Source organism: Parabacteroides sp. AF21-43 (assembly GCF_003635435.1).
In the GTDB taxonomy this organism is placed as follows: domain Bacteria; phylum Bacteroidota; class Bacteroidia; order Bacteroidales; family Tannerellaceae; genus Parabacteroides; species Parabacteroides distasonis.
Map to the genome: position 1 here is coordinate 116,601 of NZ_QTMG01000009.1, position 43,679 is coordinate 160,279.

The 43,679-nt window shown below is 49.0% G+C and carries 44 protein-coding genes and 2 pseudogenes (1 of these 46 only partly in view); 34 read left to right on the top strand and 12 right to left on the bottom strand.

The genetic code is table 11. The features are described 5' to 3' along the window. From DWX84_RS08685 to DWX84_RS08725, 9 genes are all read left to right on the top strand, one after another. On the top strand, positions 1–2,956 hold the 3' portion of the coding sequence (locus DWX84_RS08685) for an N-6 DNA methylase (RefSeq protein WP_122377487.1). The gene continues 2,885 nt to the left of window position 1, outside the view; the window shows 2,956 of its 5,841 coding nt (coding positions 2,886–5,841); its start codon lies beyond the left edge, outside the window; the stop codon is at positions 2,954–2,956. A 659-nt stretch (positions 2,957–3,615) separates the two neighbouring features. Then, positions 3,616–5,541 carry a tetracycline resistance ribosomal protection protein Tet(Q) gene (gene tet(Q) / locus DWX84_RS08690; protein ID WP_002560998.1) on the top strand — a complete coding sequence of 642 codons (1,926 nt, stop codon included), beginning with the start codon at positions 3,616–3,618 and terminating at the stop codon, positions 5,539–5,541. Further along, positions 5,541–7,859 carry an ATP-binding protein gene (locus DWX84_RS08695; RefSeq protein ID WP_002560997.1) on the top strand — a complete coding sequence of 773 codons (2,319 nt, stop codon included), beginning with the start codon at positions 5,541–5,543 and terminating at the stop codon, positions 7,857–7,859. The genes tet(Q) and DWX84_RS08695 overlap by 1 nt, the downstream gene beginning before the upstream one ends. Further along, positions 7,852–9,174: a sigma-54 dependent transcriptional regulator gene (locus tag DWX84_RS08700; RefSeq protein WP_002560996.1), complete on the top strand. Its 1,323-nt coding sequence runs from the start codon at positions 7,852–7,854 to the stop codon at positions 9,172–9,174. The genes DWX84_RS08695 and DWX84_RS08700 overlap by 8 nt, the downstream gene beginning before the upstream one ends. A gap of 279 nt (positions 9,175–9,453) precedes the next feature. Further along, positions 9,454–9,876: a dihydrofolate reductase family protein gene (locus tag DWX84_RS08705; protein ID WP_002560995.1), complete on the top strand. Its 423-nt coding sequence runs from the start codon at positions 9,454–9,456 to the stop codon at positions 9,874–9,876. 237 nt (positions 9,877–10,113) lie between these two features. Further along, on the top strand, positions 10,114–10,716 hold the full coding sequence (locus DWX84_RS08710) for an RteC domain-containing protein (protein WP_002560994.1): 603 nt from the start codon (positions 10,114–10,116) through the stop codon (positions 10,714–10,716). A gap of 140 nt (positions 10,717–10,856) precedes the next feature. After that, positions 10,857–12,308, top strand: coding sequence for an ATP-binding protein (locus DWX84_RS08715; RefSeq protein ID WP_002560993.1), 1,452 nt, complete (start codon positions 10,857–10,859; stop codon positions 12,306–12,308). 9 nt (positions 12,309–12,317) lie between these two features. Continuing rightward, entirely contained in the window at positions 12,318–13,481 is a 1,164-nt protein-coding gene (locus DWX84_RS08720; protein ID WP_002560992.1) for a GNAT family N-acetyltransferase, read from the top strand. 16 nt (positions 13,482–13,497) lie between these two features. Next, positions 13,498–14,064, top strand: coding sequence for a hypothetical protein (locus DWX84_RS08725; protein ID WP_002560991.1), 567 nt, complete (start codon positions 13,498–13,500; stop codon positions 14,062–14,064). 41 nt (positions 14,065–14,105) lie between these two features. Here DWX84_RS08725 and mobC read toward each other — a convergent pair whose 3' ends face one another. From mobC to mobA, 3 genes are read right to left on the bottom strand one after another with little or no spacing between them, the layout of a single operon-like run. Then, positions 14,106–16,115 carry a conjugal transfer protein MobC gene (gene mobC, locus DWX84_RS08730; RefSeq protein WP_002560990.1) on the bottom strand — a complete coding sequence of 670 codons (2,010 nt, stop codon included), beginning with the start codon at positions 16,113–16,115 and terminating at the stop codon, positions 14,106–14,108. Positions 16,116–16,145: 30 nt separating this feature from the next. Next, positions 16,146–17,393, bottom strand: coding sequence for a conjugal transfer protein MobB (gene mobB / locus DWX84_RS08735; protein WP_002560989.1), 1,248 nt, complete (start codon positions 17,391–17,393; stop codon positions 16,146–16,148). Then, positions 17,372–17,800, bottom strand: coding sequence for a conjugal transfer protein MobA (gene mobA, locus DWX84_RS08740; RefSeq protein WP_002560988.1), 429 nt, complete (start codon positions 17,798–17,800; stop codon positions 17,372–17,374). The genes mobB and mobA overlap by 22 nt, the downstream gene beginning before the upstream one ends. Before the next feature lie 709 nt (positions 17,801–18,509). On the opposite strand from mobA, the gene DWX84_RS08755 reads away from it, so the two are divergent. The 19 genes from DWX84_RS08755 to DWX84_RS08845 all read left to right on the top strand — a co-directional run bounded on the left by DWX84_RS08755 (position 18,510) and on the right by DWX84_RS08845 (position 33,729). Further along, positions 18,510–19,271 (top strand): ParA family protein, encoded by a 762-nt coding sequence (locus tag DWX84_RS08755; RefSeq protein WP_002560987.1) that lies wholly within the window; start codon positions 18,510–18,512, stop codon positions 19,269–19,271. A gap of 2 nt (positions 19,272–19,273) precedes the next feature. Continuing rightward, a complete protein-coding gene (locus DWX84_RS08760) occupies positions 19,274–19,714 on the top strand; it encodes a DUF3408 domain-containing protein (protein ID WP_002560986.1) in 441 nt (146 codons plus the stop codon). A 2-nt stretch (positions 19,715–19,716) separates the two neighbouring features. Next, positions 19,717–20,070 carry a DUF3408 domain-containing protein gene (locus DWX84_RS08765; protein WP_025880727.1) on the top strand — a complete coding sequence of 118 codons (354 nt, stop codon included), beginning with the start codon at positions 19,717–19,719 and terminating at the stop codon, positions 20,068–20,070. Positions 20,071–20,086: 16 nt separating this feature from the next. Continuing rightward, the gene (locus DWX84_RS08770) at positions 20,087–20,815 is read left to right on the top strand and encodes a hypothetical protein (protein ID WP_008764732.1); all 729 of its coding nucleotides are present in this window, start codon (positions 20,087–20,089) and stop codon (positions 20,813–20,815) included. A gap of 201 nt (positions 20,816–21,016) precedes the next feature. Continuing rightward, the gene (locus tag DWX84_RS08775; protein ID WP_002560983.1) at positions 21,017–21,334 is read left to right on the top strand and encodes a DUF4134 domain-containing protein; all 318 of its coding nucleotides are present in this window, start codon (positions 21,017–21,019) and stop codon (positions 21,332–21,334) included. Positions 21,335–21,344: 10 nt separating this feature from the next. Beyond that, entirely contained in the window at positions 21,345–21,677 is a 333-nt protein-coding gene (locus tag DWX84_RS08780) for a DUF4133 domain-containing protein (RefSeq protein WP_008764731.1), read from the top strand. Next, a complete protein-coding gene (locus DWX84_RS08785; protein WP_004356142.1) occupies positions 21,674–24,178 on the top strand; it encodes a TraG family conjugative transposon ATPase in 2,505 nt (834 codons plus the stop codon). Before DWX84_RS08780 ends, DWX84_RS08785 begins: the two co-directional genes overlap by 4 nt. A 34-nt stretch (positions 24,179–24,212) precedes the next feature. Beyond that, complete coding sequence (locus DWX84_RS08790) at positions 24,213–24,593, top strand: DUF3876 domain-containing protein (RefSeq protein ID WP_002560979.1); 381 nt, start codon at positions 24,213–24,215, stop codon at positions 24,591–24,593. A gap of 23 nt (positions 24,594–24,616) precedes the next feature. After that, positions 24,617–25,246: a DUF4141 domain-containing protein gene (locus DWX84_RS08795; protein WP_002560978.1), complete on the top strand. Its 630-nt coding sequence runs from the start codon at positions 24,617–24,619 to the stop codon at positions 25,244–25,246. A 4-nt stretch (positions 25,247–25,250) separates the two neighbouring features. Next, positions 25,251–26,255 carry a conjugative transposon protein TraJ gene (gene traJ / locus DWX84_RS08800; RefSeq protein ID WP_002560977.1) on the top strand — a complete coding sequence of 335 codons (1,005 nt, stop codon included), beginning with the start codon at positions 25,251–25,253 and terminating at the stop codon, positions 26,253–26,255. A 31-nt stretch (positions 26,256–26,286) separates the two neighbouring features. Further along, positions 26,287–26,910 (top strand): conjugative transposon protein TraK, encoded by a 624-nt coding sequence (gene traK / locus DWX84_RS08805; protein WP_002560976.1) that lies wholly within the window; start codon positions 26,287–26,289, stop codon positions 26,908–26,910. 39 nt (positions 26,911–26,949) lie between these two features. Beyond that, complete coding sequence (locus tag DWX84_RS08810) at positions 26,950–27,237, top strand: TraL conjugative transposon family protein (protein WP_002560975.1); 288 nt, start codon at positions 26,950–26,952, stop codon at positions 27,235–27,237. Beyond that, a complete protein-coding gene (traM, locus tag DWX84_RS08815; protein WP_002560974.1) occupies positions 27,218–28,564 on the top strand; it encodes a conjugative transposon protein TraM in 1,347 nt (448 codons plus the stop codon). The genes DWX84_RS08810 and traM overlap by 20 nt, the downstream gene beginning before the upstream one ends. A 47-nt stretch (positions 28,565–28,611) precedes the next feature. Beyond that, on the top strand, positions 28,612–29,598 hold the full coding sequence (gene traN / locus DWX84_RS08820) for a conjugative transposon protein TraN (protein WP_002560973.1): 987 nt from the start codon (positions 28,612–28,614) through the stop codon (positions 29,596–29,598). A gap of 2 nt (positions 29,599–29,600) precedes the next feature. Next, complete coding sequence (locus DWX84_RS08825) at positions 29,601–30,176, top strand: conjugal transfer protein TraO (protein ID WP_008764729.1); 576 nt, start codon at positions 29,601–29,603, stop codon at positions 30,174–30,176. A 7-nt stretch (positions 30,177–30,183) separates the two neighbouring features. Further along, a complete protein-coding gene (locus tag DWX84_RS08830) occupies positions 30,184–31,086 on the top strand; it encodes a toprim domain-containing protein (protein ID WP_002560971.1) in 903 nt (300 codons plus the stop codon). After that, entirely contained in the window at positions 31,083–31,586 is a 504-nt protein-coding gene (locus DWX84_RS08835; protein ID WP_002560970.1) for a DUF3872 domain-containing protein, read from the top strand. The genes DWX84_RS08830 and DWX84_RS08835 overlap by 4 nt, the downstream gene beginning before the upstream one ends. Then, positions 31,583–32,110 (top strand): hypothetical protein, encoded by a 528-nt coding sequence (locus tag DWX84_RS08840; protein ID WP_002560969.1) that lies wholly within the window; start codon positions 31,583–31,585, stop codon positions 32,108–32,110. Before DWX84_RS08835 ends, DWX84_RS08840 begins: the two co-directional genes overlap by 4 nt. A 161-nt stretch (positions 32,111–32,271) precedes the next feature. Beyond that, positions 32,272–33,729, top strand: a complete 1,458-nt coding sequence (locus DWX84_RS08845; RefSeq protein WP_002560968.1) for an ATP-dependent endonuclease — start codon at positions 32,272–32,274, stop codon at positions 33,727–33,729. Between the two features lie 64 nt (positions 33,730–33,793). On the opposite strand, the gene DWX84_RS08850 is transcribed toward DWX84_RS08845, so the two are convergent. The 9 genes from DWX84_RS08850 to DWX84_RS08890 all read right to left on the bottom strand — a co-directional run bounded on the left by DWX84_RS08850 (position 33,794) and on the right by DWX84_RS08890 (position 37,480). Next, positions 33,794–34,015, bottom strand: a complete 222-nt coding sequence (locus DWX84_RS08850; RefSeq protein ID WP_004356138.1) for a hypothetical protein — start codon at positions 34,013–34,015, stop codon at positions 33,794–33,796. A 122-nt stretch (positions 34,016–34,137) separates the two neighbouring features. Continuing rightward, on the bottom strand, positions 34,138–34,446 hold the full coding sequence (locus DWX84_RS08855) for a hypothetical protein (RefSeq protein WP_002560966.1): 309 nt from the start codon (positions 34,444–34,446) through the stop codon (positions 34,138–34,140). 53 nt (positions 34,447–34,499) lie between these two features. After that, positions 34,500–34,802, bottom strand: coding sequence for a hypothetical protein (locus DWX84_RS08860; RefSeq protein WP_306425397.1), 303 nt, complete (start codon positions 34,800–34,802; stop codon positions 34,500–34,502). Further along, complete coding sequence (locus tag DWX84_RS08865; RefSeq protein ID WP_002560964.1) at positions 34,742–34,972, bottom strand: DUF3873 domain-containing protein; 231 nt, start codon at positions 34,970–34,972, stop codon at positions 34,742–34,744. The genes DWX84_RS08860 and DWX84_RS08865 overlap by 61 nt, the downstream gene beginning before the upstream one ends. Before the next feature lie 19 nt (positions 34,973–34,991). Then, positions 34,992–35,249, bottom strand: a complete 258-nt coding sequence (locus DWX84_RS08870; protein WP_002560963.1) for a hypothetical protein — start codon at positions 35,247–35,249, stop codon at positions 34,992–34,994. A gap of 24 nt (positions 35,250–35,273) precedes the next feature. After that, positions 35,274–36,605, bottom strand: a complete 1,332-nt coding sequence (locus tag DWX84_RS08875; RefSeq protein WP_002560962.1) for a PcfJ domain-containing protein — start codon at positions 36,603–36,605, stop codon at positions 35,274–35,276. Beyond that, complete coding sequence (locus tag DWX84_RS08880) at positions 36,602–37,018, bottom strand: PcfK-like family protein (RefSeq protein ID WP_002560961.1); 417 nt, start codon at positions 37,016–37,018, stop codon at positions 36,602–36,604. Before DWX84_RS08880 ends, DWX84_RS08875 begins: the two co-directional genes overlap by 4 nt. A gap of 13 nt (positions 37,019–37,031) precedes the next feature. Then, positions 37,032–37,253: a hypothetical protein gene (locus tag DWX84_RS08885; RefSeq protein ID WP_002560960.1), complete on the bottom strand. Its 222-nt coding sequence runs from the start codon at positions 37,251–37,253 to the stop codon at positions 37,032–37,034. Positions 37,254–37,264: 11 nt separating this feature from the next. Continuing rightward, positions 37,265–37,480 (bottom strand): hypothetical protein, encoded by a 216-nt coding sequence (locus DWX84_RS08890; protein WP_002560959.1) that lies wholly within the window; start codon positions 37,478–37,480, stop codon positions 37,265–37,267. 666 nt (positions 37,481–38,146) lie between these two features. On the opposite strand from DWX84_RS08890, the pseudogene DWX84_RS22170 reads away from it, so the two are divergent. The 6 genes and pseudogenes from DWX84_RS22170 to uxaC all read left to right on the top strand — a co-directional run bounded on the left by DWX84_RS22170 (position 38,147) and on the right by uxaC (position 43,482). Further along, positions 38,147–38,336, top strand: a pseudogene (locus DWX84_RS22170) (hypothetical protein). Positions 38,337–38,747: 411 nt separating this feature from the next. Continuing rightward, positions 38,748–39,737: a tRNA dihydrouridine synthase DusB gene (gene dusB, locus DWX84_RS08915; protein ID WP_057326091.1), complete on the top strand. Its 990-nt coding sequence runs from the start codon at positions 38,748–38,750 to the stop codon at positions 39,735–39,737. A gap of 346 nt (positions 39,738–40,083) precedes the next feature. After that, positions 40,084–40,239: pseudogene (locus tag DWX84_RS08920) on the top strand (AAA family ATPase); the annotation flags it as partial. Positions 40,240–40,327: 88 nt separating this feature from the next. Further along, positions 40,328–41,371, top strand: a complete 1,044-nt coding sequence (locus DWX84_RS08925; RefSeq protein WP_005863435.1) for a sugar kinase — start codon at positions 40,328–40,330, stop codon at positions 41,369–41,371. Positions 41,372–41,407: 36 nt separating this feature from the next. Beyond that, positions 41,408–42,082 carry a bifunctional 4-hydroxy-2-oxoglutarate aldolase/2-dehydro-3-deoxy-phosphogluconate aldolase gene (locus tag DWX84_RS08930; protein ID WP_005860016.1) on the top strand — a complete coding sequence of 225 codons (675 nt, stop codon included), beginning with the start codon at positions 41,408–41,410 and terminating at the stop codon, positions 42,080–42,082. Further along, positions 42,079–43,482 (top strand): glucuronate isomerase, encoded by a 1,404-nt coding sequence (gene uxaC, locus DWX84_RS08935; protein ID WP_048927013.1) that lies wholly within the window; start codon positions 42,079–42,081, stop codon positions 43,480–43,482. Before DWX84_RS08930 ends, uxaC begins: the two co-directional genes overlap by 4 nt. Positions 43,483–43,679 lie beyond the last annotated feature (197 nt).

Genomic DNA, 43,679 nt, shown 5'->3' on the forward strand with positions numbered 1-43,679 from the left:
GGACGAGCATGGCAACGACATCAAGGTGCGCGACAGCGAGGGAATACAGCTCGCCAACGCCAAGATTGACGAGATACGAAACGGCTTCTCCGAATGGCTCGAAGAGCAGTCGCCACAGTTCAAGGAGCGGCTGACGACGATGTATAACCGCAAGTTCAACTGTTTCGTGCGCCCGAAGTATGACGGCTCGCATCAGACTTTTCCCGACCTCAATCTGAAAGGGCTGGCAAGCCGGGGCATCAGGAGCGTCTATCCCTCGCAGATGGATTGCGTCTGGATGCTGAAACAGAACGGCGGCGGAATTTGTGACCACGAGGTTGGAACCGGCAAGACGCTGATAATGTGCATCGCCGCGCATGAAATGAAGCGTCTGAACTTGGCGCACAAGCCGATGATTATCGGGCTGAAAGCCAATGTTGCGGAGATTGCCGCCACCTATCAAGCGGCATATCCCAACGCGAGGATTCTGTACGCTTCGGAGAAAGACTTTTCGACCGCCAACCGCATGCGTTTCTTCAACAACATCAAGAACAACGACTACGATTGTGTCATTATGTCGCACGACCAGTTCGGCAAGATACCGCAGTCGCCGGAGTTGCAGCAGCGCATCCTGCAAGCGGAGCTTGACACGGTGGAGGAAAACCTCGAAGTGCTGCGCCAGCAGGGAAAGAACGTATCGCGGGCGATGCTGAAAGGTCTGGAGAAGCGCAAGCATAACCTTGAAGCGAAATTGGAGAAGGTGGAACACGCCATAAAGTCACGCACGGACGACGTGGTGGACTTCAAGCAGATGGGCATCGACCACATTTTCATTGATGAATCGCACCAGTTCAAGAATCTGACTTTCAACACGCGCCACGACCGTGTGGCGGGATTGGGGAACAGCGAGGGAAGCCAGAAGGCACTGAACATGCTCTTTGCTATCCGCACCATACAGGAGCGCACGGGCAAGGACTTGGGGGCGACCTTCCTCTCCGGCACGACTATCAGCAACTCGCTGACTGAGCTGTACCTGCTGTTCAAGTACCTGCGCCCGAAGGAGCTGGAACGGCAGGACATTCGATGTTTTGATGCGTGGTCGGCGATATTTGCCAAGAAGACAACGGATTTTGAGTTCAACGTGACGAACAACGTGGTGCAGAAGGAGCGTTTCCGCTACTTCATCAAAGTGCCGGAGCTTGCCGCCTTCTATAATGAAATCACGGACTACCGCACGGCGGAGGATGTGGGCGTGGACCGTCCCAACAAAAACGAGATACTGCACCACATACCGCCCACGCCGGAGCAGGAGGACTTCATACAGAAGCTGATGCAATTCGCCAAGACGGGCGACGCCACCCTGTTGGGCAGACTGCCGCTTTCGGAAACGGAGGAAAAGGCGAAGATGCTTATCGCCACGGACTATGCCCGGAAGATGGCACTCGACATGCGCATGATAGACCCGCATTACGAAGACCACCCCGACAACAAGGCGAGCCACTGTGCCAAAATAATCGCGGAGTATTATCAAAAATACGACGCGCAGAAAGGCACGCAGTTCGTTTTCTCTGACTTGGGGACTTACCAGCCGGGCGATGGGTGGAACGTCTATTCGGAAATCAAGCGCAAACTGACGGAGGACTACGGCATACCGCCAAGCGAGGTGCGCTTCATTCAGGAGTGCAAGACCGACAAGGCTCGGAAGGCGGTGATAGATGCCATGAACGCCGGGACGGTGCGTGTGCTGTTCGGCTCCACCTCCATGCTCGGAACGGGTGTGAACGCACAGAAACGGTGTGTGGCAATTCATCATCTTGATACGCCGTGGCGACCGTCCGACCTGCAACAGCGTGACGGACGGGGAGTTAGAGCAGGCAACGAGATAGCCAAGCATTTCGCCGGGAACAACGTGGACGTAATAATCTACGCGGTGGAAAAATCACTGGACAGTTACAAGTTCAACCTCCTGCACTGCAAGCAGACTTTCATCAGCCAGCTTAAAAGCGGTGCTATGGAAGCGCGTACCATCGACGAGGGGGCAATGGACGAGAAATCGGGCATGAACTTCTCGGAATATATGGCGTTGCTATCCGGCAACACCGACCTGCTGGACAAGGCGAAACTGGAAAAACGTATCGCCTCGCTCGAAGGGGAACGCAAGTCGTTCAACAAGGGCAAGCGTGATTCGGAGTTCAAGCTGGAATCGAAGACCCGCGAGCTGGGCAACAACACAGCTTTCATAGATGCCATGACGGAGGACTGGAACCGCTTCCTCTCTGTGGTGCAGACCGACAAGGAGGGCAATCACCTTAATATAATAAAGGTGGACGGAGTGGATTCCGCCGATGAGAAAGTCATCGGAAAGCGTTTGCAGGAGATAGCCAAGAATGCCACGACCGGAGGGTTGTACACGCAGGTTGGAGAGTTTTACGGTTTCCCGATAAAGGTGGTCAGCGAAAGGATACTCAAAGAGGGATTGGAGTTTACCGACAACCGCTTCGTGGTCGAGGGGAACTACAAGTACACCTACAACAACGGGCATCTGGCGCTGGCTGACCCGTTGGCCGCCGCCCGCAACTTCCTCAACGCGATTGAGAGAATCCCCTCCATCATCGACCAGTATAAAGCGAAGAATGAGGTCTTGGAACGTGAGATACCGCAGTTGCAGGAGATAGCAGGCAAGGTGTGGAAGAAGGAGGAAGAACTGAAACAGTTGAAGTCCGAACTTGCCGCCCTTGACCGCAAGATACAGCTGGAACTTGCGCCGCCTACACCCGAAATCACCGAAAAGGAGCATGAAGGGCAACAGGTCAAACCGGAAGCGAAAGGTGTGCGAAACGGTATCAGGCAATATCCCGAAGATACATCACCGCAAATACGCAATCCATCGGAAAGTATTATCGCCAATCACACCATAACTGGGCATCCGGGGCTGTATGCCAAGGAGGAAACCCGGTCCAAAGGATTGAAAATATAACCTTAGGAATTTTATCTGAAGTATTAATAAGGGCTATCCCAAAAGGTCTAAAAGTAAATTTTATCCTTTCTGCAAGTATCTGTAGGATGGCAACTGCATTTTTTTTCTTTTTGGGCAGCCCTTATTAAAATTTATTCTTATTTTAGGTTATATACATTCATGTCCATTTATGTAAAAAATCCTGCTGACCTTGTTTATGTCTTGTCAGTCACCATTTGCAAAACCATATTTGACCCTCAAAGAGGCTGAATTTGATAAGCAACTTGCTACATACTCATAATAAGGAGCTAAATAGAACACGAATGGGAAATACTCAAATGCCAAACTAAAGAAGATATTGGCCAAAATAAACGTTATACCGAGAGAGAAACTTGATTTTTTTCAACTTCCTAAAACGTTGTTGTTCAAACATTTCTACTTATTTGTACTTACCAGTTGAACCTACGCTTCCCTAATAAAATGTCTATGGTAAAAAGTTAAAAAATCCTCCCACTTTTGTTAGATATATTTTTTTGTGTAATTTTGTAATCGTTATGCGGCAGTAATAATATACATATTAATACGAGTTAGTAATCCTGTAGTTCTCACATGCTACGAGGAGGTATTAAAAGGTGCGTTTCGACAATGCATCTATTGTAGTATATTATTGCTTAATCCAAATGAATATTATAAATTTAGGAATTCTTGCTCACATTGATGCAGGAAAAACTTCCGTAACCGAGAATCTGCTGTTTGCCAGTGGAGCAACGGAAAAGTGCGGCCGTGTGGATAATGGTGACACCATAACAGACTCTATGGATATAGAGAAACGTAGAGGAATTACTGTTCGGGCTTCTACGACATCTATTATCTGGAATGGAGTGAAATGCAATATCATTGACACTCCGGGACACATGGATTTTATTGCGGAAGTGGAGCGGACATTCAAAATGCTTGATGGAGCAGTCCTCATCTTATCCGCAAAGGAAGGCATACAAGCGCAAACAAAGTTGCTGTTCAATACTTTACAAAAACTGCAAATCCCGACAATTATATTTATCAATAAAATTGACCGTGACGGTGTGAATTTAGAGCGTTTGTATCTGGATATAAAAACAAATCTGTCTCAAGATGTCCTGTTTATGCAAACTGTTGTCGATGGATTGGTTTATCCGATTTGCTCCCAAACATATATAAAGGAAGAATACAAAGAATTTGTATGCAACCATGACGACAATATATTAGAACGATATTTGGCGGATAGCGAAATTTCACCGGCTGATTATTGGAATACGATAATCGATCTTGTGGCAAAAGCCAAAGTCTATCCGGTACTACATGGATCAGCAATGTTCAATATCGGTATCAATGAGTTGTTGGACGCCATCTCTTCTTTTATACTTCCTCCAGAATCAGTCTCAAACAGACTTTCAGCTTATCTCTATAAGATAGAGCATGACCCCAAAGGACATAAAAGAAGTTTTCTAAAAATAATTGACGGAAGTCTGAGACTTCGAGACATTGTAAGAATCAACGATTCGGAAAAATTCATCAAGATTAAAAATCTAAAGACTATTTATCAGGGCAGAGAGATAAATGTTGATGAAGTGGGGGCCAATGATATCGCGATTGTAGAAGATATGGAAGATTTTCGAATCGGAGATTATTTAGGTACTAAACCTTGTTTGATTCAAGGGTTATCTCATCAGCATCCCGCTCTCAAATCCTCCGTCCGGCCAGACAGGTCCGAAGAGAGAAGCAAGGTGATATCCGCTCTGAATACATTGTGGATTGAAGACCCGTCTTTGTCCTTTTCCATAAACTCATATAGTGATGAATTGGAAATCTCGTTATATGGTTTGACACAAAAGGAAATCATACAGACATTGCTGGAAGAACGATTTTCCGTAAAGGTCCATTTTGATGAGATCAAGACTATCTACAAAGAACGACCTGTAAAAAAGGTCAATAAGATTATTCAGATCGAAGTGCCACCCAACCCTTACTGGGCCACAATAGGGCTGACGCTTGAACCCTTGCCGTTAGGGACAGGGTTGCAAATCGAAAGTGACATCTCCTATGGTTATCTGAACCATTCTTTTCAAAATGCCGTTTTTGAAGGGATTCGTATGTCTTGCCAATCTGGTTTACATGGATGGGAAGTGACTGATCTGAAAGTAACTTTTACTCAAGCCGAGTATTATAGCCCGGTAAGTACACCTGCTGATTTCAGACAGCTGACCCCTTATGTCTTCAGGCTGGCCTTGCAACAGTCAGGTGTGGACATTCTCGAACCGATGCTCTATTTTGAGTTGCAGATACCCCAAGCGGCAAGTTCCAAAGCTATTACAGATTTGCAAAAAATGATGTCTGAGATTGAAGACATCAGTTGCAATAATGAGTGGTGTCATATTAAAGGGAAAGTTCCATTAAATACAAGTAAAGACTACGCCTCAGAAGTAAGTTCATACACTAAGGGCTTAGGCGTTTTTATGGTCAAGCCATGCGGGTATCAAATAACAAAAGGCGATTATTCTGATAATATCCGCATGAACGAAAAAGATAAACTTTTATTCATGTTCCAAAAATCAATGTCATCAAAATAATGGAGCGGTCAGGAAATTTCTATAAGGCAATACAGTTGGGATATATACTTATCTCCATTCTTATCGGATGTATGGCATATAATAGCCTCTATGAATGGCAGGAGATAGAAGCATTAGAACTTGGCAATAAAAAAATAGACGAGCTCCGAAAAGAAATAAACAATATCAATATTCAAATGATAAAATTTTCTCTATTGGGTGAAACAATACTGGAATGGAACGATAAAGATATCGAGCATTACCATGCACGGCGTATGGCAATGGACAGTATGCTCTGCCGTTTCAAGGCCACCTATCCAGCAGAGCGCATCGATAGTGTGCGCAGTCTTTTAGAGGATAAGGAACGACAGATGTTCCAGATAGTCCGGTTAATGGATGAACAACAATCTATTAACAAGAAGATAGCCAATCAAATTCCGGTTATTGTGCAGAAAAGTGTGCAGGAACAGTCCAAAAAGCCAAAACGAAAAGGTTTCTTGGGCATCTTTGGCAAAAAAGAGGGAACGAAGCCAACGACAACAACGACTACGCTCCGTTCATCCAATAGAAACATGGTCAACGAACAGAAAGCGCAGAGCCGTCGATTGTCAGAACAAGCCGATAGTCTTGCTGCCCGTAATGCAGAACTTAACAGACAACTGCAAGGATTGATTTGCCAAATCGAAAAGAAGGTACAATCTGATTTACAAAATAGAGAAAGCGAGATAACAGCGATGCGTAAAAAATCATTTATGCAGATAGGCGGCTTGATGGGATTTGTTCTTTTGCTGTTGGTCATTTCCTATATCATCATACACCGTGATGCAAAGAACATTAAACGATACAAACGCAAGACAACGGATTTGATCGAGCAATTGGAACAGTCCGTGCAACAAAATGAGGTACTCATAACCTCCCGAAAGAAAGCGGTACATACTATTACCCATGAGTTGCGTACACCACTGACGGCAATAACTGGCTATACCGAACTTTTGCGGAAAGAATGCAATAGCGGTAATAATGGGCAATATATCCGAAATATACTGCAATCCTCCGACCGTATGCGGGATATGCTCAACACTTTGCTTGACTTCTTCCGCCTGGACAACGGCAAGGAACAGCCCCGTCTGTCACCCTGCCGGATTTCTGCAATCACGCACACACTTGAAACGGAGTTCATTCCTGTTGCAGTGAACAAAGGGTTGTCCTTGTCCGTGAAGACTGGACACGATGCCATTGTATTGACCGACAAAGAGCGAATAATACAAATCGGGAATAACCTGCTGTCAAACGCAGTCAAGTTCACAGAAGAAGGCGGTGTTTCTTTGATTACTGAATATGATAATGGAGTTCTGACACTGGTCGTTGAAGATACAGGTACAGGCATGACAGAAGAGGAACAGAAACAAGCGTTCGGTGCGTTTGAACGTCTATCAAATGCCGCCGCAAAGGAGGGTTTCGGGCTTGGGCTTGCCATAATGCGTAATATTGTGTCGATGCTTGGCGGAACAATCCGTTTGGACAGCAAGAAAGGGAAAGGCAGTCGTTTCACAGTTGAAATTTCTATGCAGGAAGCTGAAGAACAGCTTGGATATACAAGCAATACACCTGTTTATCATAACAATAAATTCCATGATGTTGTCGCCATTGACAATGATGAGGTATTACTTCTGATGCTGAAAGAGATGTACTCCCAAGAAGGAATACACTGCGACACTTGCACCGATGCTGCGGAACTGATGGAAATGATACGCCAGAAAGAATACAGCCTGTTGCTGACAGACTTGAATATGCCCGGTATAAACGGTTTCGAATTACTGGAACTGTTGCGTTCGTCCAACGTGGGCAATTCACCAACAATCCCGGTGGTTGTGGCAACCGCTTCGGGCAGTTGTAACAAAGGGGAACTATTGGCAAAAGGCTTTGCCGGATGCCTGTTCAAGCCGTTCTCCATATCGGAGTTGATGGAGGTTTCCGACAGGTGTGCCATAAAAGAAACACCGGACGGGAAACCGGATTTTTCAGCTTTGCTGTCTTACGGCAATGAAGCCGTTATGCTGGAAAAGTTGATGACGGAAACTGAAAAAGAGATGCAGACAATACGGGAAGCGGCAACAGAAAAAGACCTGCAAAAGCTGGATTCCCTGACACACCACCTGCGCAGCTCGTGGGAGGTGCTACGTGCCGACCAACCGCTAAATGTACTTTACAGATTGCTTCATGGCGATGTACTCCCGGATGGTGAAGCGTTAAGCCATGCCGTGACTGCCGTGCTGGATAAGGGAGCGGAAATAATCCGGTTGGCAGAAGAGGAAAGGAGAAAATACGAAGATGGATAAGACAACAATAATTGTGGTAGAAGACAATATCGTGTACTGCGAGTTTGTCTGCAACATGCTGGCGCGGGAGGGCTACCGCACCGTGAAGGCTTACCACCTCTCAACCGCGAAGAAACATCTACAACAGGCGACAGATAATGACATCGTGGTTGCCGACCTGCGCCTGCCTGACGGTAACGGCATTGACCTTTTGCGCTGGATGCGAAAGGAGGGAAAGATGCAGCCCTTCATCATTATGACCGACTACGCCGAAGTTAATACCGCCGTGGAAAGCATGAAACTCGGCTCGATAGACTATATTCCCAAACAGCTTGTGGAGGATAAACTTGTCCCCCTGATCCGTTCCATACTGAAAGAACGTCAGGCAGGACAACGCCGTATGCCTGTGTTCGCCCGTGACGGTTCCGCATTTCAGAAAATCATGCACCGTATAAGGCTGGTAGCCGCTACCGATATGAGCGTGATGATATTCGGAGAGAACGGCACGGGTAAGGAACATATTGCCCACCACCTGCACGACAAGAGCAAGCGGGCAGTCAAGCCATTCGTGGCGGTGGACTGCGGTTCACTCACCAAAGAGCTTGCGCCCTCGGCCTTCTTCGGACACGTCAAGGGAGCGTTTACAGGAGCAGATTGTGCCAAGAAAGGATATTTCCATGAGGCGGAAGGCGGCACGCTGTTTCTGGACGAGGTAGGAAACCTCGCGTTGGAAACCCAACAGATGTTGCTCCGCGCCATACAGGAGAGGCGGTATCGCCCGGTCGGAGACAAGGCAGACAGGAGTTTCAATGTCCGCATCATCGCCGCCACCAACGAGGATCTGGAAGCGGCAGTGAGTGAAAAGCGTTTTCGGCAGGATCTTCTGTACCGCCTGCACGACTTCGGGATAACCGTTCCTCCGTTGCGTGACTGTCAGGAAGACATCATGCCGCTGGCAGAGTTCTTCCGTGATATGGCAAACAGAGAGCTGGAGTGTAGCGTGAGCGGGTTCAGTTCCGAAGCACGTAAAGCGTTGCTGACACACGCATGGCCGGGCAACGTGCGGGAACTTCGGCAGAAAGTTATGGGTGCTGTATTGCAGGCGCAGGAAGGTGTTGTCATGAAAGAGCATCTGGAACTTGCCGTGACGAAACCGACCTCTACTGTCAACTTCGCCCTGCGCAATGACGCGGAGGATAAGGAGCGGATATTGCGTGCGTTGAAACAGGCAAACGGCAACCGGAGTGTCGCCGCCGAACTGCTCGGAATAGGCAGGACAACACTATACAGCAAACTTGAAGAGTATGGACTTAAATATAAATTCAAGCAATCATAGCCTGTAATTCACTGAATTTGGCTATCTTTGCATAACATTTGAGAAAAACGGCGATTGGCAGGAGCTTTTCGCCGCCAACATATAGGATAAGACCGCAAGGCGTTTCAAGCGAAAATCTGGTAAATTGGAACTACGGAGACGATTGCGTGATGCTTATGCTATGCTTACGCATAGCGTGCATTCACGTACTCTCCGTAAAGGCTTTACCAGAGCCATCGCTTGAAGGTAGTGTGAATTGCACGCTACTTTTTTGCCCTTGCCTAATGAAAGGTAACGATTATGGGTAAAGTTCAGATTCTCGCCGTACTGACGATGGACGGATGTCTTTCTTCAGAGTTATATTATAAAGCACATCAGGATTTGTGCCTTGACCGTTGCGGTCTTGATGAAATCAGGAAGAACGCCCTTTACCGCGTGACACCAGACTATTCCATTTCAATGCTGCACGAATGGAGAAAAGACGGCACAAACATCCGTTACCTCGCGGAAGCCACACCGGACACGGCAGACTATATAAACGGACTACTGCGTATGCACGCTGTGGATGAAATCATACTATACACCGTTCCTTTCATATCCGGAAGCGGACGACATTTTTTTAAGTCGGCTCTGCCAGAGCAACACTGGACGCTTTCCTCTTTGAAAAGTTTTCCCAACGGTGTATGCCGCATTATCTACATCCTTGATAAAAAAGCAAGATAGCCAAAATGTGCGGCAAGCATACATTTTTATTTTCAAGAATAGAATAAATGTCTGATTACAAACAATTTAAGTCGGAGATAATTTGTCCCTGTGAAAAAATATTGAATTTTATACCACTGAAATACAACACTTTGTAAAATTGAGCGTTGGATTTTTTGTTTTCTGCCGCGTTTTTTGCCAATTATATTCATGTGCGCATACCGAAAACAGAGTGTAAAATTTCAAAATTGACAGGACATGAATTATTTTTTATTGGCGGAAACCGAGTTCTTCCGCCGGATAAACGAAGCCGGAGACTGCAATATGGAAAAAGCATACACGGCTTTCGCCACCCAAGTAATAGAACTGTGCAACGGCGGCATGGACATGAACCTTACCGTCATCGCGCTTGCCTACATCGAAATCGAGTTGCAGCACCATCCGGTGCGTAATCTGTCAGAAGAAAGAAGAGAGATTGCCGCCTACGTCAGCAAGGCTCTGTCTTTCGTAAGAAAGATGCAGAAATTCCTTGCCACGCCCCAAGTGCCACCACTAATATCCGCCAACAACGCAACAGAAACCACCGCCAGCCTTCTTTGGACGGGCAACGCCATCGACCTCGTGGAACTTATCTACGGCATAGACGAGATGGGCTGTATCAACAACGGCAATATGCCGCTAAAACAGCTCGCCCCGATTCTCTACAAGATATTCGGTATTGAGTCGAAGGATTGCTACCGCTTCTATACCGACATCAAACGTCGGAAAAACGAAAGCCGTACCTATTTCCTCGACAAGATGCAGGAGAAACTGAACGAGAGAATGCTGCGCGATGAAGAGCTGGAACGTATGAGAAGATAAAATCAGGTATAAGCGGGAGAATGGTATCATGCTGTTCTCCCGTTTGAGTAAAATCTATACGAAAAAGGGCGTTTTCGGCGCGCTATTGCCCCGAATTTCAGCGAAAAACGCTATCTTTGTACAATTGTTACGAATTGAATATGAACATAGACAACCTCGATATAGTAAAACAACTGATAGCCGAAAAGGAAAACGGGCAGGTGGAGTTCAAGGAAACCACCGGGCAGTTGGAGCGCGGCATGGAAACGCTCTGCGCTTTCCTTAACAGCGAAGGTGGCACGGTGTTGTTCGGTGTGACCGACAAAGGAAAGATCATCGGGCAGGAAGTGAGCGACAAGACGAAGCGTGATATTGCGGAAGCCATCCGGCGTTTTGAACCATTTGCCACACTCGAAGTTTCGTATATCAGTATCCAAAATACAGACAAGAGTGTGATAGCCTTGTCTGCGGACAGCCAACGTTATATGCGTCCGTTCTCCTATAAGGGACGGGCTTATCTTCGATTGGAGAGCGTGACATCCTCCATGCCGCAAGACGTATATAACCAACTGCTTATGCAGCGAGGTGGGAAATACGCTTGGGAGGCGATGACGAATCCCGACATCAAAGTTACTGACCTTGATGAACATGCCATTATGGGAGCGGTACGTGGAGGCATCCGGTGCGGTCGCCTACCCGAAGCCACCATAAGGGAGGATTTGCCGACCATACTCGAAAAATTCAACCTGTTACATGACGGAAAACTGAATAATGCTTCCGCAGTCTTGTTCGGTCGTGATTTTTACTTCTATCCCCAGTGCCTGCTTCGGTTGGCGCGTTTCAAAGGAACTACAAAAGACGAGTTTATAGACAATCAGCGTACCACTGGCAATATCTACACACTGCTGGACACTGCAATGTCGTTCTTTTTCAAGCATCTTTCCCTTTCGGGCAAAGTTGAAGGCTTGTATCGGGAGGAAGAGCTTGAGATTCCTTACAAGGCATTGAGGGAATGCTGCACAAATGCCCTTTGCCACCGCTCATACCACCGTCCCGGCAGTTCGGTAGGAATTGCCATCTATGATGACCGTGTGGAGATTGAGAACAGTGGAACTTTTCCGCCGGATATAACAATGGAAAAGTTATTGAGCGGGCATAATTCAGAACCTCAAAACCTGATTATTGCGAATGTTCTGTATAAAAGCGAGGTTCTGGAAAGCTGGGGACGAGGCATCGGGCTTATGATAAGCGAATGCCGGCGTGTCGGCATTCCCGATCCGGAGTTTCATACAGATGGAAATAGTGTATGGGTTATTTTCCGCTATACCCGAAAAACTGTGGGGCACGACCCGACAATTACCCGACAGTTACCCCACAGTCACCCCACAGTTACCCCACAGGTGGAAAAGGTGTTGTCTGCAATCGGCACACAGACACTTTCAACCAAAGAGATTATGTGTGTGATAGGATTAAAGGACAAAAGTAATTTTTTAGAACTATATCTGTATCCAGCCATAAGGCAGAATTTGGTAGAGCCTATTTACCCGGAAAATCCGAAACATCCCCGGCAGAAATATCGTCTTACCGATAAAGGAAAAGAACTGTTGATATAATAACGGGGTATGGTGGCGAAAAAGAAGAAACAACAGGGGCATTACTGTCGGATTTGTAGCGAGTACAAAGCCAACGAGCAATTCAGCGGCAAAGGACACTCGCGGCATATCTGCAAGGAATGCCGGTCGCTTCCCGATGATGTGAAGGCGGACATGGTGCGCTGTAACGAGGTGGAACGAGCCGTTTTCAAATGCCCGATGAGCCGTCAGGACTGGGAACTGCTGGAAAAATATGCCAAGAAGTACAAGGACAAGGAATCCGGGCAGTTCGCGCAGGATATGTTGGACATGAAACGGGGCAATCAGACACCGGACGAGGATATGGAAGAGGATGATGTTTTAATAGAAGGCATCTATGAAGAGGAAACCATACCATTTGCCGAACTGGAGGATGACATCCGTTATCAGTTGGAAGAATTGTTGGCGGACAACATCAACGAGTTCATGATACACAAGAATTACATTCCCGAAGGCAAGGAACTGAAAGACATCAACGAATGGGTCATGAAAGAAACCCGTGACACCTTTTTTATAAAGGTTATTCCCGATGCCGCTTATGACAGTCTGGTGGAAGAAACGATCAACAGGCTTGTGAAGGAATGGAAAGAGGACGGATTTGAGATAAAGACCTATTCCGCATCGCTGGTCGTCATGGAAACGGAACGGCTGCTTATCCGCAGGATAACCCGTAAGGATATGGACGCACTCCTTGCCATAATGGGAAAGCCGGAAGTCATGTACGCTTGGGAACACGGCTTTACCAAAAAGGACGTGCGCAAATGGATAAACAGGCAACTCATCCGATACCGCAAGGACGGGTTCGGATATTTTGCCGTCATACTGAAAGAAAGCGGCGCATTGATAGGACAAGCCGGTCTGATGAATAGTACCCTAAACGGGAACGAGACTGTCGAGCTTGGCTATATACTCGATAACACATACTGGCATAACGGTTACGGTACGGAAGCCGCCCGCGCGTGTTTGGAATACGCCTTTGGAGAGCTGGAACTGAAAACTGTCTGTTGCAGTATCCGACCGGAAAACGTGGCATCCATCCGTGTGGTTGAAAGGCTGGGAATGACCTTGTGCGACAACCATACAATAATATACAACGAAAAAGAAATGCCGCATCAGATATATGTGGCAACCAATAGTAAATCCTATATCTTATAAGCGAAATCACTCAACAATGAAAACAAATAATATTAATTTATTTTGCGATATAGTTACTCAAAGGTCAGGAGAACATTCTTGCGCTATAAATATTTTGTTGCAACAACAATTATATGGGCAGGTAATATCTATTCTGCGTCAAGAATTAGATTCTATGGTAAGAGTTATGTTTTTGTTGTCAATTAGCGACTTAAACCTTAGAGAGCATTTTATAAACCAAACTTTGGAGGGAATAAAATGGTCTTATCCCAATACAAAGAAAGTCGTGACCGATAAACAAATGGTGGATTTAGCTGATAAATTTTATGGCTGGCCTTTTTTTGTTTATAAATTAGGATGCGCTTTTATTCATCTTTCAGCAATGGTATATTATAAAAACAGTAATCCATTTTTGCTTTTATCTGTTTCAGAAAGAAATGACATCACAAGGTTTTTACATCAATATCATAGTTTCCCGTTAGAGTTGGAATTGAATTTGGAAAATATCATCCCATATCTTGATAAAGTATTTAATAAAGTTTCAAGTAACTTAGCATGTTACATTGAAGATTTACGTCAAAATAAACTTTTGGAGGAATATTAAAATAAGGGAGGATTTTAGCTATCCTCCCTTATTTTAATAGGTTACTTCTGCTGCAACAGATGCTTCAGGTTGTCATCGCCCGCGATGCGCTCCAATTCCTCCTGAACAATCTGCTTCACCTCCTCCTTGATGCGCCGGTAATTTGCCTGCACCGTTTCCTTCATGCGGTCGTTGCCGTCTGCGTCAGTGAAATCGGTAATAACGGGGATTTTCTTGTAGGCACTTTCCTCCCGTTTTACCTTATCGGCATCCACCACAATCTCGCAGTGGAAAATCTTCTGTTCGATACGCTCGTTGAAGTTGTCGGACACCGAACCGACAAACATTCCCTGCGTCAAACCGGAAATCTTGCTGGGCGGGATAAGCGCGTCCATCTGCGTGTTAATGGAGGTGGAAACATCCTGCCGGTTGATGGAGATAGACTGCCGTTTCTGCAACACCTTACCGAATCGTTCCGATAGTGTCTTTGCCGTTTCACCTACCACCTGCCCGGAGAAAATGTTACCGACCGTATTCATCACCACTTTCGCCTCCTTATCACCGTAGTCGCGCACCAGCTGGCTGAAATCCTGAAATCCCAGACACACGGCAACCTTGTTGCTTCGGGCGGTAGCTATAAGATTGTCCAACCCTTTGAAATATATCGTCGGCAGCTCGTCTATGATGACCGACGACTTCAGCATCCCCTTCTTATTGATGAGCTTCACGATGCGGGAGTTATACAATCCGAGAGCCGCCCCGTAGATATTCTGACGGTCGGGATTGTTGCCCACGCATAGGATTTTCGGCTCTTCGGGATTGTTGATGTCCAGCGTAAACTCGCTGTCCGACATCACCCAATAGAGCTGCGGTGAAATCATCCTCGAAAGCGGAATTTTTGCCGACGCTATCTGCCCCATGAGCTGCTCCGCAGCCCCTCCGAGCCACGCATCCATGAACGGGGAAAGGTAGTTCTCCAGTTCGGGATAGGAAGTCAGTATCGGAAAAATATCCTCGTAGCGGCGGTTCAAAAATTCGATGGCATGGGGAAACGTGCAATATTTCCCGTTCTGATAGATTTTAAGATACCATATAATACTGGCGAACAAAATGATAGGTGATTCCACAAAGAAGTCACCCTGCTTTTGCACCCACGTTTTATTGAGGTTGAGCATTATTGTATAGGCACTCTCGTAGGCGTCCGTAATATCTTCCATAAAATCCGGGTGAATGGGATTGCACCGATGAGAGCGTCGCGGGTCGTCGAAGTTGATCACATAGAACTTCGGCTTCACCTTGTAGCCGTCAGGGTGGTTCAGCAGATGATTGTAGGCAATGGTGGACAAGTCGCTGAATTTGAAGTCATACACGTACATCAAGAAGCCCTTTTCAATCTGTTGCTTGATAAAATTGTTTACCACGGCGTATGACTTGCCGCTGCCCGGCGTACCCAACACGATGGACGCACGGAAGGGATTCACCACATTGATCCAACCGTTGTTCCAACGCTTTTTGTAATAGAAGCGTGTCGGCAAATTGACCGAATACTCGCTTTCGATGAGTCTTGTTTCCTGCATGAAACTCTCGTTCTCGTTGTTGAAAACATCCTCCATCAAATTGTGTTTCAACAGACGGCTCATCCACAGACCTCCCATCAACAGGCAGACATAGCCCGTACCGATGGTAAGGACATACAGCCCCATCACCGCCTCAATCGGAAGCGGCAGAGCCAGTATCCACCAGTTTAGGAAAAACAGCACGGACCCGGCGGCGAGTGCCGTCCATATTCTTCCCCAAGTGATTTTCTCTCCCTTGACCCCCTTTGTACCCAGACAGGACAGGGCAAGCAGCAGGACGGCAAACAGCTTTGTGTACAGTATGGAATGGAACAGCCCCGCCGTGCGGTCGAAGTTCAGAAGGATTCTGTCCACCACACCGATGTTCACGCCCCACAGCCGGATGACTTCGTAACAGAACCAGTACACGTTCATAACCACTAAAATAATACTCACGGCACGCAGAAAATCCATGATTTTCGCCAATGCCCTCAAATCGTCTTCTTGTTGTGACATACATTGATTTTTTAATTGTTGATACTCCGATTACAAACCCAAGCCCTTGCGCTTTTTCTTCTTTTTGCGCTTCATCGCCCGGATGAAAGCCTTTTCCTCAGCATCTACCGCCGGACCTTCGGGAGTGAGCAAGCCCATTCCGCCCGATACGTCTTCACGGTCGTATGCGGTCTGTCCGTATGCCTTGTCCGCAGCATCCATAGGGATGGATAACGGTATCGGCGGTTGTCCGGCGTATGGCAGGGTGAAGTGTTCCTGCAAGGCATTCGCCGAAAGCTCCTTGCCCATGCGAGAGCCGTTCAGTACACATCCTGTGCGGTGGTCGATAAACGTCGCTCCATAGATACGCCCTTCATCCGTGTAGCGCAGTACGGTGTCGATGCCCTTCTCTTTGAGTTGGGATACAAATTTGTCCTTGTCATAAGTGCCTTGCAGCACGGAAAGAACGGTGCGTTTCGTCATGTCGGCGAGCTTCCTGTCCTTAATCTCTGATTTGGAACGGATAAATTTTCTCTGTACGGCTTCATAACCTGCGGACTTCCCGAAAAGCGAGGACTTGAACGGGTTGCCCACCTTGTTACCCTTGTCGTCCGTGACGGAATAAACCAGCCCGTGATACTCCCGTCCGCGCACGTTGCCTCTCGCTTCCTCCACCGTCATATTATATAAGGAAAGGAGCGCACGGTATTCGCCCATCGTCTGAAAACGGTACTGCCCGTTCAGAGCCTTCACAGTGCCAGCCACCTGCTTCTTCACATCACCTGCCGATGCGTCCACCTTGCTTAGCGGCGTGTCAAGCCGGCGGTTCCTGCGCTCCGCGCCGTGCAGCCCGTATTTCTTCTCCAGCTCACGGGTGATTTGTTTGCTACGATAGTAGTTGTTCTTGTCGCTGATACATTTCCCGTTATCGTCCACCCGCACCGTCACGATGTGCAGGTGGTGGCGGTCGATGTCCTCGTGCTTGAAAACAAGATAAGGCTGGTTGCCGAAACCGAGTTTTTCCAGATACTCGCGGGCTATATCCTGCAATTCCGCATCGGTCAACACATCCTCCGGATGTGGGTTGAGCGAAATATGCACCACCGGCTTCTCCACCTTCATCTGTGGCGGCATGAAGGTGAGAAAACCCTCCATCGCCTTGTTGATGTCCACCTTTCCCGAACCGTCATTGTAGATGCGGTTGGTCGTAAGCAACCGCCCCTGCGCCTCGTTAATCTTCTCCCCGTTATAGGCAATCGCGCCGTACAACGAGTTTCCTACACTGATTTTTGCGACCATTTCGCCTCCATTTCCCTTGAAAGTTCCACAATCCGGCGGCTCAGTTTCACGAGTTCGACGGTGTGTTGCTCTAATTTGTAGAGCAACGCCATCGCCTTTTTCTCTGAAAAATGCAGCCTCAGTTCCTTCACGACTTGGTTGTAATTCGTACCCACGGCGCGGAACTGCGCATGAAAATCCGATAGCTTGGTGTAATAGTCCACCAGCGTCTTGTCCACCTTCAGCACCTTGAACGGCTGTCCGAAGAAGTGCGCTTTGAGGAAAACCGACCGTGCATAGACACCCGATTTTCCGAACATGGCGAGGAAACGATTGTGTTCCTCCTCGTTGAAACGGACGGTGTAACGGTACACCGCCGGATCAAGTTTGGGATTTCTCCCTGCTTTGCTTTTCCTTTTCTCTTTCATATTACTTTGGATTTAGCGGATTGACGGCATAAGCCGCCGCTTCGGATCACAGCACCGCAGTTCTGAAAGGCTTTCCGACTTCGGAGGGAAAGCCCGCCCCCTGCAAGGGCAAGGCGTTTTCCGGGATGCTCAAAATATTTTGAGCGGCTGAAAACATACCTTGCTATGTTCAGGTGAACATAAAAATCCGTCAGGGGACGGATGGGAAGATACCTTTCAGGACTCCGGGCCGCGCACCATCGGCGAACCCTGCTGTCCGGGGGGCAAAGTTACGCCCTTAAAGCTGTATTGGACAGATGCTTGACCCGGTCAATGACTGCCAACCGGCGCAACGTGCTGCCACTTGCCGGAGAAGTGATACAGGTTCCAAAATATACTTGTTTATTTGCAGCATGATTCAAGAAACGAACGATTTGAAAATATGAGAAAAGGAACATTCAAATACCCGGACAATCGCTTCGGCGGATACTTGCCGAAGCGGATACCCGAACCGTCGGAACCCCGGTTATCCGACAATCTGGTGAAGTACAGATTCAATGACTTCATGACGCAGTGTCGTCATTCATCACTTGTTCGCCGCACCGCTTCACCACAGAACCGGATACGCGATGACCCGCCCATGTGTCTGTTCACTGAAGCGGATAATGTAGCAACCAAATCCGCATATAAATAGAAAAAGAAATCTTCAACAATTAAAATAAATGGAACTATGAGTAAGGAAATCTTCGTTGCATTCGCAACACAGAAAGGTGGCATCGGCAAATCCACTGTCACGGCACTTGCCGCCAGCTACCTGCACAACGTGAAAGGCTACAATGTCGCCGTCGTGGACTGCGACGACCCGCAGCACAGCATCCACGGGCTGCGCGAACACGAAATGGGGCTTATCGACAGCAGCACCTACTTCAAGGCTCTCGCTTGCGACCATTTCCGCCGGATGAAAAAGAACGCCTACACCATCGTCAAGAGCAATGCGGTGAACGCCCTCGACGATGCCGAGAGGATGATTGCCACTGAGGACGTGAAACCCGACGTGGTGTTCTTCGACATGCCCGGCACACTCCGTAGTAACGGCGTGATAAAGACGCTCTCGCAGATGGACTACATCTTCACTCCGCTGAGTGCCGACCGCTTTGTTGTGGAGAGTACCCTGAAATTCGTCACAATGTTCCGCGACAGGCTGATGACTACCGGACAGGCGAAAACAAAGGGGCTTTATCTGTTTTGGACGATGGTGGACGGCAGGGAGAGGAACGACCTGTACGGCATCTACGAGGAAGTGATAGCCGAAATGGGCTTTCCGGTACTTTCCACCCGCTTGCCCGACAGCAAGAAGTTCCGCCGTGACCTTTCGGAAGAGCGCAAGAGCGTTTTCCGCTCCACCATCTTCCCGATGGACACGGCACTGCTGAAAGGGAGTGGCATCCGGGAGTTTTCCGAAGAGATAAGCGACATCATCAGACCGCAGTGAGCATGGGCAGCAGGAAAGTGAACACGGAAGGCATCGACGAGGAACTGCTGTTAGCTTCCATCGGGCGGCGCACACAGGACGGGACACTGCGCCCCGCACAGGAAGTACCCGCAGCTGCACCGACCGAAGAGGACACCGCCGCACCGGAACCACCTCCTGTGCAACCAGTAACACGGGAAAAAGCGCAGAGGGAAAGTGGCCGCCGGAAAAGGCAGGATGAGGACTATAACGAGCTGTTCCTGCGCCGCAACGAGATAAAGACCCGCCAGTGTGTCTATATCAGCCGCGATGTCCACGGCAAAATCCTCAGAATCGTGAACGACATCGCCGGAGGTGAAATCTCGGTGGGCGGCTATGTGGATACCGTGCTGCGCCAACATCTGGAACAGCACAAGGAGAGAATCAACGAACTGTACAAGAAACAACGTGAAGATCTGATTTGAAAATGGAAAAAGAAATGACACCGAATGAAAAAAGACCACAGCAAGACTGCGGAGGTATGTTTGCCCAAGTGCAGGCGAGTGTGGAAATCCTGTCGCCTGTCCCGGTAAGCGGCAAATGCTGCGAGAAGGACTATGAACGTCTGTTCATCCGTGACTCGGAAGTAAAGGCACGTGAGGGGAAGATGGCGTATGTGCGCCCGGAGTACCACGAGCGTATCATGTGTATCACCCGTGTAATCGGGCATGACCGGCTTATGCTGTCCGCTTACATCGACCATGTGCTGACGCATCACTTCAACCAGTGCGAGGATGCGATAAAGAGCCTTTATGCCCGAAATTATAATTCAGTATTCTAACCAAAAACGGAAGGATATGAATTACACAATCAGCATGACAGACATTCTGCTGGCGGTATCGGTCGGCTGCAACCTCTGGTTCCTGTTCCTGCTCCTTTACGAGCGCATCATGGACACGCGGATTGTCCGCTTCTTCAAGGGCATTGTCGGATTATGGCGGTCACTGGACGGGAATGAGGCTAAACGCATAGCGGCACACGAGGAAGTCCCTGCGGAAAAGGCGGACATCATCGGCAAGAGCCGTTTCAGGATGGCATCCACCCGGACAACCGCTGCCATACCGACGCAAGAAGCCGCCACTATGGAAAAAGGCATTGAGCTGTCGGAGGAAGAGGCTACTTTTGACGACGGAAAAACGGGAAACGCATCCCGCCCGGCACAAGTTCCGGAGGAAAAACTCGATGAGACCTTCACGAGCATACCGCCGGAGGAACTGGGATACGGGGACGACGAACCGGAAGAGGACGCCTCGGACACGCCACGGGCTTCGGGCAGCAGCTTTGACGAGATTGACGACGCCTGCAAGACCGCCAAGAACCCGGACGCGACACAGGCGGAACGTGAAAAGGCGGCGAAGGTGTTCACCGACATGGAGGGCACGGAGTTGTACGAGAAAATGATGGAAGGCTCTTCGGAGATAGGCATCCGCATCAAGGGGCTTATCGAGATTCGGCTGAAGAAACCTGAAAAGGAGTTCGTCGTGCCGGACAACATCGAGGAGTTCGACATTCGCAACTATGTATGACAACAATAAAAGAAATGAACATGAAAGAATGACATCAACCCACGCGGCGAGGAAACGCAAGGCGCATCCCTATCCGCAACGGACACGCCCACGTCCGTGGAAACAAACGGGCATCCACTAAAACCAAAGTAAAGAAACAAAGTATCAACCGCCCGACAAAGGACCATCCACCCTTTTGACGGCAAAAAACAAGAACAGTTTATGAACAAGAACATCTTGAAAAACAGAAAAGCAATCCTCTCCGCGGCACTTGTCATCGCCGCAACCGCCTCCGCTTTCGCGCAGGGAAACGGCATCGCGGGCATCAACGAAGCCACCTCTATGGTGAGTTCTTATTTCGACCCCGGAACTAAACTGATATACGCCATCGGTGCAGTCGTCGGGCTTATCGGGGGCGTAAAAGTGTACGGCAAGTTTTCATCGGGCGACCCCGACACCAGCAAGACAGCCGCCTCGTGGTTCGGCGCGTGCATCTTCCTGATTGTTGCCGCCACCATCCTGCGCTCATTCTTCCTTTAATAAATAATGTATGGCTGAATACCCAATCAACAAGGGTATCGGCCGTCCGGTAGAGTTCAAGGGCTTGAAGGCACAGTACCTCTTCATCTTCTGCGGAGGTCTGCTGGCTCTCTTCGTCCTGTTCGTCATCCTCTACATGGTCGGTATCGACCAGTGGATATGTATCGGCTTCGGCGCGGCATCGTCCTCCCTCCTTGTATGGCAGACCTTCGCGCTGAACGCCCGGTACGGCGAACACGGGCTGATGAAATTAGGAGCGGCACGGAGCCATCCCCGATACCTTATCAACCGGCGGCGGATACCCCGTCTGTTCAAACGACAACGAAAGGAAGAAAGACAATGAGGAATACATCGAAAATGACAACACTGGAAAACAGGTTCCCACTTTTAGCGGTGGAGCATGGCTGCATCATCTCAAAGGACGCCGACATCACGGTGGCTTTCGAGGTGGAACTGCCGGAACTTTACACCGTGACGGGTGCGGAGTACGAGGCGATACACAGTTGCTGGTGCAAGGCTATCAAGGTGCTGCCGGACTACTCCGTCGTCCACAAACAGGACTGGTTCATCAAGGAACGCTACAAACCGGAGCTTCAGAAGGACGACATGAGCTTTTTAAGCCGCTCTTTCGAGCGTCACTTCAACGAGCGTCCGTACCTGAAACACACCTGCTACCTCTACCTGACCAAGACAACAAAGGAGCGTAACCGGATGCAGAGCAATTTCAGCACGCTGTGCCGGGGACATATCATCCCGAAGGAGCTGGACAGGGAAACCACGACCAAGTTCTTGGAAGCCTGCGAACAGTTCGAGCGCATCATGAACGACAGCGGGCTTGTCAGGCTGCGCCGCCTCTCCACCGATGAGATTGTGGGTACTGAGGGAAATACGGGACTTATTGAACGCTACTTCTCGCTCATGTCGGAAGGTGACACCACCTTGCAGGACATCGAGCTTTCGGCAAGGGAGATGCGCATCGGCGACAACCGCCTGTGTCTGCACACCCTCTCCGACGCGGAAGACCTGCCGGGCAAGGTGGCTACCGACACCCGTTACGAGAAGCTCTCCACCGACCGGAGTGACTGCCGACTGTCATTCGCCTCCCCGGTGGGGCTTCTGCTCTCCTGCAACCATATCTACAACCAGTATGTGCTGATAGACAACAGTGAGGAAACCTTGCATAAGTTCGAGAAGTCCGCCCGTAACATGCAGTCGCTATCTCGCTATTCAAGGAGCAACAGCATCAACCGCGAGTGGATAGACCAATACCTGAACGAAGCCCATTCCTACGGACTGACCTCGGTACGGGCACACTTCAACGTCATGGCGTGGAGCGACGATGCGGAGGAACTGAAGCATATCAAGAACGACGTGGGCAGCCAGTTGGCAAGCATGGAATGCGTGCCGCGCCACAACACCATCGACTGCCCGACACTCTACTGGGCGGCGATACCCGGCAATGCGGCGGACTTCCCGGCGGAAGAGAGTTTCCACACCTTCATCGAACAGGCGGTGTGCCTGTTCACAGAGGAAACCAACTACCGCAACTCGCTCTCGCCCTTCGGCATCAAGATGGTGGACAGGCTCACGGGAAAACCGCTGCACCTTGACATCTCCGACCTGCCCATGAAGCGGGGTATCACGACCAACCGCAACAAGTTCGTGCTGGGTCCTTCGGGCAGCGGCAAGTCTTTCTTCATGAACCACCTCGTGCGCCAATATTATGAGCAAGGCGCACATGTGGTATTGGTGGACACGGGAAACTCCTATCAGGGCTTGTGCGGCATGATCCGACGCAAGACAGGCGGAGCGGACGGCGTGTATTTCACCTACACGGAAGAGAAGCCCATATCGTTCAACCCGTTCTACACCGACGATTACATCTTCGACGTGGAGAAGAAGGACAGCATCAAGACCCTGCTGCTGACGCTCTGGAAGTCGGAGGACGACAAGGTGACAAAGACGGAGAGCGGCGAGCTGGGCAGTGCCGTGAGTGCCTATATTGAGCGCATCCAATCCGACCGTAGCATCGTGCCGTCGTTCAACACCTTCTACGAGTATATGCGTGACGACTACCGCAAGGAACTGGCACAGCGTGACATCAAGGTGGAGAAGTCCGACTTCAACATCGACAACATGCTCACCACCATGCGGCAGTATTACCGGGGCGGACGCTACGACTTCCTGCTCAACTCCACGGAGAACATCGACCTGCTCGGCAAGCGGTTCATTGTCTTCGAGATAGATTCGATTAAGGAAAACCGCGAACTGTTCCCCGTCGTGACCATCATCATCATGGAAGCCTTCATCAACAAGATGCGGCGACTAAAAGGGGTACGGAAACAGCTTATTGTGGAAGAGGCTTGGAAGGCTCTCTCTTCAGCGAACATGGCTGAATATCTGCGCTATATGTACAAGACGGTCAGAAAATATTACGGCGAGGCAATCGTGGTGACGCAGGAGGTGGACGACATCATTTCCTCTCCCGTGGTCAAGGAGAGCATCATCAACAACTCCGACTGCAAGATACTTCTCGACCAGCGCAAGTACATGAACAAGTTCGACCAGATACAGGCGTTGCTCGGACTGACGGAAAAGGAGAAAGGGCAGATACTCTCCATCAACATGGCGAACAACCCTTCACGGCTCTACAAGGAGGTGTGGATAGGCTTGGGTGGCACACAATCGGCGGTCTATGCCACCGAGGTCAGTGCAGAAGAATATCTGGCGTACACCACCGAGGAAACGGAGAAAGTGGAGGTTTACCGTCTGGCGGAGAAGTTGGGCGGCGACATCGAAGCCGCCATCCGGCAACTTGCCGAGAAGCGGAGAACCAAAAGTTAATCATTTAATCATCAGCTAAAAACAAGAAATGCGTATGAATTTATCAAAAGTTAAAATGCTGCAAGTCAGCAAGTGCCTGATCGGATTGGCGGTCATGATGCTGCAATCCTGCGATGTGGTCGATAACCGCCGTGATATGCTGTGCGGGAACTGGGAGAGCGTGGAGGGGAAGCCCGATGTGCTTATCTACAAGGAGGGCGAAGCCTACAAGGTGACGGTGTTCCGCCGGAGCGGTCTGCGCCGCAAGCTGAAACCGGAAACCTATCTCTTGCAGGAGGAAAACGACAACCTGTTCATGAACACCGGCTTCCGCATCGACGTGTCCTACAACGAGGCAACGGACGTGCTGACCTTCTCGCCGGGCGGCGACTATGTGCGGGTGAAACCGCAGCCGGGACACCCGACAGAAGAATAACAACCACTAAAATCCAAAGTAACATGAGAACAAGAATAACAATGATTATCTGCCTGTGCCTGCTTTTCGCAGGCAGGGCAAGCGCACAGTGGGTCGTAAGCGATCCGGGCAATCTGGCGCAGGGTATCATCAATGCCTCCAAAAACATCATCCATACCTCCAAGACTGCCACGAACATGGTGAGCAACTTTCAGGAAACGGTGAAAATCTATCAGCAGGGCAAAAAGTATTACGATGCCCTCAAATCGGTGAACAATCTCGTCAAGGACGCCCGCAAGGTGCAGCAGACCATCCTGATGGTAGGCGACATCACCGACATTTATGTAAACAGTTTCCAAAGGATGCTCCGTGATGGAAATTTCAGACCAGAAGAGCTGTCGGCAATCGCTTTCGGTTACACGAAACTGCTGGAAGAGAGCAACGAAGTATTGACGGAACTGAAGAATGTGGTGAACATCACCACGCTCTCCATGACCGACAAGGAGCGCATGGACGTGGTGGAACGCTGCTACTCCAAAATGAAGCGTTACCGCAACCTTGTGAGCTATTACACCAACAAGAACATCTCCGTGAGTTATCTGCGTGCGAAGAAAAAGAACGACCTCGACCGCATCATGGGGCTGTACGGGAACATGAACGAAAGATACTGGTAAGCCTATGGAGTTCGATAACCTTCATCAGATTTTACGCTCACTTTATGAGCAGATGATGCCGCTATGTGGGGACATGGCGGGTGTGGCGAAAGGCATCGCCGGGCTGGGTGCGCTGTTCTACGTCGCCTACCGGGTATGGCAGTCGCTGGCGAGAGCCGAACCGATAGACGTATTCCCGATGCTCCGTCCTTTTGCCATCGGTCTGTGCATCATGTTCTTCCCGACTGTGGTGCTGGGCACGATAAACAGCATCCTCTCACCCGTCGTACAGGGCACGGCAAAGATGCTGGAGGCGGAAACGCTGGACATGAACCGATACCGGGAGCAGAAGGACAAGCTGGAATACGAGGCGATGGTACGCAACCCCGAAACCGCCTACCTCGTGTCCAACGAGGAATTTGACAAGCAACTGGAGGAACTCGGCTGGTCGCCCTCCGACATGGTGACGATGGCGGGAATGTATATCGACCGGGGAATGTACAACATGAAGAAGAGTATCCGCGACTTCTTCCGCGAGATACTGGAACTGCTGTTCCAAGCCGCCGCCCTCGTGATAGACACCGTCCGCACCTTCTTTCTCGTGGTGCTGGCGATACTCGGTCCGATAGCCTTCGCCCTGTCGGTATGGGACGGTTTCCAAAGCACGCTCACGCAGTGGATATGCCGCTACATACAGGTCTATCTGTGGCTTCCGGTGTCGGACATGTTCAGCACCATACTGGCGAAGATACAGGTGCTGATGCTGCAAAGCGACATCGAGCGGATGCAGGCAGACCCGAACTTCTCGCTGGATTCGAGCGACGGGGTGTATATCGTGTTCCTCTGCATCGGCATCATCGGATACTTCACCATTCCCACCGTTGCCGGCTGGATTATCCAAGCCGGAGGCATGGGCGGTTACGGTCGCAACGTGAACCAGATGGCGGGACGAGCCGGAAGCATGGCGGGCAGCGTGGCGGGTGCAGCCGCAGGAAACGTGGTCGGACGTGCCGGGAAACTGCTGAAATAATCAACTGACAATTAAAAACGAATAAACAACAATGGAATTTAAGTCACTTAAAAACATCGAATCATCGTTCAGGCAGATACGCCTGTTCGGTATCGTCTTCCTCTCGCTGTGCACCGTGGTGACGGTGTGGAGCGTGTGGAACTCCTACCGTTTCGCGGAGAAGCAACGGGAGAAAATCTATGTGTTGGACAACGGCAAGTCGCTGATGCTTGCGCTGTCGCAGGATCTGTCGCAGAACCGTCCAGCGGAGGCACGGGAGCATGTGCGCCGCTTCCACGAGCTTTTCTTCACGCTGTCACCTGAAAAAAGCGCGATTGAACACAACGTAAAACGTGCCTTGCTGCTGGCAGACAAGAGCGTGTACCACTATTATTCGGACTTCGCCGAGAAGGGGTACTACAACCGCATCATCGCCGGAAACATCAACCAAGTGTTGAAGGTGGACAGCGTGGTGTGTGACTTCAACGCCTATCCCTACCGAGCCGTGACCTACGCCACGCAGAAAATCATCCGGCAAAGCAACGTCACCGAGCGCAGCCTCGTGACCACCTGCCGCCTGCTGAACGCATCACGGTCGGACGACAATCCCAACGGCTTCACCATCGAGGGTTTCACCATCATCGAGAATAAGGATTTACAGACTATCAAACGGTAACGGATTATGAAACGGAAAGTAAAAAGTATCAGAAAAACAATGTGGGGCGTGTACTGGAAGCTCCACGACAAACGGAAACGGCTGGTGGCAAGGCTCAAAGGGTATCTGGACGGTTTGCCGCCGGAAACACGCCGCCGCATCGTACTGGGGATGCTCGCCGCCTTCGCGGTGCTTGCCCTCTACACCTTCGGCAGAGCCGTCTATGACATCGGCAGGAACGACGGCTTACGCATGGAAACGGGACACGCCGGACGGGTGGAACTGCCGACCCCGGTGGAAACTGACAATCACTTAACACCTTATTTATATGGAACAGACGAAGAATGAACCGACGAAAGAGAACAAAGCCGCTCCCGACACGGGAAAGCCGAAAAAGGGGCGCGAACCGCTGACCGAGGCGCAGCGGCTGAAACGGCAGAAGATGATAGTCCTGCCCGCTATGGTGCTGGTGTTCATCGGGGCGATGTGGCTGATATTCGCCCCGTCCTCCGGCAAGGAGCAACAGCCGGGAACAGACGGATACAACACCGAGATGCCCGACGCGGACAAGGCGAACCGGCAGATTATCGGCGACAAGTTGAAAGCCTACGAGCATGGGGAGATGGAAGAGCGTCTGGAGAGCCGCAACCGTGCCATCGGGCAGCTGGGCGACATGTTCGACCGCGAGATAGCTGGAACGGAGGACGGGACGGACTTCGACCTCGCCAATCCGGGCGGCAAAGAGGAAAAGGCACAGCCCGCCACGCCGCAGACCATCCAATCCTCCGCAGCCGCCTACCGTGACCTGAACGCCACCCTCGGCAACTTCTACGAACAGCCGAAGAACGACAATGCCGAGATGGATGAGCTGTTGGAGCGCATCGCCTCGCTGGAGTCGGAACTGGAAAGCGAGAAGGGCAGGACTTCATCTATGGACGAACAGGTGGCACTTATGGAGAAGTCCTATGAGCTGGCGGCAAAGTACATGGGCGGTCAGAACGGAGGAAAGCCGGAACAGGCGGCAGAGCCTTCCACCGTGCAGAAGGGAAAGAAGAACACGGCGACACCCGTAAGGCAAGTGACCCGCCAAGTCGTTTCCTCCCTTGCACAGCCCATGAGCAACGCGGAGTTTGTCGCCACCTTCTCGCAGGAGCGCAACCGGGGGTTCAACACGGCTGTCGGCACTACAGAGGTATCGGACCGGAATACCATCCCGGCATGTGTGCATGGTGCGCAGAGCGTGACGGACGGACAGACGGTAAGGTTGCGCCTGCTGGAGCCTATGGCGGTGGCGGGCAGAACAATCCCACGCAATGCAGTGGTGGTCGGCACGGGCAAGATACAGGGTGAGCGGCTCGACATCGAGGTCACCTCGCTGGAATACGATGGCACGATTATCCCGGTGGAGCTTGCGGTCTATGACACGGACGGACAGCCCGGTATCTTCATCCCGAACTCGATGGAGATGAACGCCGTCAGGGAGGTCGCCGCCAACATGGGCGGCTCGTTAGGGAGCAGCATCAACATCTCCACCAATGCCGGGGCGCAGCTCGCCTCCGATTTGGGCAAGGGGCTGATACAAGGCACGAGCCAGTACATCGCCAAGAAGATGCGAACCGTAAAGGTGCATCTGAAAGCCGGGTACAGGGTCATGCTCTATCAGGAAAAGGACTGAAAACAACAATCAATCAAAAAAACATTTACCACTAAAATCCAAAAGTAATGAGAAAAGTAATCATCATGTTTGCCCTCGCTATGGGCATCGCAACTGCCAACGCGCAGGAGAATGTAACCGTTGAAACGACCAAAGGAAGTGAACAGCCGACCTTGACGAAGGAGGTCTATCCGCAGAAGGAGGCGGACGGCGACCTGTATCACGGTCTGTCGCGCAAGCTGACCTTCGACCGCATGATACCGCCGCACGGACTGGAAGTGACCTATGACAAGACCGTCCACGTCATTTTTCCGGCGGAGGTGCGCTATGTCGATTTAGGCTCGCCCGACCTGATTGCCGGGAAAGCCGACGGAGCGGAGAACGTCATCCGCGTGAAGGCTACCGTGAGAAATTTTCCCAACGAAACGAATATGTCCGTCATCACGGAGGACGGCAGTTTCTACACCTTCAACGTGAAGTACGCCGCCGAACCGCTGTTACTCAACGTGGAGATGTGCGATTTCATCCATGACGGCAGTACGGTGAACCGCCCGAACAATGCGCAGGAAATCTATCTGAAAGAGCTGGGCAGCGAAAGCCCGATGCTGGTGCGCCTTATCATGAAGTCCATCCACAAACAGAACAAGCGCGAGGTGAAGCATATCGGCTGCAAGCGTTTCGGCATCCAATACCTGTTGAAAGGCATCTACACGCACAACGGCTTACTCTACTTCCACACGGAGATAAAGAACCAGAGCAACGTGCCTTTCGATGTGGACTACATCACTTGGAAAATCGTGGACAAGAAGGTGGCGAAACGTACCGCCGTGCAGGAGCAGATCATTCTGCCGCTCCGTGCGCAGAACTACGCCACTCTCGTGCCGGGCAAAAAAAGTGAGCGCACGGTCTTCACGATGGCGAAGTTCACCATCCCCGACGACAAGTGCCTCGTGGTGGAGCTGAACGAGAAGAACGGCGGCCGTCACCAGTCCTTCGTGATTGAGAACGAGGATTTGGTACGAGCCAGCACCATTAACGAACTTCAAGTGCGCTGACCATGAGAAAATACATCGCAATAATCATCGCGTCGCTTGCCCTTTTCACGGGGCAGGCGCACGCCCAGCGGTGTCTGCCGAAGATGCATGGCATCGAGGTAAGGGCGGACATGGCGGACGGTTTCAATCCCGGTGGCAAGGACGGCGGCTACAGTTTCGGGGCGTCTCTTTCCACCTACACGAAGAGGGGAAACAAGTGGGTGTTCGGTGGCGAATACCTCCTGAAAAACAATCCTTACAAGAACACCAAGATACCCGTGGCGCAGTTCACGGCGGAGGGCGGCTATTACTTCAAGATACTGTCGGACGCTCGAAAAATCGTGTTCGTCTATGCCGGGGCTTCGGCTCTTGCCGGATATGAGTCGGTGAACTGGGGAACGAAGGTGCTGCATGACGGTTCTACGCTGCACGACCGGGACGCCTTCATCTACGGCGGCGCGCTGACGCTCGATGTGGAATGCTACGTGGCAGACCGTATAGCCCTGCTTGCCAATCTGCGGGAGCGTTGCCTTTGGGGTGGCGACACGCGGAAGTTTCACACGCAGTTCGGGGTCGGTATCAAGTTCATCATCAACTGACACGGGCATGGAAAGGACGGAAATAGATGCTGTCAGAAGGATGCCGCTTACGGATTTTCTCGCACGGCTGGGGCATGAGCCTGTTAGAAGGAGCAGTAACGAGCTGTGGTATCTTGCCCCGTACAGGGGCGAGCGCACACCCTCTTTCCGTGTGAACGTGGCGAAACAGCTCTGGTACGACTTCGGTTTGGGCAAGGGCGGCGACATCTTCACGCTTGCCGGGGAGTTTCTGCAAAGCGATGACTTCATGAAGCAAGCGAAGTTCATAGCGGAAGCCGCCAATATGACGGTTGCCGGATGGGAAAAGCCCGCCTATCTCCCGAAGCCGACCGAACCCGTCTTTGAGGATGTGGAGGTCGCTCCGTTACTTCGCTCACCGTTGACGGACTATCTGGCGGAACGTGGCATACCCATCGCCATCACATCCCGTCACTGTTGCCGTCTGAACTACAGTGTGCGTGGAAAACGGTATTTTGCTGTCGGTTTCCTGAATATGGCAGGTGGATATGAAGTCCGAAGCCGATTTTTCAAGGGGTGCATCCCGCCAAAAGATGTGTCTTTGGCAAGGACGAAGGAAATCCCGGCTGACGAGTGCCTCGTGTTTGAGGGCTTCATGGACTTTCTCTCCGCTGTGACGCTTGGCGTAACCGGTAACGCTGACTGCCTTGTTCTGAACTCTGTCGCCAACGTGGAGAAGGCGGCGGAATTGCTGGACGGCTACGGGCGCATCGGATGCTTCCTTGACCGTGACGAAGCCGGACGGCGGACGCTTGACGCTCTTGCCAAACGGTATGGGGCGCGTGTCGCCGACCGTTCCTCCCTCTATGACGGTTGCAAGGACTTGAATGAGTACCTGCAACGGACAACGAAAAAACAGAAAAACAATCATCTAAAAATCGAAGAACAATGAACATACTGAACAACAGAAACAAGAGTACAAACATCTTTAAGGTGGTGGCGTTATGCCTGATAGCCGCTGTGTCATTCACCCTCGTGTCGTGCGATGACGACATGGACATCCAACAGTCCTATCCCTTCACGGTGGAGGTCATGCCCGTGCCGAACAAGGTGACAAAGGGGCAGACGGTGGAAATCCGCTGTGAACTGAAAAAGGAGGGCGACTTCGCTAACACGCTTTATACCATCCGCTATTTTCAGTTTGAGGGAGAAGGAAAGTTGAAAATGGATAACGGCATCACCTTCCTGCCCAACGACCGCTACCTGCTGGAGAACGAAAAGTTCCGCCTGTACTACACGGCGGAGGGCGAAGAGGCGCACAACTTTATTGTGGTGGTGGAGGACAACTTCGGCAACTCCTTCGAGCTGGAATTTGACTTCAACAACCGGAATGTAAAGGATGACGGTTTGACCATCGTTCCCATCGGCAACTTCAGCCCCTTGCTGAAATGATGCGTGTATTCATGGTAATGCTCTGTTCGCTTATGGCGGTCTGTTCCGTGTCCGCACGGATCAGCCGCCGAGAGGGAATGGACGGGCAGGCGGCAATCTACCGTTTGCCACTTTTCGAGAGGGCGGTGTGCTGCACGAAATATTTTGAGGGCTGGCACTCGGAAAAACACCACCCATACGTGGGTTGGGGTCACAAAATTCTGCCGGACGAAAGATATTCGGCACGAACCATGACGAAGCGGCAGGCGGACGTGCTTCTGCGGAAAGACTTGCGGAAGTTCTGCGCGATGTTCCGGCAGTTCGGGAAAGACAGCCTTTTACTCGCCACGCTTGCCTACAACGTGGGTCCATACCGGCTTTTGGGTAGCAAGACAATCCCCAAAAGCACCTTGATAAAGAAGTTGGAGGCTGGCGACAGGAACATCTACCATGAATATATTGCTTTTTGCAGTTACAAGGGAAAACGCCATGCCATGCTGCTCACACGGAGAAAGGTGGAGTTTGCGCTGCTGTATATCCCGTGATTGATGCAAAATTCGTAAAAAAAATAATTACCTCTGTTTTATAATTCAAGAGCAGGGGTAATTATGTATCACCTCAATATTACTTTAGTTGTATTATTTTATGATAACATTTTGTCATTCAGTATAAAATGCCTAATTTTGCGTCCAAAGACAGAACAATTATGAATAATAAATTAAATATAAAAATAGAACAATTAAAGAACATCAATAATATTGAGTTAAATCTACCAATAGAAACAGGACTTTATGCTATAACTGGAGCTAATGGAACAGGCAAAAGTACTATCATGACAGTCATTTCTAAGGTTGTACGTAACTCTGCATTCAATGTTTTTCAACCTCATGATTATTCATCTAATAGTAAAATCACAATATCCTATGATGGAAAAGAAAATTCTTGGACAAAAGCCAGTAGAGGATGGAGTTGTAGTTCAACTGATATAATATCTCTAAAAGGTTTTTATGAAGGTAGCATAATACATGGAATGCGTTTTATAGATGCAAATTATGATACATTACTAAAAGCTGAAAGAGTTAATAATACAATTTTAACTGATGCAGATTCGTTTGTTTCGCGCAATTTAAGTTATATTTTGCATGGAAATTATGATTTCTATACAAATCTTAAACGCATTAAAAATAGAACATTAGCACAACTTAAAGCGTTCAAAGGAATTCCATATTTCATTGAAGGAACTAATGGAATAGTTAATCAGTTTTGTATGAGTGCAGGAGAAAATATGTTGATTAGCTTATTGCATATGTTGAATGTTGTCATTGTTCGCCCTGCAAAGTCTGAAGATGTACGGCTTATATTGATAGATGAAATTGAATTAGCATTGCATCCATCTGCAATCATGAGGTTAGTTGATTTTTTGCAAAAATTGGCTACAGAGTATAATCTTGCTATATATTTTTCAAGTCATTCAATAGAATTACTTAGGAAAATAAAGCCTTCAAATATTTTTCATTTACAAAAGGAGTTGGATAATATCGCTATTGTAAATCCATGTTATCCATCATATGCAACACGAGATATTTATCAACATTCGGGATACGATTTTCTTATTTTAGTAGAGGATGTGTTGGCTAAATATATATTGGAGAATATAATTGATGAAAATGCCTTGTATAAAAGTAAATTGATTAATATTCTACCAAGTGGTGGTTGGGAGAATGTGTTAAAAATGCAAGATGATATTTGTAAGTCAAATTTAGCAGGGGTTGGAACAAAAGTATTAAGTGTTCTTGATGGTGATGTAAAACCGGATTTTGAACAACTATATAAGCAAAAGGGATTATATACTAATTTAACAATAAATTTTCTGCCAATACATAGTTTGGAAAAATACCTACATGAAAAAATTATTGTAAATAAAGATGCTGATTTTTTCAAGGAAATAGGTGACCGTTTTTTCAAAGTTAAATCACTAAAAGAAGTGGTGGATAGTTTAATCAAAAAGAATGACGACAAGGCGTTTTATAATTACCTCATTAAAAACTTAAAAGAACAAGGAATAGAAGAAAATGTATTTGTTCAAAAAGTTTGTGAAATGATATATCGAAAGGAAGATATGTCTAAACTACTAACATTCTTACAAAAAACATTTCAAAATTAAAATACTTAATGATTATTTCGGAAAAATCCGATGAAGCCGCCAACTTCATTGGATTTTCCGCTTTTCATACATTCGGGATTGTTCCCGTGTCTATCACGCCACCGTCCCTGCAATGCTCAATGCTACCGGGCGTAAACCCCATGCTCCCAATTGCGATGTGGCTAATATAGTCCGCATACTCCTGACCTTGAAAATTCCTTCCCGTAAGGTTTCTGAAAATCATCTTTATGCTTATGCCGTCGTTGCTGTGCAAGATGATTTTTCCGTTCTGTCTGATTGCTTCCATGATTAAAACTTGTTTTTGTAAATTGTATCACAGATTGGAACTTGGGCTTTTTGCTACTTTTGTGCCGCCCACTGCTCACTGACAAAAGTAGCGGGCGGCGATTTTACCGCCCGTTCCTCTTCTTAAAAGCGTGTGTAAAGTCCCGTCACCATCGTGAACATTTCCTCCAGCATATCAAAATAGATACCCTCGTGTACGGCAATGTCCTTCGTCCTGCACTCGAATGTCTTTTTGCTGAATGTCCTGCGGTAGAAGCGCATATTGTAGAGATCTGCCCCCGCATCATAGATGATGTCAAGGCGGTTGGCACTTGTCTTGTTCCTTGCAAGGCTCATCCGTAAGCCGTTGCCCATATTGATGTAATCTCGGCTACCTGTCATGGCGGTAAAGCGTTTTCCACCTATCTGCTGTAATATCGTCTGTGCTATCATATTCGTTGTTTTTAGGGTTTTAAGTGCTGGCGGTGCGGACACCGCCAACTTGTTCAAAATTCTCGCATCTCGGCAATGGGTGTCTGCCGTTGCAGCCACTCCTTCACACACTCCATATTGTACTCGCTCGTGATGACTGCCGTATGGCTGTCGGTGGCGGTGAAACGTGTGCTTTCGTAATCATCTATCCACCCTTTGAGGGTGTCCGTTCCCCACGCTTGGGCATCGTCAAAGATACCGTCCAATGCCGCGATAGGTTCGCTGAATTTGACTATCAGCGTTTGATAGGTCGTGTTCATCGGTTGCCCTCCTTTCCCTGCTTTGCGTTCAGCCACTTGTTCCTTGCGGTTCGGCACTCGTCCAATGTGGGTTTGACACAAGTGAACAGTTCTCCGTCCGTATGGCGGTAGTCGTACTGCACAAGTGTCCGCTTGCGTCTGCCGATACCCGATTGGAAACGCTCATATTTCTCCGTCCCTGCTTCCGTACAGGTGCTTACTCCGTTGATGGTCATTCGTGTTGCCATAATGTTGCTTTTTAGATGATTAAAAATGTACTGACAGAACTCTGTTCTTCATCACTATTTCGGGGTTGCTCGTGTAGCGTTGGTGCAGGTAGAAATGGTGAGAGCCGAAGCCGTAAAGGAAAAACTTGTCAAGTTCGTGCTTCTCGGCAAACTCCTTTACGCTCTTTCTTAATCCCTCCTCACTTGTTGAGAGAGTGAGGAGATTTACAAATTCAAGGAACAAGGTGGGGATTTTATCGTCCCACACACAAATCATGCTTTCGATTCTTACTTCCATATCAATGTTGTTTTAGGGTTTATGCTATGCCGCTTTCATCCGCTCACGGATAAGGTTGGCGTTCTTGTTCACAAGGTCTATGATGCGCTCGTGGTATTCGGTGTCTTGGTTGTACTTGCCGTGGCACTGCACCACCTTGAGTGTCCGCAAATCCACCTCTACGGTTTCAATTATCTCACCGCCAATCCTTGCCGAGAGTATGAGGGTGTCGGCTTTCTTGTAGTATTCACTGCCGAACACGCAGATGTTCTGTGCCTTGCCCTCGCTGTAATACTCGTCTATGCTTTCAAGTACCTTGACGATTATTTCCTCGTCAGTGATTACCAATCCGAAGAATTTGGATTTGTTGGCAATGAAATCCTCCGCATCTTTTTCCCTTTGCAGTTGCCGCTGTTGTTCACGCTCACGCCTTTCAATCTCCCAGCGGCGGCGTTGTTCGGCCCGTTCCTTCTCGTGTATGGCTTCAATCTTTCGAGTTGCGTTGTCGTGTGCCGCCATGAAATCTTCGGGGCAGATGTTCTTCGGGTTGCGGAGGTCTTGACCGAGTTTGTTGAGCATACGCAGATAGTCGCACCACATGGAGAAGTTGTCTATCCGATACTTGTGACGCTTGGCAATCAGATATGATGCCCAGCATTCATCGGCAGTACGGGCATTGAAAAGAAAGTGTTTCATGACCTCAATCTCATCGCCTTTCATAAGGGTTTCAATTCTTGGGTCTGAAAGCAAGGCTTTGAAAAGACGCACGGGGGAAATGCCGTGGAAATCGCCCTTGAAGCCGTTGCGTCTGAGTTGGGGTAATACCCTCATCTTAGGATATGCACAGCTTCTTGCCACAACATCATCGTATAGGCTGTTGTGCGGTCTTATCTCCATCGCGCTGCACAATGCCCATACATCGCAGTAATAGAATGTGAAGCCACGGAGCAACGCCATGTCCGTAACCTTACCGTCGGGTGAAATCCAACGCTGCACAACCTCGTGGCAATAGAAGTGCATCGGCTCGCCTTTCCTGCTCTCGCATCTGACCTGCGCCACACGGATTACCTGATAGCCTTTGCAGGTGGTTATCACGCTGAAATACTGCGTTTCCTTGTAGATACGTTTGCGTGTGTCCTGCACTTTGAGTTTGGCATAGCATTTGGGGCAGGTACAGCCTTCAAGGGTGTCGCACAGTACGCTGTTGCTGTACCACTCGTGACCGCAGTCGGAGCAGGTAATGTTCCCTTTCTTGGTGCGGTAGCCGATATGTTCAATACAGTGGCGGTATGCCCAATCTATTTGTGTCGCTGATATGGGGCGAAGGTTGGCTGAAAGTCTTGCCACCTTTTTCTGTATCTTGGTCTTCGGTTTCATAAGCCTAAATCAAATAATGAGGGTTGGGATTGGGTTACTTTTCTCGCTGGCGGTCTGTTGCGGTTTTGCAACTTGCGGAGTTCCTCCTCTTGGTATCTGCGAGCTGCGTTCTGACGTGCCTCCGCCTTTTCCTCTTCCGTGAGTTCCACAACATGGTTCACCACCACTTGGCAGTTCATAGGTTTGCCCACCTCTATCTCGTTTTCCTCATAGTAGTGGATGGCTTGCCCGAATATCTCTCCGTCCGTGAAGCCGCTGCAACCGCTTTTCTGCACATAGTTCAGAATGTGGGTCACGCACTCGTCTATGTTTTTGGCAGGGTTGCGGTACTTCTTCGCAAAGAGCGTATCTTCCTCCGCCCGCTGTTCCAGATACATTTGTATCGTTCTTTTGAAATGGTCTGTTCCTTTCATATCGCTGTCGTTTTTAGATTGTCTGTTTAAGTCTCTCTCTCCAATAGGTCGGCTCTACCTCGCTGAGAAGGAAGTCCATGAAGTCCCTCCGTGTGTCCTTGTTCAGTTCGTGGTACAATCTTCGGAAAGTTTCAAAATTACCGTTGATGTACGTTTCCACCATATACACGAAGATGTTGTCCACCTCGTAATATCTGCACTGCTGCGCTACCGTCTTGCTGTTTCTCTTTGCCATGTCGGTAAGGGTTAAAGGGTGAATAACCAAAGGATGAAGCCGAAGTAGGCAATGGTGGAAAGGATAGCCACGATTACACCTATCGCCACTCGGAACACTCCGTTTATAATCTCTCTGATGATGTCCCAAAGGATGCCGAACACCCCGAAGGCGGTGCGCATCATCAAGCCGCATATCGCCAACCCGATGTATTGCGCCACTTGTCTGAAATTTGCCGTTGCCGTCATATCTTCGCTGTTTTTGATTTTTTTGTTTTTTATGCGGATTCAAGAGCTGAGGGAGTTGAGTTTCAAACTATCTTATCTGCCTCTCGTTTATCCGACATTTTTTTTATGCGTCTTTCTGTCGCATCGGTCGTTTTCGTTTCGGGTGCTTGAAAAGGTAGGGATTAGGGAATGCAAGGTTTTTCGGGGAAATACTACCCGAAGGGCTGGAGATTTCCGCAGAAAACAGGAGGCTTGACCTTGCTTTCCCGTCCAATCCCGGAATTACCTTTGCGCCCTGAACGAAAATGACTGACTGATGCGGCTCACTGAAAGGCGCAAAATGGAGGTAAACGAAACCAGAGGCAGATTGGGTAGAAAAAACTTCAGGGGAAAATCCGTAAAAAAGGAATCACCAAAAGGAAAAAGACATCACCGGAAGCGTGAAAAGGGCAAACCACAACAAAGGGAGTATGATTGTTTTCCGATCCGACGGGACTTGTCCAGCCGGGTGGCAACAATCATTCTTCCCGGATTGCCCGCTGTGTGTGGCCGCTTGTTTCATTTATGGGGCAGGCTGACACTCTCTGCATTCACTTTCCGCTTCCGGCACAAAAAACAGCTAAAAAAGAAAAATCATCTGGTAGCCCGTAAAAGCACCTCTTGGCATAGACGCAAAAGAAAGGGGCATTGCTTCATCAGTCTAAACATCGTTTAGGCGTGAGGCAATGCCCTTTTCTCTGGCTATGCGGTAGTCGGCACACGTTTGTTCTAAACTCGTTTTGGGCAATGGTGTTCCGACGAACAATACCGCTTTTACGGAAAAACTAATGAATGAGGTGATAAAAAATCCGGGAGTTTATATCAAAATCTCGGATAAAATAGCTACTTTTGCATACAAAGAGTTCTTTGAAGGTTACGCGACGCGCAGAAGGATAATGCAGTAGATAACTAACTAAATCGTAACCTATTACTATCAAGAGCAATTAACCTACGCTCATTTTCAATAAATTACACTCTTTTCGTAACTTCTTTTTGCAAAGGTACGAATAATATTTGAGAAGATTTCTTATAAGCACAAACCCTCCATCCCATCATGAAAGAATAGTTCCAGTTGGAGAAGCACAAGATCCTAAATAAAGCGGGGCAATCCGAGCTCTATCAATATATCATAAATGATCCGGATTATTAAAAACGCCTGTTCCATCCACCGATCATCTTACGAGATGTAAAAATTATTCCCCAAAAAGAAGTACTTTTGTAATCTCTATTTAGTTAGCAAACAGAAGGTATGAAGATTGGTTCAATAGATTTAGGGGAGCGTCCGGTATTCTTGGCGCCTATGGAGGACGTGACGGATATCTCGTTTCGTTTGATGTGCAAAAGCTTCGGGGCGGACATGGTATATACGGAGTTCGTATCGAGCGACGCGTTGATCCGCAGTGTGAACAAAACACAGCAAAAACTAAATGTCTCCGATGATGAGCGTCCGGTCGCTATCCAGATTTACGGTAAGGACGTAGCCTCGATGGTAGAGGCCGCACGTATTTGCGAGGAAGCTCGTCCGGATATTTTAGACATAAACTTTGGTTGCCCCGTAAAGAAAGTAGCAGGCAAGGGAGCCGGGGCCGGTATGCTACGCAATATCCCGTTGATGCTGGAAATCACGAAAGAAGTAGTGAAAGCCGTGAACATCCCCGTCACCGTGAAAACCCGTTTAGGATGGGATGCCGACAACCGTGTTATCGTGGATCTGGCCGAGCAACTACAGGATTGCGGTATCGCCGCCCTCTCCATCCACGGACGTACACGGGCGCAAATGTACACGGGCGAGGCGGATTGGACCTTGATCGGTGCCGTAAAAAATAACCCTCGCATGCAAATCCCTATCATCGGGAATGGCGACGTGACTTCCGCCGAGATATGCAAGCAGCGTTTCGAGGACTATGGCGTAGACGCCGTAATGATCGGTAGGGCTAGCATAGGCCGCCCTTGGATCTTCCGGGAGGTAAAACACTATCTTACGACCGGGGAATTATTGCCGCAAGAGCCTTTCTCTTGGTATCTGGATATCCTAAAAAAACAAGTGGAGCAAAGCGTGGAACGATTGGACGAACGTAGGGGAATCTTACATATTCGTCGTCATCTGGCAGCTACTCCGCTCTTCAAAGGTATTACCGATTTCAAGCAAACACGGATCGCCATGCTACGTGCGGAGACTGTTAACGAATTATTCGAAATTATGAATAATATTCCTAAAAAGTACGGAATTTCAGAATAACAAGCTTGATATATATCAAATTGAAACCTATTTGCGATATTTTTACAATAAAATGTTACAAATACTATTGACGCATATTATAAAACCCTTTATATTTGCATCGAGTTTTTTTCATAGTATTTTAGATCTAAGGTTAACAAGTCTTTGCAAGGGGGGAATCGTGAGATTGTTTCATTGAGGAGCAAAAAAAGCCGCATCCATATTGGGACTAGCGGCTTTTTTGTTTTTCCGGACTCTATATCCTAAATCAAGAAACTTATCGTATCTTTGTCAATAGGTCACATTAAATATTTGGCACTATGAACCAGACTATTTATCCCATCGGTATACAGAACTTCGAGAAGATTCGATCAAGGATTATGATTCTCGCTTTGGTATCTATAAACTAGGATTTCCCAATTTAGAGGTAGAAGAAGGCTTTGTCAAATACCTGCTTCCTTTCTACACCAGTGTTAGCGCCCCTAAGACTCCTTTCGAAATCGGGCGTTTTGTCCGGGAGGTGGAATAAAAAAGCCTATGTTTTCGCACACACGCTATACATTATTCGAAATAAACCCTTACATTTGCGAAAAACATAATACTATACCACCATGAGTAAGAAAGTCATAACTTTCGGAGAGATCATGCTTAGGCTGGCTACTCCGGACTATTTACGCTTTTGCCAAGCCAATCAGTTCAACGCTACTTTTGGCGGAGGGGAAGCGAATGTCGCCGCCTCACTCGCCAACTATGGCATAGAGACTGAGTTTGTAACCCGTTTACCCAAAAATGACATCGCCCGTGCCTGCGTTATGGAATTACGCAAACAGGGTATCGGAACATCCAAGATCATTTACGGAGGGGAACGGTTAGGCATTTATTTTCTGGAGACCGGAGCGGTCGCTCGTGCCAGCAAGGTGGTATATGACCGGGCTCATTCTTCCATCGCCGAGATCCAACCGGGGATGATCGATTGGGACGAGGTATTCAAAGATGCCTCTTGGTTTCACTGGACAGGTATCACGCCAGCCATATCCGAAGGTGCCGCCAACGTATGCTTGGAAGCGATACAGGCGGCAAACCGATTGGGCATCACGGTATCCTGCGACCTCAACTACCGGAAAAATCTCTGGAAATACGGTAAGACAGCCCATGAGGTCATGCCGGAACTAGTAGCCGGATGCGATATCATCCTAGGAAACGAGGAAGATGCCGAGAAAGTCTTCGGTATCAAGCCCGAAGGTTTCGACGCTGCCGCCACGGAAGGCGAGGTACACGCCGCTTCTTTCCAGTCGGTATGTACCCAATTAATGGCTCGCTTCCCACGTGCCCGGAAAGTTATCATCACGCTAAGAGGCTCCATCAATGCCAATCATAACACATGGGGCGGAGTGCTATACGCCGACAACCGGTTGTACGAATCCCGCCGGTATGACATCACCCATATCGTAGATCGTGTAGGTGGAGGCGATTCTTTTATGGGAGGCCTTATTTACGGTTTGCTCTCCTACCCCGGTGACGACCAGAAAGCCTTGGACTTTGCGGTAGCGGCTTCCTGCCTGAAACACACGATCTACGGAGACTTCAATCAAGTAACCGTAGAGGAAGTAGAAAAACTCATGTCCGGCGACACCTCCGGTCGTGTCTCCCGCTAATTTTCAATTCTCAATTTTCAATTTTTAATTCCCAATATGGCTCGATTCAATAAAATACAAACATTACAGGCTATCATCCAAACCGGAATGGTGCCCGTCTATTATAATAAAGAGGTAGAGATCGCAAAACAAGTTGTAAAAGCCTGTTACGAGGGAGGCGTCAGAGCCTTCGAGTTTACTAACCGGGGAGATTTCGCCCACGAGGTATTTGGCGAGCTGGTAAAATACGCCGCCAAGGAATGTCCGGAATTAGTATTGGGCGTAGGTTCTATCGTAGACCCGGCCACAGCCGCCTTATTCATACAGCTAGGGGCAAACTTCGTAGTCGGTCCGCTGTTTAACCCGGAGATAGCGAAGATATGTAACCGTCGCCTCATCCCTTATACGCCCGGCTGCGGTTCCGTATCCGAGATCGGCTTTGCCCAAGAAACAGGTTGCGACCTTTGCAAGATATTCCCCGCCGGAAATGTAGGAGGTCCCTCATTTGTCAAGAACATAAAGGCGCCCATGCCATGGACCCTAATCATGGCGACCGGTGCCGTGGAGCCGACAGAGGAGAATCTATCCGCTTGGTTCAAGGCCGGCGTGACCTGCGTAGGAATGGGATCCAAACTCTTTCCCAAAGAAGCGATAGCGGGAAACGATTGGCAATCCATTACCGATTTATGCCGCGACGCCTTATCTATCATTCAAAAGTATCGCCAAGTATGAAAAGCTTTTTAGATCAAGATTTCTTGCTCCAGACCGACACGGCCCGTGAGTTATATCACGAGCATGCGGCGAAGATGCCCATCATTGATTACCATTGCCATCTGGATCCCCGGCAAATAGCGGAGAATCACCAATTCGAGGATCTTACGGAGATATGGCTGGGCGGAGACCATTACAAATGGCGGGCGATGAGAGCGAACGGTATTCCCGAGGAATATATCACCGGAGATAAATCTCCTTACGAGAAATTCCTTAAATGGGCCGAGACGATGCCTTACACGATGCGAAATCCGCTTTATCATTGGACGCATCTGGAGCTTAGCCGTATATTCGGAATCCATAAAGTCTTGAATCCGGCTTCCGCCGAGGAAATCTATGCGACTTGTACGGATAAACTACGTACCCCCGAATATCGTGCGCAAGACATCATGAAACGGATGAACGTAGAGATCGTTTGTACGACCGACGATCCTATAGACTCATTGGAATTCCATCAAAAAATACGTTCAAACGGATGCCACACCCGTGTATATCCGGCATGGCGACCGGACAAGGTACTCGCTATCGATAATATCAAGGCGCTAAATGACTATTTGTCCAAGCTGGAGGCCGCCGCCGATAAGACCATCCTCACCTACAAGCATTTATTGGAGGCTTTACAAAAACGACATGATTTCTTCGCCGCCCAAGGGTGCCGGTTATCGGACCACGGGTTGGATACTTTCTATGCCGAACCTTATACCGAGCAGGAGATTGAGGTGATCTTCCTCAAGGCTCGTATGGGTAAATCGCTCACGGAGCAGGAAGTTCGCAAATACCGTTCGGCATTGCTATACGAATTGGCGGTGATGGATGCCCGGAGTGGATGGGTACAACAATTCCATATCGGCGCAAATCGGAATAATAACAAACGGATGTTCAAGTTATTAGGAGCAGACACAGGTTTCGACGCTATCGATGATCAGCCGGTAGCTGTTTCCATGAACCGCTTTTTCAGCCGTTTAGATCAAGAAGGGCTGTTAGCGAAAACGATCGTTTACAACCTGAATCCCCGCGACACTGAGTTGATGGTAGCCAATGCCTACAATTTCAACGACGGCAGTGTACCCGGGAAGATGCAATATGGAGCGGCTTGGTGGTTCCTCGATCAGATCAAAGGTATGGAAGATCAATTAAATGCGCTTTCCAGCCTCGGGCTTTTAAGCCGTTTCGTCGGTATGCTGACAGATTCCCGTAGCTTCCTGTCATATCCCCGTCATGAGTATTTCCGCCGGATCCTTTGTAATATGCTAGGCAATGAGATAGAGAAAGGCTTATTGCCCGCCTCCGAGTTTTCCTTCATTGGACAGATGGTGGAGGACATCAGTTACAACAACGCTAAACGATACTTTGATTTCTGATTACTGCAACCCACATTGCAATGTTACTGCACGCCTGTCGCAGTAACACTGCACGTGCGTTGCAGTAAGGCTGCAACAGCTTTGCAACATTTTATTCACAAACACTTCATAAGACCTTCCACTATACTCGCACATATTACGCCTACTTTTGCGGCAGATTTAGATAAACCTCAAATCCGCAACTAAGCTCTTCAGCG

What these genes read in the sequence shown, in the direction of transcription:
- DWX84_RS08695 (WP_002560997.1), top strand. Translation starts at nt 5,541, where the DNA reads ATGGAGCGGTCAGGAAATTTCTATAAGGCAATACAGTTGGGATATATA.
- DWX84_RS08700 (WP_002560996.1), top strand. Translation starts at nt 7,852, where the DNA reads ATGGATAAGACAACAATAATTGTGGTAGAAGACAATATCGTGTACTGC.
- DWX84_RS08705 (WP_002560995.1), top strand. Translation starts at nt 9,454, where the DNA reads ATGGGTAAAGTTCAGATTCTCGCCGTACTGACGATGGACGGATGTCTT.
- DWX84_RS08710 (WP_002560994.1), top strand. Translation starts at nt 10,114, where the DNA reads ATGAATTATTTTTTATTGGCGGAAACCGAGTTCTTCCGCCGGATAAAC.
- DWX84_RS08715 (WP_002560993.1), top strand. Translation starts at nt 10,857, where the DNA reads ATGAACATAGACAACCTCGATATAGTAAAACAACTGATAGCCGAAAAG.
- DWX84_RS08720 (WP_002560992.1), top strand. Translation starts at nt 12,318, where the DNA reads ATGGTGGCGAAAAAGAAGAAACAACAGGGGCATTACTGTCGGATTTGT.
- DWX84_RS08725 (WP_002560991.1), top strand. Translation starts at nt 13,498, where the DNA reads ATGAAAACAAATAATATTAATTTATTTTGCGATATAGTTACTCAAAGG.
- mobC (WP_002560990.1), bottom strand. Translation starts at nt 16,115, where the DNA reads ATGTCACAACAAGAAGACGATTTGAGGGCATTGGCGAAAATCATGGAT.
- mobB (WP_002560989.1), bottom strand. Translation starts at nt 17,393, where the DNA reads ATGGTCGCAAAAATCAGTGTAGGAAACTCGTTGTACGGCGCGATTGCC.
- mobA (WP_002560988.1), bottom strand. Translation starts at nt 17,800, where the DNA reads ATGAAAGAGAAAAGGAAAAGCAAAGCAGGGAGAAATCCCAAACTTGAT.
- DWX84_RS08755 (WP_002560987.1), top strand. Translation starts at nt 18,510, where the DNA reads ATGAGTAAGGAAATCTTCGTTGCATTCGCAACACAGAAAGGTGGCATC.
- DWX84_RS08760 (WP_002560986.1), top strand. Translation starts at nt 19,274, where the DNA reads ATGGGCAGCAGGAAAGTGAACACGGAAGGCATCGACGAGGAACTGCTG.
- DWX84_RS08765 (WP_025880727.1), top strand. Translation starts at nt 19,717, where the DNA reads ATGGAAAAAGAAATGACACCGAATGAAAAAAGACCACAGCAAGACTGC.
- DWX84_RS08770 (WP_008764732.1), top strand. Translation starts at nt 20,087, where the DNA reads ATGAATTACACAATCAGCATGACAGACATTCTGCTGGCGGTATCGGTC.
- DWX84_RS08775 (WP_002560983.1), top strand. Translation starts at nt 21,017, where the DNA reads ATGAACAAGAACATCTTGAAAAACAGAAAAGCAATCCTCTCCGCGGCA.
- DWX84_RS08780 (WP_008764731.1), top strand. Translation starts at nt 21,345, where the DNA reads ATGGCTGAATACCCAATCAACAAGGGTATCGGCCGTCCGGTAGAGTTC.
- DWX84_RS08785 (WP_004356142.1), top strand. Translation starts at nt 21,674, where the DNA reads ATGAGGAATACATCGAAAATGACAACACTGGAAAACAGGTTCCCACTT.
- DWX84_RS08790 (WP_002560979.1), top strand. Translation starts at nt 24,213, where the DNA reads ATGAATTTATCAAAAGTTAAAATGCTGCAAGTCAGCAAGTGCCTGATC.
- DWX84_RS08795 (WP_002560978.1), top strand. Translation starts at nt 24,617, where the DNA reads ATGAGAACAAGAATAACAATGATTATCTGCCTGTGCCTGCTTTTCGCA.
- traJ (WP_002560977.1), top strand. Translation starts at nt 25,251, where the DNA reads ATGGAGTTCGATAACCTTCATCAGATTTTACGCTCACTTTATGAGCAG.
- traK (WP_002560976.1), top strand. Translation starts at nt 26,287, where the DNA reads ATGGAATTTAAGTCACTTAAAAACATCGAATCATCGTTCAGGCAGATA.
- DWX84_RS08810 (WP_002560975.1), top strand. Translation starts at nt 26,950, where the DNA reads ATGTGGGGCGTGTACTGGAAGCTCCACGACAAACGGAAACGGCTGGTG.
- traM (WP_002560974.1), top strand. Translation starts at nt 27,218, where the DNA reads ATGGAACAGACGAAGAATGAACCGACGAAAGAGAACAAAGCCGCTCCC.
- traN (WP_002560973.1), top strand. Translation starts at nt 28,612, where the DNA reads ATGAGAAAAGTAATCATCATGTTTGCCCTCGCTATGGGCATCGCAACT.
- DWX84_RS08825 (WP_008764729.1), top strand. Translation starts at nt 29,601, where the DNA reads ATGAGAAAATACATCGCAATAATCATCGCGTCGCTTGCCCTTTTCACG.
- DWX84_RS08830 (WP_002560971.1), top strand. Translation starts at nt 30,184, where the DNA reads ATGGAAAGGACGGAAATAGATGCTGTCAGAAGGATGCCGCTTACGGAT.
- DWX84_RS08835 (WP_002560970.1), top strand. Translation starts at nt 31,083, where the DNA reads ATGAACATACTGAACAACAGAAACAAGAGTACAAACATCTTTAAGGTG.
- DWX84_RS08840 (WP_002560969.1), top strand. Translation starts at nt 31,583, where the DNA reads ATGATGCGTGTATTCATGGTAATGCTCTGTTCGCTTATGGCGGTCTGT.
- DWX84_RS08845 (WP_002560968.1), top strand. Translation starts at nt 32,272, where the DNA reads ATGAATAATAAATTAAATATAAAAATAGAACAATTAAAGAACATCAAT.
- DWX84_RS08850 (WP_004356138.1), bottom strand. Translation starts at nt 34,015, where the DNA reads ATGGAAGCAATCAGACAGAACGGAAAAATCATCTTGCACAGCAACGAC.
- DWX84_RS08855 (WP_002560966.1), bottom strand. Translation starts at nt 34,446, where the DNA reads ATGATAGCACAGACGATATTACAGCAGATAGGTGGAAAACGCTTTACC.
- DWX84_RS08865 (WP_002560964.1), bottom strand. Translation starts at nt 34,972, where the DNA reads ATGGCAACACGAATGACCATCAACGGAGTAAGCACCTGTACGGAAGCA.
- DWX84_RS08870 (WP_002560963.1), bottom strand. Translation starts at nt 35,249, where the DNA reads ATGGAAGTAAGAATCGAAAGCATGATTTGTGTGTGGGACGATAAAATC.
- DWX84_RS08875 (WP_002560962.1), bottom strand. Translation starts at nt 36,605, where the DNA reads ATGAAACCGAAGACCAAGATACAGAAAAAGGTGGCAAGACTTTCAGCC.
- DWX84_RS08880 (WP_002560961.1), bottom strand. Translation starts at nt 37,018, where the DNA reads ATGAAAGGAACAGACCATTTCAAAAGAACGATACAAATGTATCTGGAA.
- DWX84_RS08885 (WP_002560960.1), bottom strand. Translation starts at nt 37,253, where the DNA reads ATGGCAAAGAGAAACAGCAAGACGGTAGCGCAGCAGTGCAGATATTAC.
- DWX84_RS08890 (WP_002560959.1), bottom strand. Translation starts at nt 37,480, where the DNA reads ATGACGGCAACGGCAAATTTCAGACAAGTGGCGCAATACATCGGGTTG.
- dusB (WP_057326091.1), top strand. Translation starts at nt 38,748, where the DNA reads ATGAAGATTGGTTCAATAGATTTAGGGGAGCGTCCGGTATTCTTGGCG.
- DWX84_RS08925 (WP_005863435.1), top strand. Translation starts at nt 40,328, where the DNA reads ATGAGTAAGAAAGTCATAACTTTCGGAGAGATCATGCTTAGGCTGGCT.
- DWX84_RS08930 (WP_005860016.1), top strand. Translation starts at nt 41,408, where the DNA reads ATGGCTCGATTCAATAAAATACAAACATTACAGGCTATCATCCAAACC.
- uxaC (WP_048927013.1), top strand. Translation starts at nt 42,079, where the DNA reads ATGAAAAGCTTTTTAGATCAAGATTTCTTGCTCCAGACCGACACGGCC.